Source organism: Ralstonia pickettii (assembly GCF_030582395.1).
In the GTDB taxonomy this organism is placed as follows: domain Bacteria; phylum Pseudomonadota; class Gammaproteobacteria; order Burkholderiales; family Burkholderiaceae; genus Ralstonia; species Ralstonia pickettii_D.
The window spans coordinates 57,672-115,342 of sequence record NZ_CP104382.1 but is presented as its reverse complement, the minus strand read 5'-3'; the positions used below and the strand labels follow the sequence as shown (position 1 = coordinate 115,342).

Below are 57,671 nucleotides of genomic sequence, written 5' to 3'. Positions count from 1 at the left end.
TTGCGCTGAGCCCCAACAAATTCGATGATTCCGGCAAAAAAGAAGCCGCCCAACGGCGGCGAAAGAGACACACGGTAAGCACACCTGCAGGGCGAGCAGGCGCGCAAAGACGAATATCAGGCGAAGGCGAAGGGCGTCACGGCCATTTCGGCCTGGGCCAGCGGCAGGCGCACGGTGCAGACGGTGGCGTCGCCAGGCACGTTTGCCACGCGAAAACCCGCATCGCGCGCGAGGCTGATCATGCGGCGGTTGATGGAGAGCACCTCGCCGAAAATTTCCCGCGCGCCGGACACCCGTGCCGCACGCACCAGCGTGGCAAACAGGCGCCGCCCGACGCCCTTGCCCTGCCACGCGTCGGCCACCAGGATGGCAAACTCGGCCACACCGTCTTCCACGACGAAGCGGCCGTCGGCGATCAGGTCTTCACCGGTGCCGTCGGGGCGCGCAACGCTCACGACTAGCGCCATGTGGTTCACATAGTCGATTTGCGTGTAGGCGGCGAGCATCTCGTCGGTCAGGCGGCCCCCGCCCACCAGGAAGCGCGCATAGCGCGACTCGGACGACAGCCCCTCGACCAGGGCGGCCTCAAGCGGGGCGTCTTGCGGCAGAATCGGGCGCACGGTGGCGATGGAGCCGTCGTGCATGGTCCAGCGGTCGATCCATTCGGCGGGGTAACGGTGGATGGTGTAAAGCATGGGGATCTCCTCACGCGATGGATCGTTGTGATTAGCCGTCAGGACGGGATCACCTCCTGACTTTCTAATTTGAAGCTAGATTAGCAGAAACCCTGACTTTTGCAAGTAAAGTCAGAATTGACTATGCTTTTGCCATGAGAATCCCGGAACCCTTCCCCGTCCCAGCGGCGTCCGAAGTCGTGACATCGATGGAGGAGCCGTGCTCGATTGCGGCCGCCGTGTCGATCGTCGGCGAGAAATGGACGCTGCTCGTGCTGCGCGAGGCGTTTTCGGGGGTGACGCGGTTTGATGAGTTTTTGCGCCGCACGGGGTGCTCGTCGGCGATCCTGTCGTCGCGGCTCAAAGCGCTGGTGACGTACGGCATCCTGCGCCGTGTGCCGTATCAGGAGCCGGGCGACCGCGTGCGCGACGCCTATCGGCTGACACGGGCGGGCGTCGACCTCCTGCCCGCGATCGTCGCGCTCATGCAATGGGGCGACCGTTACCTCACGCCCGACGGCGAAGGCCCCATGTTGTTGCGTGACCGTGAAAGCGGCACGCCGATCCACGTCGCGCTGGTCAATGCGCTCGGCGAGCCGGTTGCGCCCAAGAACTCGATACGCGAGCGCAATCCGCGTTATGGCCAGGGGCAAAAGCCGGCCGCCGCGGCCGCGGATACCCCCCGGACAACAGGTAACACACAACTTTACAGGCCCCGCAAAACCCCCTATCGTCGCGGATGAATGGGCAAACGGCCGCGTTCGACCCGGCTTTCCGACGCATCCGCGCCTGTGCGCCATCACCTGATGGCCGCCCCTCCTGACTTCGTCTTCGACCTCGCTGCTCACGCCCGGAACCACGACCGCCATGCCCGATGCCGTGGTACCGCTCTACCACCAGATCTACGTCGTTCTGCGCCAACAGATTCTCGAGGGCCGGTTCAGTGACGGCCCGATGCCGGGCGAGATCGAGCTGGCCCGCCAGTTCGGGGCATCGCGCGTCACGATGCGCCGCGTCTTCGACTACCTCGTCAAGGAAGGTCTGGTGCGCCGCCATCGCGGCATGGGCACGTTTGTCGTCAAGCCCGATGATCCGGTGACGATGGGCGGCGGCGCCCAGACGCTGCTGCAGAACATCATCGACGTGGGCGAGCGCACCTCCGCCGTCGTCGTCGAATTCGAAGACGTGCTGGCCCCGCCCGACGAGGCCAAATGCCTGGAAGTCGCACCCGGCACGCCGATCAAGAAACTCGTGCGAGTTCGCCACCTGGAAGACACGCCCATGGCGCTGATCACCACGTGGCTGCCGCTGGACGTGACGAGCAAGCTCACGCTCGACCGCCTGGCGAACCAGTCGCTGCTGCGGCTGATCGAGGGCTCGGGCGTGCGGATCGATCGTGCATCGCAGGTGGTTTCTGCACGATTGGCCGATGTGGCGACGGCGCAGTATCTGGATGTGTCGGTGGGGGCGCCGCTGCTGTCCGTCCAACGCATCGTGCGCGAGATGAGCGGGCGGCCCGTGCAGCTGCTGCAGGGCCTCTACCGGCCCGACCGCTACGAATACCGCATGGAGCTGTCGCGCGTGGGCGAAGACCGCGCCCGCCTGTGGATCGACAACGCCGGGCACCACCCACAGGGCGGTCACAGCGAGGACGTGGAAGAGGCGCCAACGCCGGCCGCATCCCCGACCACTCAGCGCGCCTGACACCACCCTCAGCAAGGTTATTGGCCCTCGGCAAGGCGGAAGGAAAGTTGTTAGCATCGCCGCTTCGCTGCGATGCAGCAATCTCCTTCATGAGGTTCCATGTCGACCTCGCCTGCGTCCTCAACGCCCGCCACAACCGTGACTGCACCTGACACCAAAGGGCTGATCCGCCTGCTGACCGCCGGGGCAGGCATCAGCGTGGCATGCATCTATCTGAACCACCCGCTCCTGGGCTTGATCGGCCGCGACCTCGCCATCGCGCCGCACGCGTTGGGCGTGCTGCCGACGCTCACGGCGGCGGGCTATGCCAGCGGCATCTTTTTCTTCGGCCCACTGGGCGACCGCTACGATCGCCGCATCGTCATCCTCTGGAAGGCGGTACTGCTCACGTTGGCACTCATCGCCAGCTGCCTCGCACCCAACCTGCCGCTGCTGGCGGCAGCCGGCTTTGTGGTGGGGCTCTCCGCCACCATCGCGCAGGATTTCGTGCCCAGCGCCGCCGCCATCAGCACCGACCACAACCGCAATCGCAACATCGGCACGGTGATGACGGGGCTGTTGATCGGCATCGTCAGCTCGCGCGTGTTCAGCGGCATCGTGGCGGACCACTTTGGCTGGCGGGCAGCCTTCGGTGTATCCGCAGCGGCGATTGTCGGGCTGGCGATTGCCGTGCGCGCCGCGCACTTTGGTGTGGCACCGCCCCCCGCCACCATGAGGCAGCCGTACCTTGTGCTGCTGCGCTCGCTCGGCACACTGTTCGCGCAGCACCCGCGGCTGAGGGCGTCCGCCATCACGCAGGCGTTCATCGGTATTGCGTTCTCGGGTTTCTGGTCGACCGTGGCATTGCACCTGACGAGTTCGCTCGGGCTGTCGACGAGTCAAGCAGGTTTGCTTGGGCTGGCCGGCGCAGCAGGCGCACTCGGTGCGAGCCTTGCCGGGCGATTGTCGGGCCGCGTTGCGCCGGGCCATATCGCAGCAGGCGGCGCATTGCTCATGGCGGTGACGTTTGCCGCCATGGCGCTGTTCCCGCAATCGCTCATCGCCATCGTGATCGGCACGTTGGTCTTCGATGTGGGCGTGCAGGCAGCGCTGGTGTCGCACCAGACGATCATTTATGCATTGGCACCCGAAGCGCGCAGCCGCATCAACGCGGTGTTCATGACGACGCTGTTCATCGGCATGTCGTTGGGCGCCTATGGCGCGAGCCTGGCGTGGAACAGCGGGCGCTGGACGGGGCTGATGGCGTTCTGCACGGCGGCGGCGCTGGTGGCACTCGGGTTGCGCGTGATGTTCAACGCGCGGCAAGGGGCGCGGTAACAAATCTGCTCGGCATTGCGGCTGTGACCATTTGTGAACTATAGTTTACAGGTCGAAGTGCGGTCCTTAGCATCTCCGCATGCTGACGATCCGCACTACCAACGCTTTCGACACCTGGTTTTCGAAGCTGCGTGACAAGACTGCGCAGCGCCGTATCCAGGTACGCATCGACCGCTTACAGCTCGGTCATCCGGGTGATGTGAAGCCTGTCCGAGCAGGTGTCAGTGAGCTACGCATCAATCACGGCCCCGGCTACCGGGTGTATTTCGCCCAGCGTGGCGCAGTGCTGATCATCCTGTTATGTGGCGGTGACAAGTCGACACAGGAAGCCGACATCCGACGCGCGATTGAGTTGTCGCGCCATCTCGACGTGGAGTGACCATGCCTACCGACAAACCCGTCAAAACTCGCCCGTGGGACTCCGCTGAGCATCTCAAGACCGAAGCCGACATGGCCGCATATCTGGACGCGTGCCTGGAGGAAGCGGCCGACGACCCCGCATTCATCACGCATGCGTTGGGCGTAGTAGCCAGAGCGCGCGGCATGACGCAACTCGCCCGTGACACCGGCATGACGCGCGAAGGGCTGTACAAGGCCTTGTCTGAAGAAGGCAACCCGAGCTTTGCCACCGTGCTCAAAGTCATGCGGGCGTTGGGTATCCGCTTGCATGCGGTCGCGGTGTAAAAGGCTGGGGGCGTACGCGTTTCTGCGTAACCTCCACACGCCTGCCGCACACCTGACGCAACACACCATCTCACCCATCGGGGCAACTCCGGGGCGCGGCGCCATACGACATGTCGCTACAATTCTGAGGGTCAGCTTAGGCTGCCCACAGAACAACCACACCGAGACGCCCTCATGGATAGCACTGCCACCCCGCATGCGGTTGACCCGCACGACACACGTCGCCGAATCTTTGCCATCGTCGGCGCGTCGTCAGGCAACCTCGTCGAATGGTTCGACTTTTACGTCTACGCGTTCAGCTCGCTGTACTTTGCACCGGCCTTCTTCCCGAGCGGTGACCGCACGACGCAACTGCTGAACACAGCAGGCGTGTTTGCGGCGGGCTTCCTGATGCGGCCCATCGGCGGCTGGCTGTTCGGCCGCATTGCCGACAGGCATGGCCGGCGCACAGCGATGATGATCTCGGTGCTGATGATGTGCGGCGGCTCGCTGCTGATTGCGGTGTTGCCAACGTACGCGCAGATCGGTGCGCTGGCGCCATTCCTGCTGCTGGTGGCGCGGCTGTTCCAGGGGCTGTCGGTTGGCGGCGAATACGGCACCAGCGCGACCTACATGAGCGAAGTGGCGCTGCAGGGCCGGCGCGGCTTCTTTGCCTCGTTCCAGTATGTGACGCTGATCGGCGGCCAGTTGTGCGCAGTGCTCGTGCTGGTGATCCTGCAGCAACTGCTGACGACCGCAGAGCTGAAAGCCTGGGGCTGGCGCATTCCGTTTGTGGTGGGCGCACTCACCGCGCTGATCGCCTTGTACCTGCGTAAGTCATTGCACGAAACGCAGACCACCTCGGCACGCAAGGCTGAGCACGCAGGCACGATCCGCGGCGCGTGGCAGCACAAGGGGGCGTTTTTGCGCGTGCTCGGCTTTACCGCCGGCGGCTCCCTGATCTTTTACACGTTCACGACGTACATGCAGAAGTACCTCGTCAACACGGCGCACATGGACACCAAAACCGCCTCCAACGTGATGACGGGCGCGCTGTTTGTCTACATGGTGCTGCAGCCCGCGTTCGGTGCGCTGTCCGACCGGATCGGCCGCCGCAATTCGATGCTGCTGTTCGGCGCCCTCTCCGTGCTGGGCACCGTGCCGCTCATGAAGGCGCTGGCCACCGTTTCGACGCCGCTCGCCGCCTTCGGCCTCATCACGCTGGCGCTGGCCATCGTCAGTTTCTATACGTCGATCAGCGGCCTGATCAAGGCCGAGATGTTCCCGCCGGAAGTGCGCGCAATGGGCGTGGGCCTCTCGTACGCGATTGCGAATGCGGTGTTCGGCGGCTCGGCGGAATACGTGGCGCTGTGGTTCAAGCAGGCCGGCAGTGAATCGACGTTCTATTGGTACGTGACAGCGCTGTGCGCGGTGTCCTTCATCGTGACGTACTTCATGCCCGACCCGAGCAAGGAAGGGTATCTGCGCCACGAGCCGTAATCGCGGCCGGGCGTTTCAACCACAAGCCCATACCGCGACCACCGATGTCTCAAGCGGCGGTCGCGGTCGAGCTTCCTGCATCAGCTTCCGGCTATCACAACGCGCCGAACGCGGCAGCCACCAGGCGACGCTGCTCCGCCTGATGCGCGCGCACCGACGCATGCGCGCCCGACGGAGTCGCGCTGCGGAACACACCGGCCAGTCGGCTCCCCTCCGGAACACAGGCCTCCAGCGCGTCGCGCACGAAGCGCCATGCACCCTGGTTGGCATCCTCCTCCTGCGCCCAAACGATTTCCTTCAGGTTCGGGAATACCGCCAACGCAGCGGCGAGCGCCTCCTGCGGAAATGGGTAAAGCTGCTCAACGCGGACGAGTGCCACATCCGCGCGAGCCTCATGCTGGCGCTGTGCATGCAGTTCGTAGAAAAACTTGCCGCTGCACAGCACCACCCGCGTAACGGTTCCAGGGTCGACCACCGAGGCATCCGCCAGCACCGGCATGAAGTGCCCGTCGGTCAAGTCCTGCACGCGCGAATGCGAACGCGGGTTGCCATGAAGCTGCGTCTTCGGGGACATGACGATCAGCGGCTTGGGCGTTGCCAGCGCGGCTTGCTCGCGCAGCAGGTGGAACCATTGGCCCGACGTCGACGGCATGACCACGCGCATGTTGTCATCCGCGCAAAGCTGCAGAAAACGCCCCAGGAAGCCGTTGGAATGCTCTGGCCCGACACCTTCGTGGCCGTGCGGCAGCAGCATCGCCAGTGCAGACTGGCAACCCCACTTGTATTCCCCCGAAGCGATGTACTGGTCAATGAAGACCTGCGCGCCGTTGACGAAGTCGCCGAACTGCGCCTCCCACAAGGTCAGCCGCGTTCGGGTCTGCACGCTGTAGCCGTATTCGAAGCCCAGCGCCGCTTCTTCCGACAACGGCGAGTTCACGATGTCGAACGTGCCCTGGCACGGCGCCACGTGCTGCAGCGGAACGTACCGGCGGCCCTCGTCGGAGAGCGTTGCCTGTGAATGCCACACCGCGTGCCGATGCATGAACGTGCCACGCCCGACATCCATGCCTGACAAGCGGATGCTGCGCCCCTCTTCCAATAACGTGGCATGGGCCAGGTTTTCCGCCAGACACCAGTCGACCGTATGCGCGTCGCTCGATACCGTAGCGCGCCAGCGCTCGCACAGTCCGCGCACAACGTCGTGCAGGAGCGCCTCGTCGGGCGGTGTGGTCAGCGTCTGCGTCAATGCCTGCACGCGCTGCAATGACGCCGGCTGAAGCTGGTGACGCACAGCGCCGGGCGGCAGCGAATCATCGGCCACACGTGGCCCAGCGTCGGGGTCTGTCAGCAAGTCACCCACGGCAGCTTCACGCAGATCGGCCAGGCGCGCCGGTTCCTCGCTGGCACCGTGATACAGCTCCGTGACGGTCGGGTGCGCGGCAATGGCGGCGTGCAGCGCGGGCTGCGTCACGGCGGGCGTGTCGTGCTCAGAATGCCCGAGGCGGCGATAGCCGATCAGATCGATGACGATATCGGCGCCATGCTCCATGCGGTACGCAATGGCAATCCGTGCGGCACGCACGACGGCTTCGGGGTCGTCGGCGTTGACGTGCAGCACCGGCGCATCAACCATGCGCGTCACGTCGGTGCAGTAGTCGTGCGCACGCACGTCCATCAGGTTGGGTGTTGTAAAGCCGATCTGGTTATTGACGATCACGTGCACGACGCCGCCTGCCGTGTAGCCGCTGCGGCGGGTCAGGTTCAGGGTCTCCATGACGACGCCTTGCCCCGCGAACGCCGCATCGCCGTGCACCATCACCAGCAGGCACGGTGTGCCCGGGTGCTCGTCCACATGCGCGCGGGCCATGCCGCACACCACGGGGTACACGCTTTGCAGATGCGATGGGTTGGGCGCGAGCACCAGCGTCACCTCGTCGTCGCCCACCAACCGATGCGCACGGCCACCGAGGTGATACGGCAGGTCTCGCTGGGTGAACGCAATGTCCGAATCCGGATCGAGCCGATCGAGCATGCCACGCGCATCAACACCCATCACGTTGACGAGCGTGTTCAAGCGCCCGCGATGCGGCATGCCGAGAAACACCTGCCGCACGCCGTGGCCGGCACCTTCTTCAACCAGCGTATCGAGCAGCGGCACCAGGCTCTCGCAGCCCTCCAGCGAGAACCGCTTGGCATGTTCGAACGTGCTGCCAACAAGACGCTCCCACATCTCCGCTGCCACCAGCCGCCGCAGCAGCCGGCGCTTTTGGTCAGGCGCGAGCGGCGGTGCCAGCAGTTCTGCCTCCATGCGCGCGTAGAGCCATGCGCGGCGTTGCCGCTTGCGCACGCTGCTGCAATCGAGGCCGATGGCGCCGCAGTAGACGCGCTTGAGCTGCCATTCGAGCTCCTGCATCGTCGTGGCGGTGGGCAGAACCGCGCTTGCGGGATCGCGCTTCTGCGCCGGGTCGAGGCCGTGAAACCGCAGGCGAAGCTCCGGCACGTCGGGCAGGGGCACACGTGCGAGCGGGTCCAGCCGCGCGCGACGGTGCCCGTGTTCGCGATAGGCGTCGATAAACTGGGTGACAGGGGTGGGCGGGGGCGCCGTGGCGGCGCCGCCCGCCGCGCTGGACGGGTCAAACGCTGCGGCCGAACCCGGGTCGGCCATTTGAGGAGCGTGCGAAGACATGGTTGTTCAGGAGATAAGAGACACCGTGGGTGGGTCCCGCCATCGGCACTCCGGCGTACCCGCGCGCGCAGTCCTCCAACCAGCACAGCGGTTGCGCAGCAGACACCTGTTCGGCAAATGGCGGGACCGTTCGAAACGCCAAAGCAAAGCGCTACGTCGATTCCTTCTGTAACGAGCCGCCTGACGACGACCCGTGCCTCCTCCGTTGGACTGCTGACTGCAACATCACTGCAACAACAACCGTGAATTACGAAAGTGGTTAAGCGCGCGCCCAGCCAGACCGCGCCAGGGTGGCCGTCTCGCTCTGCGCGCCGTGCCCTGGGCTCCGCGCGTCGCCATGCAACTTGAACGCGCTCACCATGTCGGCCAGTTGATCCGCCTGTTCCTGCAGCGCCTGTGCCGAGGTCGCGCTTTCCTCGACCAGCGAGGCGTTTTCCTGCGTGACCTTGTCCATCTGCGTGATGGCCTCGTTGATCTGCTCGATGCCTTCGCTCTGCTCGCGGCTCGACGCGCTGATCTCGGCAACGATGTTCGTCACGTTCTGGATACCGGCCACCACGTCGCGGATGATCTGGCCGGCCTCTTCCACCTTCGCGGTGCCGGTGCCGACGTGGTTGACCGAATCTTCGATCAGCCCCTTGATCTCCTTGGCCGCTGCGGCACTGCGCTGCGCGAGGTTGCGCACCTCGCCCGCCACCACGGCAAAGCCGCGGCCCTGCTCGCCCGCGCGCGCGGCTTCCACGGCGGCGTTCAGTGCCAGGATGTTGGTCTGGAACGCGATGCTGTCGATCACGCCGATGATGTCGACGATCTTGCGCGACGACGCATTGATGGTGCTCATGGTTTCGATCGCCTCGCCCACGGCATCGCCGCCCTTGGCCGCCACCAGCGATGCGTTGGATGCCAAACGGCTGGCTTCCTGCGCGTTGTCGGCGTTCTGCTTGACGGTGGACGTGAGCTGCTCCATGGCCGCCGCCGTTTCTTCCAGCGAGCTGGCTTGCTGCTCGGTCCGGCTGGACAGATCGATGTTGCCGCTCGCCACCTCGCGCGATGCACGCGTGATGGTGTCCGTTCCGCCGCGCACACGGCCGACGATGCCATGCAGGTTCTCGGTCATGTGCTTGAGCGCGGCCAGCAGGCGGCCGATCTCGTCTTGTGCGCCAACTTCAAGACGGTGCGTCAGGTCCCCTTGCGCCACGGCTTCGGCCAGATGCACGGCACGGTTGATCGGGCCGGTGATCGTGCGGGTGATGAAGCCGCCCGTGGCAATGGCGAGCAACGTCGCCAACACGGCAAGCACGATCATCTGGATCTTCGCGTTGGCGCCTTGCGCGGCAGCTTCGCCGACATCGTGCTCCATCTCGCTGGCCTGGTGATCCACCATCTTGTCGACCAGCACGTAGTACTGGTCCTGCAGGCGGCTCATGTCGCCCTGGTACAGAACCCGCGCGTCTTCGGGCTTGTTGGCATCAATCAGCTCAAAGAACTTGCGCACGCCGGCACCGTAAGCGGAGCGCGCGTCGAACTGTTCCTTGAAGAGCGCCTTGCTCGCATCGGTCGTCAGCATCTTCTCCAGCCGGCCATACGCCTGTCCGTTGGCCTGGCGGATGGCCGCGTAGTCGCTCATGTACTTCGCTTTCTGGTCGGCCGACGTGGCCAGGAGCAGGTTGCTGAGGATGCCGTTGGCCTTGTATCCGTTGTTCTTGATCTGGTTGCTCAGCGCGATCAGCGAATAGCGCTCGCTGACGATCCGGCTCATCTTCGTGTTGTTGTCGTCCAGCCGTTGGATGCCGACAGCGGCGGTCCCGATCAGCAGCGCCACCACAAGCGCGAACGCTGCCCCAAGGCGCACCCCGATCTTCATATCCGAGATTCTCATTTGCTTCATTCCTGTTTCAGCGGCGTCAGAGAGAGACGTCATGCCCTGATCAACAGCATCGCCGTACCTATCTGGCGATGCATTCAGGTGCATGCGTTGAAGCAGGAGCATCTTGAAGCCATGTGCGGCTGTCGGTGACCGATCTTCAAAGCCGTCGCGCTGCAAGACTGCCCAGGCTGCTTTGAACGGAAATGACGGCAGGGCACAAAGAATCTTGAATGCGATGCTGGGGCAGCCGGGCTGCTTCAAACCTGTGCACCGGGCAGCAGGCGTAAGTGGGGATTGCGAACTGCGTGACGCCAGCATTGGCTTGGCGGCACATTCGAGCCAAACGAGGCGAATGTACACGCACCAAATCTGCGCTTTCATGACCCTTGGCGGCGCGAAAACTGCTGATATGAAATTATTTTAATTCTCGTATGCGAGTTGTTCCGCCAACCCACAGAGGGCCAACCCGGGTAAGCCGGCTTTGCCTTGGAAATTTTGCTTCGTCTCAGTTCGGCCTAAGTCAGCCTGCGTAGCGTGTCCAGTGCGCACATCCCGCGCATGCCAGGAGAAGCATCATGTACCGCTACACCAAGCTTTCCCTCCTCGCCATTGCCGTTGCGATGACGGGCGCAGCCGCCTACGCCGCCAAAGACCATATTCGAAACGACGCCCTCGCCATCACGCAAGCAAAGATCCCGCTGACTCAAGCTGTCGCGGCTGCAGAGCAGCATGCCAACGGCAAGGCATCCCGCGCCGAGTACGAGCAGTCGAAGCAGGGCTGGGTTTACGACGTCGAAGTCGTGAGCGGAGCCAAAGTCTTTGACGTTCGGATCGATGCCGACAAGGGCACCGTCGTGTCCGCAGTGGAGGACAAGGCCGATCACGAAGGCGATCACGACAAGCAAGATTGATCGCGTATGGCACACCCGGGTCTATGTCGAGGCTAAGTCCGCTGAACCATACTGCCCCCACGTTCCCACTCCCGCGAGGACACATCATGAATCGGTGGCAGGTAAGTGAAGCATGGAACAAGGTGCCCGAGATTGCCCTGTCCTTTTGGATCGTCAAGATCATGTCCACGACCGTGGGCGAGACGGGAGCCGATTTCCTGGCCGTGAATGCCGGGTGGGGCCAAGCCGCAACGCAAGCCGTGATGGCCGCATTGTTGGCGGCTGCCTTGTTTGCGCAGCTGCGGTCCCGTCGCTATATCCCCTCGATCTACTGGCTCACGGTCGTCCTTGTCAGCGTGGTCGGTACGCAGATCACTGACCTGTTGACTGATGGGTTGGGGGTCAGCCTGTACATCAGCACCGCTGCGTTTGCACTGCTGCTCGCGGCGGTCTTCTTTGTCTGGTATCGCTTGGAGCGAACGCTTTCGATCCAATCGATCGACACGCGACGTCGGGAGCTGTTCTATTGGGCCGCCATCCTCTGTACGTTTGCGCTGGGGACCGCAGCGGGCGATCTGGCGACGGAAGCGCTCGGCCTTGGCTTCACGTGGGGGGCCGTGGTGTTCGGCGCGTTGCTCGGCCTCACATACGCCGCCTGGCGTTTCGGTGGCAACGCCGTGCTCACGTTCTGGATCGCATACATCCTCACCAGACCCTTCGGTGCAGCACTTGGCGACTTGCTCACACAAGCGAAAACCTACGGCGGTCTCGGCATGGGGGCTATGTGGACGAGCGCCCTGTTCCTGACGGTGATTGTCTTACTGGTGGCAGGTGAACAGTTCGGCATGGGAAAAAGCCGAGCTGTACAGGCCACCGAATAACACTTCGCTCTACTGGAGAACCCATGTTCCATCAAACCACGCTCATTCGGGCGATCGCCACCGTCTCGACCCTCTTGTCTCTCGGCATTGCCGCCGGTTGCTCGAAACAGGAGACACACGCCGCAAGCGGGACAGTGCCGGGCACATCGGCCCAAACCGCATCAGCACCCCAATCCAAGACCGTGTCGAAGCTGGGTGATCTATCCGCGTTTCGCGGTATCGCGACGGACGTTGCCAACCTCGTGGACAAGGGTGATCTGGCGGCTGCAAAAACGCGCATCAAAGATCTGGAGGTCTCTTGGGACGCGGCGGAAGCCGGACTGAAGCCACGAGCGGCCGATGATTGGCACGTACTGGATAAGGCCATTGACCGTGCCCTGGCCGCCTTGCGCGCCGATACACCCAAGCAGCCCGACTGCAAGGCAGCGTTAACTGATTTGCTGAAAACCTTCGACACGCTGCAAGGTCGGACTTGATTTGCGAGGACGCATGATGAAGACATCAACAGAGCACGCTCTGGCCAAGGTGCCAGAAGTCACATTGGCCTTCTGGCTACTCAAGATTGCGGCAACCACACTGGGCGAGACCGGCGGCGATGCCGTATCGATGTCGATGAACCTCGGCTATCTGGTGGGTACCGGCATCTTTGCCGCCATTTTCCTGGTGTCGGTAGCGGCACAAATACGCGCCAAGGGCTTTCATCCGCTTCTCTACTGGACCACCATCATCGCCACGACCACGGTGGGCACGACGCTGGCAGACTTCGCGGATCGCTCTCTGGGTATCGGATATGCAGGCGGCTCCACCTTGCTGCTGGTACTGCTGCTCGGCTCTCTTTTCGCTTGGTACCGCACGTTGGGGTCGGTGTCGGTGAGCACCGTCCACTCGCCCAAGGCTGAAGCGTTCTATTGGGTCACGATCATGTTTTCGCAGACCTTGGGCACGGCCCTGGGCGATTGGACTGCCGATACGGCCGGCTTGGGCTATACGGGGGCGGCCGTGGTCTTCGGGGCGCTGCTTGCACTCATCGTTGCCGCCTACTACTGGACCCACGTCTCGCGCACACTGCTGTTCTGGGCCGCGTTCATCCTGACACGCCCCTTGGGCGCCGTGGTTGGCGACTTTCTCGACAAACCCCACAGCGCGGGTGGGCTCGCTTTGAGCCGCTACTCCGCGTCGGCTGCACTGCTCGCCTTCATCTTGACCGGCATGCTGGTCTTCAGGCAACGCGCAGCTCGGGTTGCACATTGAGCAGGGCGAACTGCTTGACGGTACATGCGGGGGGGATGCCATCCAAGGCGCGTTGCAGGATGCCGCCATGCAGGCGGTCGAGTCACGCATGCCTGATCCGGGCCGCCGGCCGTTCGCTAAACGCTCGGCGCTATGACGCCGTCCTATTGACTTGGAACTGCGCCGCAAAGATCGGGGGGAGGTCGGGGGACATACTGAAGCGACTCCGGCCCAAGGACAACTTTCCGGCAAAGTTAGTTCAGCTCGCCATACCCGCGCATGCGCGCCTCGCGTGCCATCACGGCGATGGGCCGGTAGTGCGCCAATGTGGTCGGCACGATGTCTTCCAGGCGGAGTCTGGAGCGCAGGCCGGCGTCATCGTGCAAGGCTTGGCGCATCGCGTTCCTCACACGCTGCACCAGCGCCTCGTCCGCGCGCCGTGAGGCGATGAACGGCAGGCCGGCCACATGCCGCGTCGAGCCAATCTGCCGTAGCCCCGCAACCAGGTCTGGCCTGTGCTCTGCGGCAAAGGCCAGCGTCACGCAGTCGATGGCGGCAACGTCGGCCTCGTCGTCGGCAACCGCCGCCAGCGACCTCAGGTGCGAGCCCGTGTGCACGACCGCCCCGAAGAACCGCGCGCCGCGCACCAGCGGCGCAACGGCGTGGCGCAGTGCGTTCATGCCGCTGTGCGAGTCGGGGCTGTTGCAGGCGACGCGCGCGCCCCGGCATGCAGCCAGGCTGGCGGGGCCATCTTTGGCGCGGACCACGATGGCGCTGCTATAGGCCTCCTGCTGGCATCCGGGCACCACAAAGCGAGGGGTGCCGATCAGCTGTACCCGCGATGCCAATCCGCGAATCAACGGGTAGCCGCAGGTCTGCGACAGCAACACGTCGTCGCGCCGTTAGAAGGCGTGCAGCGCGTCGGGGCTCTCGCCCGGGTCCACGGGGTCCAGCATCACGGGCGACGTGCCACGGCCGAGCGCCTGTGCTGTCCGCTCAATGAGCGTGGCCCAGTCGTCCCGCAATGACGCAGAGACGTTGTACATCGGGAGGGCTGCCACCCAGCGCTCATGCTTCGCCATATTCGCGATATTCCCCATAGGAACGCGGCGCATACACGTGCCGATCGGAAGGACCATGGAACAGCGGATGCGCTACCGGCGCCGCCACGCGCAGCGCGTAGCGGATCAGCCATTCCCGATAACCTCGCACATGGAAGCCGCCGTTGCGCACGAGGTAGTCGTCGGCGCGGCGGCGGTAGACCCATGCCAATGCAAACCACGGTACGGAAGGCAGGTCGTGGTGCACCAGATGGTAGTTGTTGTTGAGAAACAGCAACCGCCACATCAAGCCGGCGTCGTTGATCACGCTTCGGGTGGCGTGGGAATCCGCCGGGCGATGCTCCTGGAAAGAGCGGATCGCCGCCAGTGACAGCGCCGGATACGCCACGCCCAGCAGCATGAGCCACGCGGGCAGGCCACAGGCTGTCTGCAGCCACACGAGCAGCACCGCGACTGCAAGCAGGTGGGCCGCCCACATTGGCACGTCGCGCCAGTCGCCCGAGCGCAGCTTTGCGCAAGCATCCCCTGCAATGGTGAGAATCGAGAACGCGGGTTGCAGCAACATCCGCCCGGCCAGCGTATTGCGCACGGCATACAGCTTGCGCATCGCCGGACTGGCCGCATGCCAATCGACGGCGTAGAGGAAGTAGCTCTCCGGATCGGTGTCGGGGTGCGTGAGTTCAGCCTCGTGGTGCTGCAGATGCAGGCGCCGGTACAGGCCATATGGCAGCCAGATGCCAAGGGGCGCCGCGCCGATCAACGCATTGAGCCACGGCAGGCGCGTCGGGTGGCCATGCAGCAGCTCGTGCTGCAACGACAGGTACCACGTGGTGCAGAGCGACAGCAGCACGCACGCCAGCGGCACACCGAGTTGACGCACATGCGTGGCAACGCCAAACCAGGTTGCATAGACCGTGGCGATCAGCAGCCACGTCGGCAGCTCCGTACGCCACAGCCAATGACGGGCGGCCTGCGCCAGTTCCGTGCGCTGTCGGTCGTCAAGATAAATGGCCATGCGTGCATGCTTGCGTGGTGGAACGAAAGCACAGCATACGGGCCGACCCCGCACGACCGGAACGAAGGATTGCCGATAACGATATGTGGCAGCAATCGCCAGCGCACATGACGTTTTAACGGCAGACAAAAAAGGCTGTACCAAAATCGTCGATAAAGCGTTGATTTGATTGAGCCGCTCCCACCTTGGCGGAAAGGAAAGTCTGTACCAAGGAGACTCGTCGACGGACAAACAAGAGACACAAATTCCGGCCAACCGCATGGCGCCTCGTTGGCCGGACTATTCAACGCAAATGCCACTATGGAATGGAAACCCCCATGCGCTGGAAGTTGCGCGCAGACCCATTGACTTGTCACGTGTGACAAGGTGAAGCCTTTCTCAGTGATGCATGCGCACTATCGCTCACTCGCGGAAGCGGCTGGACTTACGCGGCCCAGTCGCTTCATACCGGGGCTAAACGGCTCGGCGCCAACATTTCAGCGACCATCGCCCCGAGCCTCTATATAGGCCCAGGGGTTCGGCGCCTTGCCTGACGCAGGGTCTTGGTTGCGGCCGGCGGGCATTACGGCGGGTGTCAGCGTGGCCGTGCCGACAGGTAAGACGTCGAACAACTTGAGCTATGACCCGACGACGCGGCAGTTCAACACTGTAAGGACGGCCAATGTCACCACGGTGCACTGGAGATTCGCGCTGGAGTACAGCACGCTGTATTTGACGGATCGATTTGCGTCAGGCGTGCTCCCCAAGGAGGATCCCCTCCGCCAATGGATTCCCTTGATTGAGTTCGCGTTCGACTCACCACGGGGGCAACGCACGCGCGGCACCGTCAACCCAGGGATCCCCTATGTCAGCGATACGTGGCAGGTCGCCGCGGAACCGGGCCTTCCTACAACCCACGGTTCGACGCGAGGTGTCGGCGCAAATATTCAGGTGTTGTTCTTCCTGGATGATTTCCTGCCGTCACTATTCGGCAAGCCGATCCTGGCGCATTAGCGAATTGTCTTGATGCACATGCGAGCCCTGGCATTGCAGTTGTGCCAACCAATGCAACAGCGAATGCGAACGCCTCTCATGCGGATTCTTTTCTGCGGCTCCCGGTTATTTCCCACACGGCCCGCTCTCCCCCTATGATCGCGGACAAATTCAGGCGCTCGCCCTCAAGGTGATCTGTCCTCGTCCATCAGACAAACAAGACCATGCAACAGCCAACCGAGATTGATCTCGACAGCGAAACGCCCGCCATGAAGCGCGCGGCGAAACGCAGCACGCTCGTCAGCGTGGGTGTCAATTTGGCCCTAACGGCTGCGCAGCTGGTTGCCGGCGTTCTTGCCCATTCACAAGCGTTGATCGCCGACGCGATCCACTCGCTTTCCGACCTGGTTTCGGATTTCGTCGTTCTCTTTGCTGGACACCATAGCCAGAAGGAACCGGATGCGGAACATCACTATGGTCACCTTCGATTCGAGACAGCAGCATCCCTGGTATTGGGCTTGCTGCTACTCACCGTAGGCGTCGGAATGCTCTGGGGTGCGGTGACCAAGCTGGAGCATCCGGAGTCGATCTCACATGTGAAATTGGTCGGCTTGTGGGTCGCACTGGGCGCACTGGTGAGCAAAGAACTGTTGTTCCGGTGCATGCTGGCCGTTGCGGAGCGCGTACGCTCCAGCATGCTGATAGCGAACGCATGGCACGCCCGCTCCGACGCAGCCTCCTCATTGGTGGTTGCACTCGGCATCGTCGGCAATTTGCTTGGATTCCACCTGCTCGATCCAGTGGCCGCATTCGTTGTCGGGTTAATGGTGGCGAGAATGGGCTGGCAGTTTGGCTCGAATGCCCTGTACGACCTCATGGACAGAGCCGTCGATCAAGAGACAGCCAGCGAAATTCGGGAAGTGATACTCGGCACGCCAGGCGTGCTTGGCGTTCATGACGTGCGGACACGCAAAATGGGCGACATGATCCTGGTTGACGCGCACTTGGAGATCGAAAGCACCGCAACCGTGAAGGTCGGTCACGACATCGCGCTCGAAGCGAGGCGACGCGTTATGCAAAGACGTGATGTTCTCAATGTCATGACCCACGTCGATCCCGTAAACGGGCTCCCAGCCGGTACAAGCTAGCCTTTGAGTCGCGGTAAGAACACGTTGAATGTTGAGCCTTTGCCTTCTTCGCTGGTCACGGTGATCGTCCCTCGGTGCAATTCCACGACCAGCTTCACCAAATAAAGCCCGACACCTGCCCCGACCGTCCCCGCAACGTTGCCACCACGCACATAGCGCTCGAACAAACGCTCGATATCGCGCTCGGGTATGCCCAGGCCCAGGTCTTCCACAGTTACCGACACACCGTCGGCATCGCTGCGCATACGCACGCTGACCGGTGCGCCTGGCGGCGAGTATTTAACGGCGTTGCCGACAAGATTGCTGAAGGCCTGGAACAGAAGCCGGGCATCGCCGAAGAATGTGTTCGGCTCATCAGTCTCTACGCACAGCTCGATCCGTGCGCTCGGCGTGCCTTCCAAGTGCATTTCGCAAACCTCGGTCAGAAGCGCTGCAAGCGGGAAATCGGTGCGCCGCATCGCTGCGGGCGTCGTGGAATCCAGCCACTGCGAAGAGTCGAGCAGGTGATCCATCAGGTGCGTCATGCGCTGCACGGCAGCCCGGATTTTCTCGCAGCGCTCTTCCAGCACCTCAGGCGGCAACGCGTCACGCATGCGGATCAGGCGCTGAGCCTGGCCGTCAATCACGCCCAGCGGCGTGCGGAATTCATGCGATGCCATTGAGACGAAATTGCGTTGCAACTCGGCCATGCGGCGCTCTTTGTCGAGCGTCTCCTGCAATACGGCGGCTTGGGCGATCAATGCATCCTTGCTGCGACCCAATTCGATTGTGTTTTCGCGAAAACGCGCCACGGCTTGCGCGATGTCACCAATCTCGTCGTGGCGGTCCACGCCTGGGATGTCGATCTGGGTATCGTTGTTGGCAACGCGGTGCATGCGATCCACCAGCGCGGCAATCGGGCGCGACACGGCGTAGACAAGATAAATCACGGCCAACACGACCAGACACGCCGCCACAACGATCGCCCCAACTATGAGTTGCCGCGCATTGTGATAGGCCTGCGCCTCTCGCTCGGTTTCTGCCGTTGCGCCAGCGACACTGCGTTCGGTCATCACACCCAACGTGTCATTCGCCAAATCGAATGCGTGTTTGGAATCCGTGTGATAGAGCCGCGTAGCACCCGCTACGTCGCCTGCCTTGGCAGAAATCATCAGCCGTCGCGCCAGCTCGCGATACGTGTTCCATTGGGTGACAAACTGGCTGTAAAGCTCGCGCTCGGGGCTGTCGTGCTCGATCTTGTCGTAGCGGGCCTGGGACGTGGCAATCGCTTTGTCGAGCATGGCGACCTGTTCGTCTGCGGCTCGCAGATCGGCACGTGATGAGGCGATCAGAAAATCGCCTTCGGCCGCGCGATAATCCGAGATGTAGTTATTGAGGTCGCCCAGAATCCGGCTGTTTTGAAGCCAGCGCCCGCTGATCTGTGCAGATACGCTGTGGAAACTGGCCAATTGGTCGATACTGAAAGCGCCGACGCCGACCACCAGCAGCAAAAAGATCACGAACACCAGCGTCAACCGGACGCGGATGGGACGCAGAATCGAAGGAGATTCGATTCCAAAGCGCCGCCCGTCTGGCGCGGCTGGGGCCCTGTTTGGCGATTGCATAGGTAATGTCCTGCGCAGTTTCCCTGACAACGTCGTGAGCGGAGCATCAGTCACCATACCACCAGGCGGAATCCCCATGAAGCCAGCCAGCCCGAAGATCCTCTGCATTGAAGACGACGTTGAAACCGGCGAGCTGATCACCGAAGAACTGGCCGAACACGGTTACACCGTGATCACGGCGCATGATGGTGAGTCCGGGCTGGCGATGATCCTGCGCGAAGCCCCGGACCTGGTGCTGTGCGACGTAGGCATGCCGGGCATGACCGGATTCGAGTTGCTGGAGCAGTTGCGCACGCTCGCACCACGTTATGCCGAAATTCCGTTCGTCTTTTTGACGGCGATGGCCCAACGCGACTCCGAACTCCGTGGGCGTCGCCTGGGTGCCGATGACTATGTGACAAAACCAGTCGACTTCGAAATCCTGATTAGCATTGTGCAAACCCGGCTCGCCAAGCGACCTCGAGCACATGCGGCGCATGCGCCTGTGCAGCTGAGCGAGCGCGAGGCCGAAGTGCTGGCGTGGTCTGCGCGTGGCAAGACGTCGGGTGAGATCGCCACGATTCTTGGGCTATCCAAGCGCACGATTGATTTCCATATGGACAATGCGCGCGAAAAGCTGGGGGTCGCCACCCGCATTGAAGCCGTGGTCAGGGCTTCCAGCGCGGGGATCATCAAACCGTAGGGGCCGCCGCGCGGAGCGGCGGCCATCGCTCAAACCGGTGCTTCCTCAAGGGGCGGGCCGTCAGTGGGTGGCTCCTTGCCGAGGAAGACCATCCGCAGGGCCGGCACGATCACCAGCAGCATCAACGGGCCCACCAGCATGCCGCCTACCACCACGGTGGCCAGAGGCCGCTGCACCTGGCTGCCGATGCCAGTGGAAATAGCGGCTGGGAACAAACCGATACACGCCGACAGCGCGGTCATCAGCATCGGCCGCATGCGCTGTTGCGCCGCATGGAACATCGCTTCAGTTGGCTGGAGGCCGCGCTCCCGGCGCAAGTCGTTGTAGTAGGTGATCATCAGAATGCCGTCCATCACGGACACCCCAAACAACGAGACAAAGCCGATTGCCGCCGAGACGCTGAAGTCCAACCCCGTCAGGAACAGGGCCGCGACCCCACCGGTAATCGCAAACGGAATACCGGCCAGCGCCATCAGGCTATCGCGCAGCGAATTGAACAACCCATAGAGCAGCACCAGAATCAACAGAATGCTGATCGGCACCATGACCGCGAGCCGCTGTTTGGCCTGCTCCAGTTCTTCAAATTCACCTGCCCACTCAATGCGATAGCCCTGTGGCAGCTTAACGTGCTCGGCGATGCGTTGCTGCGCTTCTTCCACCGTGCCGCCCAGGTCGCGCCCACGCACACTGAACTTGACCGGTATATAGCGGGCGTTCTTCTCGTGATAGATGTACGACGCCCCCGTATCCAGCGTGATGTCGGCCAGCGCCGAGAGCGGAATGTAGGCGTTGCCGCCGTTCGCGTTCGAGTAGGCGACGCGGATGTTGCGCACCGCATCGATCGTGGCGCGGTACTCCGGGGCCAGCCGCACCGTCAGTGCGAACTGCCGATCGCCTTCCAGGATGGTGGTGGCCTGGGAACCCGACAGCGCCGCTTGGACCACGGTGTTCACATCCCCCGTGTTCAGTCCATAGCGCGCGGCCGCCTCACGGTTGATGCGCACGTTCAGGTTCGGTTGACCCAGCACACGGAAGATGCCCAGGTCGGTGATGCCTTTGACGCGGCTCATCTCGCTTTGCACCTGATCGGCCAGCCGCTCCAGCACCTGCAGGTCCGGGCCGATGATCTTGACCGAATTCGCCCCCTTCACGCCAGACAATCCCTCTTCCACGTTGTCCTGGATGTACTGCGAGAAATTCAGGCCGACCCCGGTGAACTCACTGGTGAACTCTTTCTGGATCTGCGCGATCAGCTTCTCCTTGGTCATCCCCGCCGACCATTGGTCGAAAGGTTTAAGCGGCACGAAGAACTCGGCGTTGTAGAAGCCCGCGGCATCACTACCGTCGTCGGGGCGACCATGGGCCGACACCACCGTGCGCACCTCGGGGTGTTTGAGGAGGATTTGACGCATGCGCGAGACCGGTACCACGCCCGATTCCAGCGATGCCGTTTGCGGCATCGTGAGCCGAATCCAAAGGTTGCCTTCTTCAAGCGCGGGCAGGAACTCCGTGCCCAGCAGCGGCATGAGCGCCGCGGTTGCCGCCAGCACGACCGCACCGATCGTCACGGCAATGCGCCGGTTGGATAGGGACCACTTCAGCGCAGGCTGGTAGAGCCTGTGCAGTGCGCGCACGAGCCAGGTTTCCTTCTCTTCAATCTTCTTGGGAAGCAGATACGAGCACAACGCCGGCGTGACCGTGAAGGTGGCGATCAGTGCGCCTGCCAACGCGTAGCCATAGGTGCGCGCCATCGGGCCGAAGATCTGGCCCTCCACCCCCTGCATGGTGAACAGCGGAACGAACGCCGCGACAGTGATCAAGGCGGAGAAGAACACAGCGCGATCCACCTGCAGTGCGCTTACGAAAATCATGCGCAAGCGCTCCGGCACACGTAAGCCGAGCACCTTCGCGTCACGACTCATCAGCAGGCGCGTCTGCTCCGCCGCCGGCATCTGGAAGTTGCGGAAGATGTTTTCGACCAGGATGACCGATGAGTCCACGATGATCCCAAAGTCCACCGCCCCCACTGAGAGCAGGTTCGCGGATTCGCCGGTCAACAAGAGGATCAGGATGCTGAAGAACAGCGCAAACGGAATGTTGGCGCTGACAATGATGGCGCTGCGCAAATCACCCAGGAAGATCCACTGGATGAAGAACACCAGCAGGCAGCCAAACAGCAGCGCATGCATGACCGTGTGCGTGGTGACGGAGACGAGCTCCGAGCGGTCGTAGTAACGCTCGACCTTCACGCCTGCCGGCAGCGTGCCATCGGTGTTGATCTTGTCCAGCTCTGCCTTGACGCGCGCCACCACGTCGTTGGTCTGCATGGTGCGGTTCATCACCACGATGGCGGTGACGACGTCGCTTTCATTGTCACGGCCGGCAATGCCTAGACGGGGCGCGAAACCGATCTTCGTCTTCGCCACATCCTTGACCTGTACGGGCACTCCATTGGTCTGCGTAAGAACGATCTTGTCGATGTCCTTCACGTCTTGGATCAGACCCACGCCGCGGATGTTGACCGACTGCTGCCCAAAGTTGATCGTGCGCCCGCCGACGTTGATGTTGGCATTGCCGAGCGCTGTCATCATCTGTGGCAGGGTGACGCCATAGGCTTCCAGCTTCTTAGGGTCGACTTCGACGTCGTACTCCTTGGTCGTGCCTCCCCAGCTGACGACCTGGGCCACGCCCGGTACCGTCTTCAGGCGGCGCTGCAACACCCAATCCTGCAAGGTGCGCAGGTTGGTCAGCCCAAAGTGGGGCGGCCCCTTCAACTGATAGCGCACCACTTCCCCGACCAGACTCGACGCCTGAATCTGCGCCTGCACGTTGTTGGGCAGGCTGACGTTCTGCTGGAGGGCAAGTGCCGCCTGCGTGTAAGCAAAGTAGTAGTCGATCCCGTATTTGAAGGTCACGCGCACGAACGACAGACCGTAGAACGACGTGGAGCGGATGTTCTCTACGCCGGGCGTTGCCGCCAGGCCGATCTCCATCGGCACGGTGTAGTACCGCTCCATTTCCTCGGCCGACAGGCCGGGCGTTTGTGCCGTGATTTCGAGAATGACGGGTGCGGGGTTGGGGTACGCCTCGATATTGAGCTTGGAATACGCAAACAGCCCTGCCCCTACGAACGCCAGCAGGAACAACAGGATCAGTGGCCGTCGCAGCAGCGACAGCTTGAGAATCGCTTTGAGCACGGTGAAATCCCCTCAGTCGGCGCCGTTGAAATTGCCGGCAGCCGCCGTGCTCAGGTACAGCGCGCCTTCGTTTGCGGCCAGCTCGCCTGCATTCAGGCCTTCGAGCACCTGCACAAAGCCATCCTGTTCCAGGCCGAGCTTGATCACGCGCCGCGCAAAGCGCTTGCGGTCGGTCGTGACCCACGCGGTCATGGTGCCGTCGCCTTCACGCACCACGCCGTCCATCGCCAACGCTGGTGATTGGATGGGCGCGCCGGTGGTGATGTCGAATGACGTGAACATGCCGGGGCGCAGTTCGTGCTTCGGATCGTCGATTTCCGAACGCACCAGGATGCGGTGCGTGTTGGCGTCGACCGACGCGCCCACAGTGGTGATCTTGCCGTTGAAGACCCGGCCCGGAAATGCCATGACGTGAATCTTGACCGGCTGGCCAACGTGCAGCAGCGGCGCGTCGGCTTCCGGCACGAATGCCTGCATCCACATGGTGGACACGTCAGCCACCGTGAATGGCGCCGTGCCGTTGCCCGGCTGCAAGAGCAAGCCCGGCTGTGCGCTGCGCGCAGTCACCTGGCCCGAGATCGGGCTCACCACCGTCAGCAGCGAATCGGTCTTGCGCGTCTGCACGATCTGGTCCATCTGTGCGGGCGTCTTGCCGAACACGGTCAGGGCTTCACGCGCAGCTTTGTAGGCGGCCTCCGCAGCCTGTTGGTCGGAGATAGCCTGGTCCAGGTCCTTCTGCGCCAGGCCCTGGATCTCATACAACTGGCGCGCACGGGCGAGTGCATCGGTCGTCAGCTTGCGCGTACCGGCAGTGGAAATCAGAGTGGATTCCGCTTGCACCAGGTCGGGGCTGTCGATATCGAACAGCGGCTTGCCCTTGGCCACCGTATCGCCCACCTTGGCGTAGGTATTACGAATTTTGCCCTGGTACGACGTGAACACCTGTACGGCACGGTCCTGGTTGAAATCGATGTTGCCGACGGCTTCACGGCGGTTGGCAAAGTCGTGCAGTTCAACCGGCGCGACCTTGATGTACTGGAGCTGACTCTGGCTCAACGTGACGGCTTGGCCATCGCGCGACGGGGTGGCCGGCAGAGCCAGGGGCGCCACCCCATATGACGATGGTGACGACGGAGCGGGCGAGGCTTCGGACCGTTTCTGGCCTCCCAAGCCCCACATCAGGCAGCCAACGACCAGCGCGGCAACAGCGCCACCGATGGCGGCAGATTTGTAATCGACCTGCACGGCAATACCCCAGACGATAGAAATTGGCCCGCATGATGCGGGCCACCTGCAGATCGGTCTACTGTGATGAATCACAGTTCGCAACAATTCGCCGCTCCCCTAGAATCGCCGCCATTCGTCCAGACTGGGTGCCTGCATGCCCTCCAAAACTGCCTTTGGCGCGTCACCTTCTACCTCTGCCTCGCTGCGCCTGACCGCACTGGCGGTTGCCTGCCTGCTGGTCACCGCCTGCGCGGTCGGGCCCGATTTCAAGGTGCCGGACGCGCCCAAGGTGTCCGGCTATACGCCGCAGCCGTTGCCGGAGCAGACGTCTTCTGCCGCCACGCAGGGGGGTGAAGCCCAGCGCTTTGTCTCGGGCATGAAAGTGTCCGACCAGTGGTGGAAGACGTTTCAGTCGGACAAACTGAACAAGACCATTGAAAATGCCTTCGCCGCCAGCCCAACGTTGAGTGCAGCGCAAGCGGCGCTGCGCATAGCGCAACAGCAGACGAGTGCGCAGCAGGGCGCGTTCTTCCCGTTGGTGCAGGGCGCGTACCAAGGTGCCCGCAAGCGCGATGCGGTCGGCACGATCGCCCCCTCGCTCACCTCGAATGCTGAGATTTATAGCCTGCACACGGCGCAGGTCACGGTCAGCTACGCACCTGACGTGTTCGGCTTGAACCGGCGTCAGGTTGAGTCGCTCAAGGCCGCAGAGGATGCGCAATACTTCCAGTTGGAGGCCGCCTATCTAACGCTGGCCACCAACATCGTGGCGGCAGCGGTGCAAGAGGCATCGCTGCGGGCGCAGATCGATGCGCAAAAGCGCATCGTGGCCATCAACACACAATTGGTCGGCAACCTGCGCAAGCAGTTCACGCTGGGTGCCGTCACCGGCCTCGATGTGGCCGCCGCACAATCAGCGCTGGCGCAGGCCGAGCAGGCGCTGCCGAACTTGCAAAAGCAACTGGCCGTGCAGCGCGACTTGCTGGCCGCGCTGGCCGGCAAGCTGCCGGGCGACGGCATCGCGGACACTTTCACATTTGCAGATTTCACGCTGCCGCAAGCGTTGCCCTTGTCGCTACCGTCTGATCTGGTGCGGCAGCGCCCCGATGTTCGCGCTGCGGAAGAACAACTGCACGCCGCCACTGCGCAGGTAGGCGTGGCCATTGCGAACATGCTGCCCCAGCTCACCCTGTCTGCAACCCGGGGCGGAACAGCCTCTCAATTCAGCCAAATGTTCCAGCAGGGCAATGTGTTCTGGAGCCTGGTTGGCGGCGTCGCGCAGACCTTCTTCGACGGTGGCACGCTGCTGGCCAAGAAACGCGCCGCCGATGCGGGCGTCGACCAGGCCGAGGCCCAGTATCGTGGCACGGTCATCTCCGCCTTCCAGAACGTCGCCGATACCCTCCATGCGCTGGATGCTGATGCCGACGTGCTCAAGGCCGCGCTAAAGGCCGAGCAGGCCGCCCGCACCACGCTGGACATCACTGACAAGCAGCGCGCCATCGGTCAGGTCAACATCCTCGCCGTGCTAAGCGCCGAACAGGCCTACCAGACGGCCCTGCAAGCCACGATAGCGGCACGCGCCAACCGATTTTCCGATACTGCCGCGCTATTTCAGGCGCTCGGGGGCGGGTGGTGGAACCGGCCCCACGCTGATATCGCACAGGGCGGAAGTCAATGAGGCGCGAGGCTTCGCGCGCAGGGCTAGTGCCCCGAACTAACGGTCAACTCTGTGGAATTTCGCAAATGTGCGCCTTCAACGAGTCAATGCAACTTATTGATGCCAACGTTCCGATGGCGTATCGACGTTTAGAGTCTTGCGCGGACGCTAATTGAGTCGTCTGACACCAGCATTGAGCTCAGCCTGCGCGTCAGGCCCTTCTTGAAAATGTGAGCAGTCCCTAGCGGGTGTGCGCAGCGGTAGTTGTCTTGCAACTGGCCTGCCTTGCCGCCAGGTCCGCTTCGGTGAATAGCCCTTGCGAGACCAGCGTTGCGTGTTCGCTGCCCGACAGCATCGCGCACGTGGCCACCGTTGCCAGCAGCATCTGGGTTTTGGGCTGCGCCGGCGTTTTCATCAGTCCGAAGTTGGACTCGGCAGCGTTTTTGCCGGGTTCGTCATACAACTCGTAGAACTCGGCGCCCTCGATATTGGCCTCGTTCTGGCTCAGCAGATAGGCGATGTGCGCCTTCAGACCGAACAGGGCCTTCGCGTCGTCATACGGTTGACCCCGCAGCGGGGCGTAGATTTCAGCGGCGTTCAACTCGTTGATGATGACGGGCTTACCGATCTTTTTCATCTCGGCAAAGACGTCGATCGTTCCCCCTGGAACACTGACCCGGTAGGGGCTGGTGCCGCCACCGTAGTAATAGTGGTACGCCAGTTTGTCGACCCGCGCGCCTTGCGCTTCCAGGAACGGAATCAGGCCGAAGTCTGCGTAGACCGTGTCGACCACTGTGCGTAGCGGCCTGCCGGTGCGGGTGCCAACATCATGCACGGCGCGCGACATGCCGCGCAGCACCGTTGCCCATTGATGCGCGAGCGACGTGGCGTAATCGCTGACGGTGGCGCCCGTCCCGCTCTTGAAGCCCTGTCGCAAGCTCAACTCGTTCTGCAGTTCCCAGTCGCGGATGTCGGCGGCGAACCGAAGGACGATCGGCGCAACGCGATCGTAGCCCTGCGCTTCGAGCCCGGCGTCTGAGTCGGGATACCGGCCGTTGTCGGTCGCATCGCCCCAAGTGAAGGGCACGTACAGGATCGGGTGCAGCGTGATGTGGTGCGCATGGGACAGCGGCACCAGCGCCTGCAGCAATTGCGTGGCGGCCGAGCCATCCCCCGTGAGCGGCACGTCGAAACGATAGCTCTTCAAGCCGCGCTGCTCCAGCGTAGCGAACTGTGTGGCGTAGTCGCTCCAGAGTGCCTGGGTCGGGCCTGGATGCCCACAGACGCCCCAGGTGAAGGTCTGGGCGGCCGCAGCGCTCGTCAGCCACGTTGCGGCCAGGACAAGAAGGACAGTACGGATGCGCCGAGTTTTCATGGTGGGGGCGGACAAGTGAACGGTGGTTGTTCTTGGGCCTCGGTGTTGCCACCGCAATGGTATCCGTATGGCGGAGGGGCATGCCTGCCAGGATACGACTCATGCCGTTCCTCGAACCTTTTTCAGAGATTCGTTTTCGTGCGGGCAACTCGTCGATCTGACTGAGCCCGAAGCGGTAGCCTGCACAGTGACGTCATGGGTTGGCTCGCGGCCAAGATCGACCTCTTCGATGCAGTTCGGATACCCCCGATGCCGGTCACGCCGTGCCCCTGCCACGAGCAGCCTCATTGAACGCATAGGGCGACGCAAATTGAAGAGATGTAAATCCGCGGCAAGGGAACGTGTATGCGGAGCGAATACAGTGGGCGTTGCGGAGCTCCTTAGGCCATTTTTTCTTGTGGCGCGTAGATGCCAACTCTAGACTCCGGCTAACTGGCCCGGCCAAGTGGCCGTTGATTCGCCTGAACGGCAGAGGCCGGATTCGGTCACCGTCCTCTGCCTGGTGAAACAGGGGTGTCGGGATTGGTTGAGCGGACTGGCGTCAACAGTCTCCAAACCCCCGCGGTTGGTACAGACATTTTTGTACAGGTACGGACGCTTTTGTGTCCCGTCAGTTCGCGGATCGCCCTAATCCGGCACCACTGCCGTCACCTCAATTTCCACCTTGGCCCGGTCCTCCACGAGGGCTGCCACCTCCACTGCCGTCATGGCAATGCTGAAGCTGCCGATCAGCTCGCGGAACGCCTTGCCGATCTCAGGGTAGGCCGCCACGTAAGCCTTCTTGTCGGTCACGTACCACGTCATGCGCACGATGTGCTCGGGCTTGGCGTCGCCGGCGGCCAACACGTCGACGATGTTCTGCAGCGCCTGCCGGACCTGACCGGCCAGGTCATCCGTATGGAACACGCCCTGCGCATCCCAGCCGATCATGCCGGCCACGAACACCATGCGCCCACGCGCGGATACACCGTTGGCATAGCCCTTGGGGCGCGGCCAGTTAGGCGGGAGGAGTACTTCCATGATGCGATTCCTTCTACTTTTATCGGGACTGTTGAACGCTCGCCTCGATCGCCTGCCGCACATCGGGCGGCATCGGCATCGCGCGATGCGTATTGAGATCGGTAAATACCAGCACCTGCTGGGAGCGCACGCGCTGTTGGTCGCCGGCCCAGCAATCCAGGTCCAAGGTGAGCGACGCATTGCCGAGCCGCTCCAGCTTCAGCTTGAACTGCACGTCGTCGCCCATGCGGCTGATGGCGCTGAACTCGCAATGCAGCTTGACGATGGGCAGGCCGATGCGGCGCGGGCCCAGCATCTGCGCATACGAAACACCCAGGCCGTCGGTAAACCAGTCTTCGACCAGGCCATTGAACAGCACAAGGTATTGCGGAAAGTAGACGATGCCGGCCGGGTCGCAGTGTGCAAAGCGGATGCGCGCGGCGCGCTCGAAGTGGTAGCCGCTCATGATTTCTCGTGCTCACGCAGGCGATAGCGCAGCAGCTTGCCGACTTCACTGCGCGGCAGGCTCGCGCGAAATTCAATGGCGCGCGGATACTTGTACGGGGCCACGGTCTGCTTCACGAAATCCTGCAGCGTCTTGACCATCTCCGGGCCGGCGGTGTGGCCTGGATGCAATACAACGAACGCCTTGACGATCTGCCCGCGCTCTTCATCGGGCTCGCCAATCACGCCACACTCGGCCACGGCCGGATGCTGCATCAACGCGTCTTCCACCTCGGGCGCGGCGATGTTGTAGCCGGACGAGATGATCATGTCATCGGTGCGCGAGTGGTAGTGGAAGTAGCCTTCTTCATCCATCACGTAGGCGTCGCCCGTGAGGTTCCAGCCGTTGCGCACATACGCGCGCTGGCGGTCGTCGGCCAGGTATCGGCAGCCGGTCGGACCTTGCACAGCCAGGCGGCCCACCGTGCCCGGCGGCACGGGGTTGCCGGCGTCGTCCACAACCTGTGCGACATATCCGGGGACGGCCTTGCCGGTGGCGCCAGGGCGCACGTCGGCATCGGCGGCCGAGATGAAGATATGCAGCATCTCGGTCGCGCCAATGCCGTCGATCAACTCGATGCCGGTAGCGTTCTTCCACAGCGTGCGGGTGGCCACCGGCAGCGCTTCCCCCGCCGAGACGCAACGGCGTAGCGGGGTGGCACGCAACTCGTCTCCGCGCGCTGCGATGTTGCGGTACGTGGTGGGCGCGGTGAACAGCACCGTCGCGCCAAACGTGCGGATGCCATCGACCAGATCGTTGGGCGATGCCTTCTCCAGCAGCACCGTCGATGCACCCACGCTCATCGGAAACAGCAGCAGGCCGCCAAGCCCGAACGTAAACGCCATCGGCGGGCTGCCGATGAAGATGTCGTCCGCGCGCGGCTTGAGCACATGCGGCGGCCAACACGCGCAAATGGCGAGGATGTCGCGATGAAAATGCATCGTCGCTTTCGGCACGCCTGTCGTGCCCGACGTAAAGGCAAGCAGGCACGTGTCATCCGCTGCCGTATCGACGTTGGTGAAGGTGGCCGGCTGGCGTGCCATGGCGGCCTCCAGCCCTTCCGGCGTGTCATCGTGAAAACACAGCATCTGCACCGGCTTGGCCGCTTGCGCCACGGCATCGCGCAACGCGTCGACGAGCCGCGCATCGCACAGCGCGAAACCGATCTCGCCCTTGCCCAGGATCTGACCCAGCTCTTTGGCGCGCAGCAGCGGCATGGTCGTCACCGCAATCGCGCCCACCTTCATCACCGCAAACCAGCAGGCGGCGAGCATCGGGCTGTTGGGCGAGCGCAGCAGCACGCGGTTGCCCGGCACCACGCCCATCTCGTTGACCAGCACATTGGCGATGCGGTTGGCGTGCTCCTGGAGATCGGCGTATGTCCAGCGGATGCCGGGCGCTTGGATGCAGAGGCGGCCGCCCTCGCCTGCTTCAACGCGGCGGTCGAGCAATTCGGTCGCGCAGTTCAGCTGCGGCGGAAACTGCAGCGCCGGCAGGTCGAAGCGATACACCGGTTGCAGCTCCGCCGGGGGCAGCCGGTCGCGGGCGAAGGTGTCGATATGGGCGCTGGGCATGGCGAGCTCTCCGTCTCTGGGCTGGGCAATGTCAGAGTCAGTGCGCTGACGGCGTGGCCGCGCGCAGCAGTTCGCGCGCGATGATGAGTTGCTGCACTTCCGTCGCGCCTTCATAGATCCGAAGCGAGCGGATCTCGCGGTACAGGCGCTCCACCGGCTGCTCGCTCACCACGCCCAGGCCGCCCCACATCTGCACGGCGGCGTCAATCACCTGCTGCGCGTTTTCGGTGGCGGTCAACTTGGCCATGGCAGCCTCGCGCGTCACGTTGCGGCCCTGGTCGCGCTGCCACGCGGCGCGGTACGTCAGCAGCGCCGCGCTGTCGATGGCGGTGGCCATTTGCGCGAGCTTGGCCTGCGTGAGCTGGAAATCGGCAAGTACGCCGCTGAACATCTTGCGGGTGGTGGCGCGCGCCAGCGCTTCGTCCAGCGCGCGGCGCGCAAAACCCAGCGCGGCTGCCGCCACCGACGTGCGGAACACATCCAGCGTGCGCATCGCCACTTTGAAACCCTCGCCTGCCGCGCCCACGCGCTGGCTGGCCGGGATGCGGCAGTTGGTAAAGCGCAGGCGCGCCAGCGGGTGCGGCGCAATCACGTTGATGCGCTCTGCTATCTCAAAGCCCGGCGTACCGGCCTCGACAATGAACGCGCTGATGCCGCGCGAGCCCGGCGCCTCGCCGGTGCGGGCAAACACGACGTAGAAGTCGGCGATGCCGCCGTTGGAAATCCATGTCTTCTCGCCGTCGAGCACGTAATCCGTGCCGTCTTCACGCGCGGCGCAGGCCATGGCGGCCACATCGGAGCCGGCCTCCGGTTCGGACAGGGCAAATGCAGCGATGGCCTCGCCGCGCGCGACCTTCGTCAGATAGCGTTCGCGCTGCTCGGGCGTGCCGTGCAACGAGATGGCGCCCGAGCCCAGCCCCTGCATCGCAAAAGCAAAGTCGGCCAGGCCGGAATGGCGTGCCAGCGTCTCGCGGATCAGGCAGATGGCGCGCGTGTCGATGGTCTCGGCCGCGCCGCCTTGCGCGGTGCCGCCCACCGCGTGACGCAGCCAGCCGGCTTGCCCGAGCGACTTGACCAGCGCGCGGCATTCGGCATCCACATCGGGGCCGTGGTCGTGGGCGATGTGCTTCGTGGCCCAGGCATCGAGTTCGGTTTCGAGCTGGCGGTGCTTGTCGTCAAAGAACGGCCACTGCAAATAGTCTTTGTCGCTCATCTCAGTTGCCCTCGAATACCGGTTTTTGCTTGGCGACGAACGCGTGATAGGCCCGAGAAAAATCTTCGGTCAGCATGCAGATGGCCTGCGCCTGCGCCTCAGCCTCAATGGCCTGCTCGATCGTCATCGTCCATTCCTGGTGCAGCATCGTCTTGGTGATGCCGTTGGCGAATGTCGGGCCGGCGGCCAGGTCGGCGGCCAGGGCATGCGCTTGGCTCAGCACCTCGCCCGGTTCGCACAGGCGGTTGAAAAAGCCCCAGCGCTCGCCCTCTTCACCGCTCATCGAGCGGCCGGTGTAGAGCAACTCGCTCGCGCGGCCCTGGCCGATGATGCGCGGCAGGATCGCGCAGGCGCCCATGTCGCAGCCGGCCAGGCCGACGCGGTTGAAAAGGAACGCCGTTTTGCTGCGCGCCGTGCCCAGGCGCAGGTCGGAAGACATCGCCAGGATGGCGCCCGCGCCCGCGCACACGCCGTCAACTGCAGCGACGATCGGCTGCGGGCACGCGCGCATCGTTTTCACCAGCTCGCCCGTCATGCGCGTGAACATCAACAGCTCGGGCGCCTTCAGTTGCACCAGCGGGCCGATGATCTCGTGCACATCACCGCCGGAGCAGAAGTTGTCGCCCGCGCCGGCCAGCACGATGGCCTTGACGTCATCCGCCCACTTGAGCTGATGGAACAGGTCGCGCAGCTCGGCATACGAATCGAACGTGAGCGGGTTCTTGCGCTCCGGCCGGTTGAGCGTGATGGTGGCAACACCGCCTTCCACGCTCCACAGGAAATGCTTGGCTTGATAACCCGCCAGCGGGCGGCGGTTGCCGGCCAGCAGGGCCGGGTCCACAGGGTGATTCGGGTCGGTCATGATTGGGTCGGGTTCGTTAGGGTTGATCTTCGCGGGCGTCCAGCTCTTGCTCACGCTGCGCGAGGTGGACGCGCAGGTGGCCGAGCTGCGCATACAGCGCGTCTTTGTTGGCGACGCCAAGGCCGTCGAACATCTCGATCAGCCAGCGCTCGTGCTCGGCGGCCATCTCGGCAAAGTGGCGGCGGCCGGTGTCCGTCAGCAGCACGCGAAAGGACCGGCGATCATCCGGATCCGCCTCGCGTCTGACAAGCCCTTCCTTCTCCAACTGGTCAGTCAGGCCGGTGACGCTGCCGCCTGTCACCATCAGGTAGCGCGACAGCACGTTCATGCGCAGCCCATCCGGATGCCGGTCGAGTTGCGCGAGATAGTCGAAGCGCGGCAGCGTGGTGTTGAAGCGCGTGCGCAGGCGCTGGCGGATCTGCTGTTCGATCTGCGTGCTGCAGGCCAGCAGGCGCAGCCAGATCTTGACGTCCATGTGGTCGTCCACATGCGCGCGCGCTTCCAGCCCGATATGTTCGTCGCCCAGCGCCTGCACGACGGCGTGATGGCCGGAGGCCCGCGTGGCGAGTGCGGTTTTGCGCCGGGTGCGTTCGGTGCTCACATCACCTCCCCGCCGGATACCGAGATGGCCTGACCGGTGATCGACGACGCGCCATCGGAGCACAGCCACACCACGGCGTTCGCCACTTCATCGGGCGTGATGAGCCGGCCTTGCGGGTTGCCCTTCACCAACTCGGCCCGCGCTTCTTCTGCGCTGCGCCCGGTGCGGGCAACGATGCGGTCGATGCTCTCGCGCACGATGTCCGTTTCCGTGTAGCCCGGGCACACCGCGTTGACGGTGACGCCGCGCGCGGCCAGTTCAAGCGCCAGCGAGCGCGTGAGCCCGATCACCCCATGCTTGGCCGCCACATACGCCGACACATACGCATAGCCGCGCTGCCCCGCCGTGCTGGCAATGTTGACGATGCGACCGCGGCCCGACGCCTGGACATCGGCCAACGCCGCCTGCGTGCACAGGAACGTGCCCGTCAGGTTGACGGCCAGCATGCGCTGCCATTGATCGAGCGTGGTCTTGGCAAACGGCGCACTCTCGGCCTGGCCCGCGTTGTTGACGAGGATGGAGATAGGGCCGAGCCCCGCGCGTGCGGATTCGAACGCCGCTGCCACACTCGCCTCGTCGGTCACGTCACACGTTACGACCTGCGCGCGGGCGCTGTCGGGCAACGTCTTGGCAGTGGCTCGCAGCACGTTGGCGTTGCGGCCCATCAGCGTGAGCGTGGCGCCATGCGCTGCGAGATGCGCGGCAATCGCGGCACCAATCCCACGCCCTGCACCGGTAACAACGGCGTGGTGCCCGCTGAGCATTGCAGGTGTCGCCATCTCAAACCCCCTGCATGCGGTTGGCCTGCTCCAGCGGCGACAACCCCGCCGCCTGCGCCGCCATCGCGCGCTCGCGCTCCAGGTTGCGCTCCAGTTGCAGCTTGCCCGCGCGGTATTGCTTGGGCCACGGCATGTCGAGATAACCGATGCGGGCGGCTTCGTTCAGCGTCCAGGCCGGATTGGCCAAGTGCGGGCGGGCCACGGCGCACAGGTCAGCACGGCCGGCGGCAATGATGCTGTTGACGTGGTCGGCCTCTGAGATGGCGCCCACAGCGATGGTGGCGATGCCCGCCTCGTTGCGCACGCGATCGGCAAACGGCGTCTGGAACATGCGGCCGTACACGGGCTGCTCCTTCTTGCTGACCTGGCCCGACGAGCAATCGATCATGTCCGCGCCTGCGGCCTTGAAGACGCGCGCGATTTCCACCGCATCGTCCGGCGTGATACCACCCTCCACCCAGTCGTGCGCGGAAATGCGCACCGACATCGGCTTGTTGCTCGGCCACACCTCACGCACCGCGAGGAAGACTTCGAGCGGAAAACGCAGCCGGTTTTCCAGCGAGCCGCCGTATTCGTCATTGCGCTGGTTCGTCAGCGGCGAGATGAACGACGACAGCAGATAGCCGTGCGCGCAGTGCAGTTCCAGCCAGTCGAAGCCGGCTTCCGCCGCGAGCCGCGCCGAATGGACGAAGTCGTCACGCACGCGGTCCATGTCGTCGCGCGTCATGGCGTGCGACCACTGGCTCACGCCATCCAGATACTGCTGGGGCGATGCGGAAATCAGCGGCCAGTTCTGCCCGCCTTCCAGTGGCAGATCAATGCCCTCCCACGCCACGCGCGTCGAGCCCTTGGCGCCGGCATGGCCGAGCTGGATGCCCAGCTTCGCATCGCTGTTGGCGTGCACGAACTGCACGATGCGCGCCCAGCCGTCGCGCTGATCGGTGTTCCACAAACCCGGGCAGCCCGGGGTGATGCGCGCATCGGGCGACACACAGGTCATCTCGGCAATCACCAGGCCGGCACCGCCCATGGCGCGCGCGCCCAGGTGCACAAGGTGGTAATCCGCCGGCTGGCCGTCTTCGCACGAGTACTGCGCCATCGGCGACACCACCACGCGGTTCTTGAGCGTGACGCCGCGCACCGTGAACGGCGTGAACATCGGCGGCACGGGGCCGTGCTGCGGGCCGCGCTGGGCGCCGGCCTGCTCGGCAATCCAGTCTTCAAACTGTTCGAGATAGCGCTTGTCGCGCTGGCGCAGGTTTTCGTGGCTGATGCGCTGGCTGCGCGTGAGCAGCGAATACGCAAACTGCTCGGTCGGCAGGTTGGCGTAACGAGCGACGTTTTCAAACCACTCCGTCGAATTGCGCGCCGCGTTCTGGATGCGCAGCACTTCCACGCTGCGCACGGCTTCATAGTGTTCGAGTGCTGCGCGCAAATCGCCGGGGTGCTGGCCGATGCTGCGTGCCAGTTCAATCGAATCTTCCAGCGCCAGCTTGGTGCCGGAGCCGATCGAGAAGTGCGCCGTGTGCGCGGCGTCGCCCATGAGCACCACCGGCGTGCCGTGCGTGTTGGTATGCACCCAATGCCGGCAGACCACGCGCGGAAACCGAATCCACTGCGCAGAGCCCCGCAGGTGCGTGGCATTGGAAATCAGCTTGTTGCCGTCGAGGTACTTGGCGAAGAGGCGCTCGCAATAGGCGATAGCGTCTTCCTTCTCCATGGTCTCCAGCCCGGCGGCGCGCCACACCTCTTCGGGCGCCTCGACAATGAAGGTGGAGGTTTCGTCATCAAAGCGGTACGCATGCGCCTGGAACCAGCCGTGCTCGGTCTCTTCAAACGCAAACGTGAACGCCTCGAACAGCTTGTGCGTGCCGAGCCAGACAAAGCGGCAGCGGCGCGTGTCGATATCCGGTTGATACGTGGCGGCGTACTTGGTGCGGATGCGGCTGTTCAAGCCGTCGCTGGCGATGATGAGGTCGGCATCGGCGTAGGCCCCGTCGTTTTCCAAATCCTGATCCTGCACGTCGGTTTCAAAGACGAGCTTGACGCCTTCTTCCTCACAGCGCGCCTGCAGGATGTTCAGCAGGCGCTTGCGCCCGATGCCGCAGAAGCCGTGGCCGCCCGAGCGCACGACCTGCCCTCGGATGTGGACTTCAATGTCGTCCCAGTGGTTGAAGGCGTCGAGGATCTGCGCGGCGCTCTTGGCGTCGGCGCGCTGCAGGTTGCCCAACGTCTGGTCGGAGAACACCACGCCCCAGCCGAACGTGTCATACGGGCGGTTGCGCTCGACCACGGTGATGTCGTGCGACGGGTCCTGCAGCTTCATCAGCAGGGCAAAGTACAGGCCGGCCGGCCCACCACCAATACAGACAATCTTCATGACAACGGCTCCGCGTTTGATGCGGTATTACCTTAGTCATGAATAGTTTAGTTGTAAAGTAATTTGCTCGGCCGGCGCCCCGGGGTTTACACCGAACCGGGCGGCGCCAGGCTCACACCCGCATGTGAGTCCCCACTCAGCCCAGGCGCTGCCGGAAGAACGCCAGGATCTCGTCGCGGGCCCCCAACGTCAGCTCGCCAGTCGCGTCGATCAGGTGGGCGGTCACCACGCTGTGCGGACAAGGCACGTGCTCGGCAAAGAACGATGGCGGATTCGGGTGCGCGGCGCTGTCGGGAAGCACACGCGGCACAAAGCGAGGGCCCAGCGCCTGGGCATACGCGGCAAAGCGCTCGGCGCGACAGAAGCGGTCGCCCTCAAACCGATAGGCCAGCACGGTCAGGTCTTCCTGCTCCAGCCGCTGGCGCACGGCGGCCGCTTCCTCCGGCGCAATCTCGATCCCGCCGGGCGCGTTCAGCGGTAAAGACGGCTGACACAGCACTGGCGCCAGCATGGCCGGCTCCAGCATCATCGTCAGCGCGAAATTGCCGGTGAAACACATGCCGATGGCACCCACCCCGGGGCCACCGCACTCCGCATGGGCCAGCCGCGCCAAGCTGCGCAGCCACTGCGTGACCGGGCTCGACTGGTTGGCCGCAAAGGCACGGAACTCCGCACTCACGCACGCATGGCGGAACACCTCCGCGCCGGCATCCGCCTCGGGCAACGCGCCGTCGCGCCCGAACAGCGACGGCATGTAGACCGTCAGCCCCGCATCGCGCACCCAGCGTGCGAACCGCGCCACGTGCGGGCTGATGCCCGGCATCTCGGCCATGACAATCACGCCCGGGCCCGCGCCGGCCACGTACACGGTTTTGGTAATGCCATCCAGCGTGATCTCGCGGCGCGTGAAGTCTTCCAGGCGGTCGTCCTGCTGCGTGTGCTCGCTTGTCATGCGGGGGCTCCCTATCTGGTGTGGCTCAGGCGACGAGATGCTGAAGATGCGCATAACCAGCCGCCCTGGCGAAATCGGGCAGCGTCCACAGCGCCCCGTTCACACCCCAGGTGCCGTCGGCCACGTCATGCAGCATCACGGAGGTCACCACGCGCCGCGCATCGGCCGCTGGAAGCGCCTGCGCAAACGCTTCGTGCACCTGCTGAACGAAGCGTGCACGCGCATCGGCATCCAGCACACCGGCCGGCACGTGGGCGATGGCCATGCACGGCACCACCTGCGTTGTCACGTCCGCCCCGCCGCACCACCAGGAGGCGGCCGGCACGTCTTCCACCGTCACCCAGGTGGTCGCGCGCCGGCGCGGATCATCGGGAATCTGCTCGGCTTGCGCAGCCGCTTCTGTGATGCGGCGTGCGAGCGTGGCGCGTGCGTCGCCGTCAAAGGTGTTGGCAGGAATCTTGACGAGGATGTTCGGCATGTAGGCACTCGGGAGGGTGGTTGACATGCCTGCATTGAACCCGCGCTGCCGCTAGACTGGCAGTGTCGATTTCGACATCTTTCGGGCAACTTTGGTCATGACGGATTTCACCATCCTCGTACTCTCCGGCGCGTACGCCACCAGCGTGGCGGCAACACTCGACATCCTGCAGGCCGCGTCGACACTCGCCCCGCGTGTGAAGGCCCCGCGTCCAACCTGGCGCGTCCTGTCAGCCGACGCGCCCAGCGTGCAGCTCAGCAACGGCATGCAGGTCAAGACTGCCGCCCTGCCAAAGCGGCCGCGCCCCGATGGCAGCACGTGGATCGTGCCGGGCGTAGGTCTCGATCATGCGGGCGTGATCGCCACGCGCCTGGCGCAGGACGATGCGCAGCGAGCAACGCGCGCCCTGGCCGCGCAGGCCGCAGCGGGCGGTCAGGTGGCCGCATCGTGCTCGGCGGTGTTTCTGCTGCAAGCGGCGGGGTTGCTGCCGGGGCGCTGCGTCACCACGTCATGGTGGCTGGCCCCGACGCTGCAGCAGTGGGAACCCGCATGCACGGTCGACGCAGACCGCATGGTGTGCGCCGACGGCCCGATCGCCACCGCCGGTGCCGCCTTTGCGCAGACCGACCTGATGCTGCACCTGCTGCGCACGCGCTTTGGCGTGGCGCTGGCCGATACCGTGGGGCGTGTGCTGCTCATCGATGGCCGTCACGCGCAGGCGCCGTTCGTGGTGCCCGCCATGCTCGCCAACGGCAACGCGCTGATTGCCCAGCTGGTGGCACGCATTGAGGCCGCCCTGCCCAACCCGCCGAGCGTGCAGGCCCTGGCTGACGCGCTGGCCATGTCGCAACGCACGCTGTCGCGGCACGTGCGGGAAGCCACCGGCAGAAGCACCCTGGCCCTGGTGCAGAGCGTGCGCCTGAACCGCGCCCGCATGCTGATCGAATCGAGCCGCATGACCATCGACCGCGTAGCCGAAGCCGTAGGCTACGAAGACGCCACCGCGCTGCGGCGCCTGATGCGCAAGGTATCGGGCACCAACCCGAGCCAATACCGGCCGGCCGTCTAGGGACCGGGGTCCAGGGTTACAGGCCGTTACACAAGAAGCTGCAGCACTTTAATTTTCGTTTAAGACTTGACGCCTAACTTGGTCACGTCGGACCCACCCAGACAGGAACCCACACCATGTCACCGCAAGAACAGCAAGCGCTAGAGAACTTCCTGGGCCAACTGACGCAAGCCCGCGTCGGGGCCAAGGACCCGCAGGCCGAAGCCCGCATCCTCGACGCCGTGGCGCGCCAGCCGGACGCTGCCTATCTGCTCGTGCAGCGCGCCATGCTGCTCGACCAGGCGTTGGCATCGGCGCAGGCCCAGATCGCCACGCTGCAGAACCAGTTGCAGGCGGCGCAGGCCGGCCGCAGTACGTCGTTCATGGACTCGGCCAACAACTGGGGCAGCCACGCCGGCAGCCCGGCGCCCGCACCCGCATACGCCCCGCAGCAGGCCGCCCCCGCGCAGATGCCGCAGCAGGCCCAACAGGCCCAACCGGCCCCGGCGCAACCGGCGCGCTCGGGTTTCTTCAGCGGCGGCCTGGGCAGCACGCTGGGCAGCGTCGCGACCACGGCAGCTGGCGTGGCCGGTGGCGCGCTGCTGTTCCAGGGCATCGAGAACATGTTCCATCACAACAGCAGCGGTGGCGGTTTCTTCGGCCAGCAGCCGGTGATGGGCGGCACCACGGAAACCGTTATCAACAACTACTACGACAGCGACAGCAACGGCAACAGCGGCACGACCAACACGGCGTCGCGCGACGACAGCCTTGGGCTGATCGACGACAGCGACCTCGGCGGTAGTGACTATTCGGATGACGATTCGATGTTCAGCTAGTCGCGTGACGCCCGCCGCGCAGACTCCCGTCCATGGGCGCGCGGCGGAGCGATTTCTTGGATCGGAGTAGGGCATTTCCGGTTCGGAATGCCCATCCGTCGCTACTGCTGGCTATAGCCGCGCCGCTCGATGGCGGCGAGCACATCCCACGCTTGCGGATCGACGTCGCGGCCCCCTAGCGACATCGACACGTACACATCGATCGCATCGACAAAGCCCTTCACAAATGCAGGCGGAAAGCTGTAAGCCGAGAAGTGCTGAAGCTGCTCACGCAGCATGCCGGGCCGGCATTGACCATGGGAACGCATCGCGGTGCGCGTGCGTTTGAGGTAGGCCTGCCCGGCGAGCGCGCCGTTCAGGTAAATGCGGTTCTTGGTAAGCGCGCCTGCGGCCGATGACGTGACCTCGGCGCGAGGGGCGGAAGGCGGTGGAGAGGGGTATGAAGCGATTGGCATGGAGCCTCCTTGGGTAGTTGGAGACCCGCCGCTCATTTCCACGTGAGGGTGGCGGGCCCGACAGCGGAGGTGGAAAACTGACACCCAAGGAAGCCAGCCAGCCCGTAGGCTGCTCCGCCCGGCCCGCCATAAAACAGGCGTGCGTGAGCGTCTCGGACAACATGCTGTCCGCCTTGGGTCAATGTCGGGTTTCCACGCCCGGCTGCCGTTGGTGCGGCAGCGGGAGGATTATAGCGATGGGGCCGGCGGCGCAGGTCTGAATTGCCGGGCGTCACTTCAAATGCTCCACGCCCCACTCCCAGACACCCAAGCTCGACCCTCAGACATTCAAGCGCCAACCCCGAAGCCCCACGCTCGACCCTCCAACACTCGATCCCGACCCTCTGAGCGTCGAGCATCACGGTCAGACACTCGCACGCCACAGTCTGAGCCTCGCACTCGACTCTTCGAGCTTCAAATTTCGACCTCGGCAAGCCGCGTTCCAGCCTCGAACAGTCGATCGCCACGGTCGGAGGCTCGTGCTCGACGGTTTGACCCTGACGCACGGCTCTCGGAGGTCGAAAATTTCGAGCCAAAACAGCGGCGTTCCACAGTTCGAGGGGCGTGCGCGAACCTCGCACGGCAGAACACGAGTCCTTGAGGCCCGAACGCGGCGCTACAGCCTCCACCCTCGGCTATGTGCTGGTGGTCACCCGCTCCCGCACCATCATCGATTGCAGAGCGTGCTGCAGCTGATCGAGCGTGTAAGGCTTGCGAAGCGCCGTCCACCTGAACGCAAAGCTATCGTGGTTGGGAATGGGATTGCCGGAGGCGAAGACGACCCGCAATTCCGGATGCAGCGCAAACGCATGCTGCGCGAGTTCAATGCCCGACATGTCCGGCATGATCACGTCCGTAAATAGAACGTCGAACGCTTCTGCCCGCAGGGCTTCGAGCGCCTGCGCACCGCTGGCGGCCTGCTGGGGCGTGATCCCGATGAGCATCAACAGCTCGCACACCGCGCCGCGCAATGACGCGTCGTCTTCGACCACGAGGATACGCAGGCGCGCCGGCTCCCACACTGCGCCCGTGTCGAGATCGGGAGGCGTGTCGCCTTCCTCCGATCCGGTCGATTGCACCGCGTCGCTTCCGAGCACCTGGCGAATCTTGAATGCCAGTTGCTGCCGGCTGTAGGGCTTGCTCAGCAATTCGACGCCCGGATCGAGCCGCCCGCCATGCACGATGGCGTTCTGCGTGTAGCCGGAGGTGTAGAGCACCTTCAGCGCGGGCAGTGTCTGAACCGCCCTGCGGACCATCTCCGTACTGCGTAGCGCACCGGGCATGACCACGTCCGTGAAGAGCAGATCGATATGCACGCCGCTCTCGACCACAGCCAGCGCCTGCTCTGCATTGTTGGCCTTGAGCACGGCATAACCGAGGCCGCTCAGCAGATCGACCACGGTCTCGCGGACCTTTGCGTCGTCTTCTACGACGAGGATCGTCTCGTTGCCGTGCTTGAGCCCGCTGGTTTTGGCGCGTGCGGGCTCGACCGCCGTGCCGGTGGATCGGGGCAGATAAACGCGCACCGTCGTGCCCTCGCCAACCTCGCTGTAGAGGCGGATATGGCCGCCGCTCTGTTTGACGAAGCCGTAGGCCATGCTGAGCCCGAGGCCCGTGCCCTCGCCTTCGCGCTTGGTGCTGAAGAAGGGGTCGAAGGCGCGCTCCATCACTTCGGGGCTCATGCCGGTGCCGGTGTCCGTCACGGCCAGCATGACGTACTGCCCCGCCGGCACATCGGGCAGCGCTATGACATAGTCGTCGTCGAGCGTGGCGTTGGAAAGTTCGAGCGTCAGCTTGCCGCCGTCGGGCATCGCATCGCGCGCGTTGATCGCCAGGTTCAGGATGACGTTCTCGAACTGATGCGGATCGACTGCGGTATTCCACAGTCCGCCCGCCACCACGGATTCGATCTCGATCGCCTCGCCCAGCGCACGCCGCAGCAGATCGTCCATGGCCCGCAGTTGCCGCGCGGGGTTGATCACGACAGGTGCAAGGGGCTGCTGGCGTCCGAAGGCGAGCAACTGGGCGGCAAGCTTGGCACCCCGGTCGACGGCGTCGATGGCGTTGCCCAGCCGCTCGGCGCTCCAGGCGTCCCGCCCATGGCGGCTTTCGAGCAGTTCGAGGTTGCCGCGCAGCACCTGCAGCACGTTGTTGAAATCGTGCGCAACGCCGCCCGTGAGCTTGCCCAGGGCCTCCATCTTCTGGGCCTGGAATAGCGCTCTTTGCGTTTGCTCCAGTTGCTCGCTGGCGCGCCGTCGTTCCGTGATGTCTCGCGTGACCTTTGCGAAGCCGACCAGTTCGCCCTCTTCGTAGATGGCATCGATGATGACGTGCGCGAAGAAGCGGCTGCCGTCGCTGCGCACACGCCAGCCTTCGGCCTCAAAGCGCCCGACGCGCCGCGCAGTTTCCAGGCCGCGGAACGGCACGCCGGCCGCCACATCCTCGGGCGTATAGAAACGCGAAAAATGCGAACCGATGATCTCGTTTTCGGCATAGCCCTTGATGCGCCGCGCGCCGGCATTCCAGCTCGTGATGTGCCCGTCGGTCGACAGCATGAAGATGGCGTAGTCGGTCACCCCCTGCACGAGCAGGCGGAAGCTGCGCTCGCTTTTAAGCACGGCGTCGTGAGCGGCCTTCTTGTCGCTCATATCGCTGATCACGGTGCCGAAGCCGATCAACCCGTTGTTGCTGTCGCGCAGCGCCGTCATGGCGACGTTCGCCCAGAAGGGCGTGCCGTCCTTGCGGATGCGCCATCCTTCCTCGACGTGCCGCCCCGTTTCGGCGGCCGCATGCAACGCGGCCTCGGGCGCACCCGAGGCTCGGCTCTCCGGCGGATACAAAAGTGCGAGTGGCTGACCAATAATCTCGTCGGGCCGATAGCCCTGCATCCGTTCGCCGCCAGGGTTCCACGTGGCGACAACGCCGGGGCGCGTGAGAGCGAAGACGGAGAAATCCGCGGTGGAGTCGGCCCACAAACGCAGCCACGCAAAGCCGGACTCAGAAGACAAGGGATCGTGATTCATTGGATTGGCAGATCAACAAGCGCCACTGCAGGTGTATCGGGAGCGCATCGCAATTAGTGGACCGCGCCCACATCTTTACCGAAACCGGCACGACGTGCGACTGAAACGCCACTTCGCCGCCGCGATTGGGGTGGAAAGAGGAACGCAGTTTGCATAACTTGGAGCGAAAACCGCAGCATCGACCGTTCCCGCTGAAATGGACATCGGGATGACTGCGGCGCGGCGCACGAGGGGGCTTCCAGACCATGGCTTTCGCCACCATCAAGGAAACCCATGAACCTTTCCGACTTCATCGAGGCCAACCTGGCGGGCCTGATCGACGACTGGACGGACTACGCGCGCAAGATCAACGGCGACCGCCCACGTCTGTCTGAACAACAGCTGCGCAACTCGGCGCGCGACCTTCTTCTGCGGATTGCTGCCGATATGCGCGAGGGACAGACCTCAGCGCAGCAGCACGCCAAATCGTGGGGCAACCGTGCGCCCTCGGAATCGGGCTTCAATGAAGCCGCCCACGAGCACGCCGACGACCGCCTCTCACACGGCTTCGACATCAACGATCTGGTGGCGGAATACCGCGCATTGCGCGCCAGCGTGCTGCGCCGATGGCAGCAGGACCCGCAGTCGCACGCCCTGGCGCTGCAAGAGATGATCCGGTTCAACGAGGCCATCGACCAGATGCTTGCAGAGTCGGTGCGCCAGCATGCCCAGCAAACCGAGCGCCTGCGCGACCTGTTTGCCGGCGTGCTGGCCCATGATCTGCGTTCGCCGCTCGGCGCGATCCTGGCGTCTGCAGAAACGCTGCTGCACGACGATGGCTTGTCTTCGCGCAGCGTGCGGGCCGTCGCATTCATTCAGCGCGGTGCGATGCGCGTGCAACAGATGATCGACGACCTGCTCGTCTTTACACGCACCCGCCTGGGCGATTTCCTGCCTACGAGTTTCACCAGCCAGGACATGGGGCGGCTGTGCAACGACGCCATCGACGAAGTGTGTGCGTCGTACCCTGACGCGCAGATCGACCTGCGGCTCGCAGGCGAACTCCGTGGCACCTGGGACGGCAGCAGGCTCGGCCAACTCCTGGTCAATCTGTTGGCCAACGCGGTGCGCTACGGGACCGGCAGGGTCGCCATCGAAGCCGCCGGGCGCGACGGGCACATGACGATCGCCGTTTCGAACGAGGGCAACCCCATCCCGCCTTCTGCTTTTCCAACGCTGTTCGATCCGCTCACCCGCGCGAAGCGCCCCGACCAGAGCGGCAGTGCTGCGGGCATCGGGCTCGGCCTGTATATCTGCCGCTGCATTGTTCAGGCGCATCGCGGGACGATCGATGTGCAATCGTCGGAACACGGTACGACGTTCACTGTTCGAATTCCTCTCTTGGTGACGGCTTGACCGTGGCCGATCGCCTAGCGTGAAAAAAAGCCGGCACCCTGGGGTACCGGCCCTTTTCGCTTCGTTTCTTGCTTTTTGCGAATCGCAGCGCCGATCAGCCCGCCTGACGCAGCGCAGCGGCCTGCTCGCCGCGCTTGCCCATCAGCAGCTGAACCACCACCGCCACGATGATGTTGAAGGCCAGTGCGGTCAGGCCCGTGTAGATGGTGTACTTGTCGCCGCCGATCACGAAGGTGTGCACGGGCTTGATGCCGTCGGAGAAGGCCAGCCAGCTGCCCGCAATCATGCCCGCCGCCCAGCCGGCCAGCAGCGCCGGTGCGCGGAAGCGGTTCGAGATGTTGAACAGCCCGAACACCACCGACGGGAAGGTCTGCACGATCCACACGCCGCCCAGCAGTTGCAGGTCCAGCGCGAACTTGGTCGGCAGGAACAGGATGAACACCAGCGCGCCGGCCTTGACGATCAGCGAGATCACCTTGGCAACCTTTTCCTCACCGGCGTGCGAGAGGTCCGGCGCCACGTAGGGCTTCCAGAAGTTGCGGGTGAACAGGTTCGCTGCGCCAATCGACATGACGGCCGCCGGCACCAGCGCACCAATGGCGATGGCCGAGAACGCAAAGCCCGTGAACCAGCTCGGGAACAGCGCGTTGAACAGCGCGGGCACCACGTCGTTGTTGTTGGTGACCTTGATGCCTGCGGCGTAGGCCATGAAGCCCAGCAGCGCGATCAGGCCCAGCAGCACGGTGTAGGCCGGCAGGAAGACGGCGTTCTTGCGGATGGTGTCTGCACTGCGCGCGGCAAAGATGCCCGTGAGCGTATGCGGATACATGAACGCCGCCAGTGCGGAGCCTATCGCCAGCGTGGCGAACGGCAGGAACTGCGCAGGCTTGAGCGTCAGGCCCGTGGCGCCGCCCTTGATGGCAAACGCGTCATGCGCATTGGCGAACACCGCACCGTAGCCGCCCAGCTTGGCTGGCACCAGCACCACCGCCACCAGCACCACGATGTAGATCATGATGTCTTTGACGAAGGCGATGAGCGCAGGCGCCCGTAGGCCAGCGGAATACGTGTACAGCGCCAGGATGATGAAGGCGGCCGCCAGCGGCAGTTCGCCCGTCAAACCCAGGGCCTTGATCACGACTTCCATGCCGATGAGCTGCAGTGCGATGTAGGGCATCGTCGCCACCACGCCCGTGAGCGCCACCGCAAACTCCAGCGAGCGCGAGCCGTAACGGCCGTACACGGCGTCGGCCGCCGTGACGTGGCCGTTGGCATGTGCCACCTTCCACAACTTCGGCATGATCAGGAAGACGATCGGGTACACCAGGATCGTGTACGGCAGCGCGAAGAAGCCATACGCGCCCACGGCATACACGAGTGCCGGCACAGCGATCACGGTGTAGGCGGTATAGAAATCGCCGCCCACCAGGAACCACGTGATCCAGGTGCCGAAGTTGCGGCCGCCTAGGCCCCACTCTTCAATGTGGGCGCCCTTGTCGGAGTTGCCGCGCTGCCAGCGCGAGGCGATGAAGCCCAGCACCGTCACCAGCGCAAAGAAGAAGATGAAGACGCTGAGCGCAGTCCAGTTGATTTGGCCGTCCATCATTCTTCTCCTTTGCTCTGACCGTTCTTGAAGACGATCCAGATCAGCAGCGAGGTGATCGGCACCCACAGGAACTGGTACCAGTAGAAGAACGGAAAGCCGAAGAGCGCCGGCGTTTCCTGGTTGTAGAACGGCACCCACAGCAGGCCGATGAAAGGCAGTGCGAGCAAGAACTTCATGGGTTGTCTCCTAGTTCGGGGACTTCGGATGTTGTTTTGAACAGGTGAGGTGCCACGCCCGATGCGCGACCAGACGGAGGTCTGACGGATTGCTTTCCGCCTTTGTTGTTATCCGGCGCACTGTGATCGCGCGCGTTCTGAAGGACCATCCGCACCTGTACGCAGCAGCCACACGTAGTACTACGTAGTAAGCGTAGACTTTTCGCATGAAATAACCAATCGCTAAGGTGGGCGCGGGTTTCCTAGGGTTTTCACGAATTCCTGTCACGACAGACACCCGCCGATTGCATGCGCCAAACGCGCAAGCGGCCACGGTGCCGCATGGCACCAAGCACAACGGGGAGCCGCAGTGGCTCCCCGTTGTGCTTGGTGTGGCGCAGCATAGGCCCTGAAGTGCGCAGGGTTTCTGCGCGTGCAGCGTCGCTGTGGGGTCACCGACTGCGGCGCATGCCCACGGGCCGTGCCATGTAGTACGCGATCCCGGCGCATCCGATTGCCCCTACTCGTGCAGGGATGTGCGTGCTGACGGGCGCGTGGCAACCCACCTACACGCCGGATCGGCAATTAAAAGAATGCATTGCCGAGATCATCCGGATTCATTTAAAACAACGCTGATCTTTCTTGTTGGCTTTCAACTCAATTTTTTATCTGCCAAGCCTTTGACATTGTGATTACTTCTTCAAGGGGAAATCGTTTGCCACCCGGCCGCAAATGGCGCAGCCATGAGGAAAAACCCGCACACGCCTCAAATTCAAGCACCCGTTTCTTTAGAGCAAACATTCAAAACCGCGCGTTGTTTTGAGTTTGTTTTCAATCTGACAAAAGAAATACTTGTAAGGTGGCTCTGTCGTACGAATTTTCATCCCACTTAGCCCGGCAATCCCCTCGCCGGGTATTTTTTTGGCTGTGCATCGGGTGGCCTCGCCTGCGGTCATGCATCGAAAAAAATCGGGGACATTGGAAAAGGCCCAGTGCCATTACTGGGGATCAGCACCATGCCGCCACGCCACGACGGCGCATGCGAGCTGCACCACGCCACCGCACAGCATGGCCATGCGCAACCCCGATGCACCGCTGCCGCAAACGGCATACACCGACCCTAAAATCGCCACGCCCATCGTCGCCCCGGTCATGCGCGCCACGTTGACGAGGGCCGATGCCGTGCCGGAGCGCTCCGGCCCGACGGCGCCCACCGCAGCGCCCATCAGCGGGCCGGTGGCGAAGCCCATGCCGAGCCCTGTGAGTGCCAGCCCGACGGCTGCCGGTATCACGGATGCCGCACCGGCAAAGGCGCCCAACGTAAGCAGCCCCAGCGCGATGATGCCCACCCCACCTGCGGTCGCCAGCCGAGCGCCATGGCGGCGCGCTACCGTGCCCGACAAGGGCGACACCGCCACGAAGACCAGTGCCATCGGCATCAGCGCAATCCCTGCGCCAATGACGTTGAAACGCCCGGAGCTCTGCCACATGAGCGGCAGCAGGAAGAGCGCGCCGTACATACCGAACGTCATGCCGGCGGTGGCGACGATGGCGCCGCGAAACTCGCGCACGCAAAAGTGATCCAGTGGCACCAGCGCCTCACCGCCATGGCGCGCTTCTACGCGGATGAACCACGCCAGCGCAATGAGCGCCACGGCCAGCAAGGTTGCCGCCACGACGGGCGCCTGATGCGCTTCGATGGCTGCAAAGGCCAGACCCCCGAGTGTGATGGCGCCCAACACCTGGGCCAGCCCATCAAAACGCCGATGCGCGGCGTCGGACGATTCCGGCACGACGCGCACGGCCAACGCCATGATGACCACGCTCACCGGCACCACCACCCAGAACACGGCGCGCCAGCCGAAGTGGGTGACCAGCACGCCGCCGGCCGTCGGACCGATCGCCATAGCCAGGCCGTTGCACGCCGCCCAGACACCCAGCGCGTGCGCGCGCTCGCACGGGTCGCGCCACACCACCCTCAGGATCGCCAGGGACGCCGGCAGCATCAACGACGCCCCCACACCCGCCATGGCACGCGCGCCGATCAGCCACCCGATCGACGGCGCCAGTGCGCACAGCGCGGATGCCACCGAGAACACCGCTGCACCCGACACAAACGCCCGCCGCCGGCCGTATAGGTCAGCCAGCAGGCCGCCGCTGAGCAGCAGCGCGGCATAGGCCAGGTTGTAGGCGTCGATCACCCACTGCAGCGGGCCGACCGCCGCGTGGAAGAACTGGCCAATCGGGCGCACCGCCAGGTTGACGACCGCGGTGTCGATCTGCGCGACCAGCACGGCCATTGACAAGACGCACAGCACCAGGCGCTTATGCGTCGCGGTGTGGGCATGCGCTGGTCGCATCGTGATTCCATCCATCTCGGGGCCTTTAGCTGTTGGCTTTAGCAAGCGATGGCCCCAGCGTAGTGCCGGCACCCTGGGCAACGCTTCGATGCGTGTCGAAGCATCGTGGCGCGCGGCTCCCTAGAATGGCCACATGACAAGGAGTCCGACATGTCGCATCCAAACAGCTTTTCCGGCACGGCCTTCCTGATTGCCGACCCCGCACGGGCCGCCATGCTGACGGCGTTGCTTGATGGGCGGGCGCTGCCTGCGGGCGAGCTGGCGCATGCTGGGGGCGTCACCGCGCAGACGGCCAGCACGCACCTGGCCAAGTTGCTAGACGGTGGCTTGGTGGTGGTGGAAACCGAGGGGCGGCACAAGTACTTCCGGCTGGCCGGCGCCCATGTGGCGCAAGCGCTGGAGCACCTGGCCGCCATCACGCCCGCCGCAGCCGTGCGGCGCGCCACGCCCAGCCCAAAGGCGCGGGAGCTTGGCTTCTGCCGCTGCTGCTATGACCACCTTGCGGGGCAGGTGGGCGTCGCCGTCACGCAGGCGCTGCAGTCACGCGGCTACCTGCTGCCCATGCCCGACAAGCAGTACGAGATCACGCCTGCCGGCGTCATCTGGTTTGACGATGTGGGGCTCGACGTGCGCGCCATTCGCCCCACGCGGCGCGGGCTGGCGCGGCAATGCCTGGACTGGACCGAGCGCATGCATCACCTCGCAGGGCCGCTCGGGGTGCAGTTCCTGCGTCGCCTGTGCGATGTGGGATGGATGCTGCGCGCACGCGATTCACGCGCGGTGCTGGTCACGCCCAAGGGCTGGCAGGAGTTGCATCAGCGCCTGGGCGTGGATGAGGCAACGGTGCGCAGCGAGGCCGAACACCGTCATGCCTAGGGCCGTCGCTCATTGCCCGGCAAAGGCAAGCACTTCGGGCAGGCGCGCAAGCAGCGCATCGCGCGAGCGGATGCCGCCCGAGGTCGGCTCAACCTTGTCGTCCTGGATCAGGTTGGCAAACACGTACGTCTTGTCGCCCTTCCTGGCCCAGCCGACAAACCACCCGTAAGCGTGCGCCTGGTCCCACGTGCCATCGGGCGAGGTATTGCCCGGCGCAGGGCCGGCGGTGCCCGTCTTGCCCTGCACTGACCAGCCGCCCGGCACCTGCCAGGTCTGCACGGTACGGTCCACCATCTCGTAGGTCCGCGCCGACACCGGCAACTGCCGGTTGACGATCCTGCGCATGAAGCCGACTTGCTCCTCCGGCGAGATCTTCAGCGACGAGGTGATCCACGAGCGGTCCATGCCGTTGTTCTTGCCCGGATCGCCGCTCACATCCATGTTGCCGTAGCCGAGCTTGCGCACGTAGGCCTGGAACGCTTGCGCGCCCATTGCATGCGTAATGCGCTGCGAATACCAGACCACCGAATACTTGAGCCACAGCGCCGGGTCGACGGGCTGGCGCCAGGCTTCGCCGCCCCAGTCGGGATCGCCGCGCCTGAAGTACTCGACCGGGGTGTGCTCGTCTTTCAGGAAGCCGTGGTCAAAGCCCATGACGGCCAGCGCCAGCTTGAAGGTGGAAGCGGGGGTCACGCGCTCGTCGCACCTGCCTTCTTGCAAGACGGCCTTGCCCGTGGCGGCATCGGCCACGATCGTGCAGATCGGGTGCTCGGCGTGGGCAAAGGTTGCAAGCGCGGCGAGCAGGGCGCCGATGGCGGCGTGGCGGCGTTTCATCATCGATCAACCTCATGTTGGGGGTATGCAGAGAACTGCGCCGCAGCGTAGCAGCGAGGTCGCCGTCCTGCAGACCGCCACACGCGTAACGGCTGTAACGCGGGCGCAACTGCCAATCAGAAAAGAGGGGCTTGCAAATTTTTCGGCGGTCGGTAAAATGCGCCGCTCACCTAGCCCAGGTGGCGGAATTGGTAGACGCACTAGTTTCAGGTACTAGCGGGTAACTCCGTGGAGGTTCGAGTCCTCTCCTGGGCACCAGACACAGTCCCAAGCAGTTCAGGGGCGACAAAAAACCCGCGTGGCGATGAGCCTCGCGGGTTTTTTGTTGTGCGGACGGATTCAGCGTGACGCAGCGGTTGCGCCCCGCGCCAGCGAATCGCCAGCAAAGCCACGGCAACGCTCCCGCCAATGTATCGACAGATTTGCGCGATCAGCCCCCGCTCCGATTCAGCAGCGCCGCTCAGAACGCCGCCACCGACAGCGCGACAACCCCCTGCCAGCGACGATTGCGTGGGGTGTCGTGACCAACCGCCGAATACCTCAAGCCTTCCTGGCCGTGCCAACCTGACGCCGTAATGGGCGCTGCTTGCGTTATTGACACACGGTGCGGACGGGTCACCAGCCGTGGAACCGCGCCCACGTCTGCACCACACCCCGCGACGACACCGCCAGATACTCCGGAAACTGCGCCCCCGTGGCGCACGCATGGTTCGGCAGCACACGCAGCTTCGTGCCGACAGGAAAGCGTGCCACAAGGTCTTCACGCGCCGAGCCATCGCTGGCCGCCAGAATGCCGTGCTCCTGGTTCGCGCCGATCAGCGTGAGCCCTTCGAGCGGCGTACCGTCGAGCGTGCACGGCTGCCCGTAGCCAAAGTCATGCGACTGCTTGGCGGTGCCGCGGTCTCGGCTCATCGCCATCCATCCCGCATCGACGATCACCCAGCCTTTGTCGGGCTGATGACCGATCACGGTGGTCAGCACGCTCAGTGCAATCTCGTCCATCGCACACACGCCCACGTTGTGCATGACCAGATCGAAGAACACATAGACGCCGGCGCGCACCTCCGTCACGCCTTCGAGGTGTTCGGTGGCCAACGCCGTTGGGGTGGAACCCACGCTTACCGCTGCGCAGGGCACCCCGGCTTCGCGCAAGCGCTGCGCCGCGCGCAGGCAACCGGCGCGCTCCTGCTCGGCCAATGCGGCCAGCGCGGCGCGGTCGTTCAGATCGTAGCTGGAGCCGGCGTGCGTCATCACGCCGCCCACGTCGATGCCGCCGTTTTTCAGGATGCGGCCGACTTCCAGGAGCGCGTCCTGCTCGGGCGTGATGCCGGAGCGGTGCCCATCGGTGTCGACTTCGATCCACACTTCACAGCGCTCGCCGTGTGCGCGGGCGTAGTCGACGACCGCATGCGCGGCCTCGGCGTTGTCGACCACGAGTTTGAGATCGCAGCCACGCTTGCGCAGCGCCATCGCACGCGGCAGCTTGGTGGCGACAATGCCCACGGCGTACAGGATGTCCTTGATACCGGCGGCAAAGAAGGCCTCGGCCTCCTTCAACGTCGATACGGTGATGCCCTGCGCGCCGGCCGCCACCTGTGCGCGTACGACGTCGAGGCACTTGGTGGTCTTCACATGCGGGCGGAATTTCACGCCCAGCGCGTTCATGCGGTGCTGCATGCGGGCGATGTTGTGCTGCATGCGCGGCAGGTCGATCAACGCTGCGGGCGTGTCGATGGTGTCAATCACGTGTGTGTCGGTGGTCATGGTTGCATCCTCATGCTGCAAAACGGCGGGCCCAAGGCAGCAGATCGTCCAGCGTGGGCGAGGTGATTTCCGGCAACTGGGCGCCCTCCACCGGCGTCAGGCCGATCCGGTTGTGCCAATACGTGCGCAGGCCGACGGCCGCCGTGCCGAACATGTCGTAGCTGGAGCCCGCCACAAATGCCGCGTCGGCCGCCTCCACGCCAAGCTGCTCGAGGGCCATGCGATACGGCTTCGGGTCGGGCTTGTACACGCCGGCCTGCTCGGCCGTGATGACGACATCCCACGTGATCGGCAACAGCGCGGCGGCTTGCCGGCCCAGCCGTTCCGAACAGTTGGTGACCACGGCCAGCTTGCAGTGCGGCTGGAGCTGGGCCAGCGCCTGCGCAGCGCCACTCCACGGTGCGAGCTGCAACCAGTTCGCTTCGAGCGCTTCGGGCGCGGAAGCCGGCAAGCCGACGTTCTGCGCGGCCTGCCGCACCATCGCTTCATAAGGAACGTACGTGCCACAGCCGTACGTGAGCCGCAGATACTCGGCGCGCCAAGTGCGGCCTGCCTGTTCGGAGCCGGCAGCGCGGTTCCAGAGCGACCACGAATCGAGCAACGCGGTCAGCAGATCGAACAGGATGGCCTTGGGATAGCCGGTGTCGGGAGACACGGTGGAGGCGGTGGAAACGTTCACGCTGGTCACCTGCAAATCGGTAGGGATCGATGCAGCCGATTGTAGGTACCCCGCACCGGCTTTCGGTGAAGCTGGCTTGAATCAAAGATTCAGTAGTGCTACATCAAGCACGCCACGGTGGCTGCGGCTTGAAACGGCCTTGCAGCGCCTGCATGAAGTGACGCCTGCGTTGCGGCAACCCCGCGCGGTTGTGCGTGAGGGCGATCACGTTGGCGTCCGGCGCCTTCCAGCCGGGCAGCAATCGCAGGAGGCGGCCTGCGCGCAGGTCGTCGGCGACATCCCATTCCGAGCGCAGGATCACGCCGCGCCCCTCGCACGCCCACTGGCGGATGACATCGCCGTCGTTGCAGATGAGCGGCCTGGGCACGCGCACGCTGCGGCTCGTTCGGCCCTTGCTGAAGTGCCAGAGCGACACGTCCTCCTTGTTCTCGCGCAGAACGATGCAAGGCAGCGCGGCAAGGTCATCGGGCGTTTCCGGCAAACCGAAGCGCTTCACGAACGCAGGCGACGCGCAGACAAAGCGCGCATTCGGCGCAATCGCATGGCCGACCAGGTTCGATACCTGCAATGCGCCGATATGCACCACCACATCAAAGCGGTCCGCCGCCTCGACAAGCGGCGCATCGGACAGCGCCAGTTCGATGTCGACATCAGGATGCTGCTGCTGAAAATCCGCAATGACGGGCGCCACGTAGCGCCGCCCAAACCCCAGCGGCGCATTCACCTTGAGCGTGCCGACCAGGCCGCCACGGCGCGTGTGCAAATCCTCCGCCAGTGCATCGAGCTGGCGGATCAGCTCTGCCCCGCGCTCGCACAGCAGCGCGCCCTCTTGCGTAAAGCGCAGGCTGCGCGCCGTGCGGTCGACCAGCCGTGTGCCCAGCTTCTTCTCCAACTGCTGCAGGCGCTGCGACACGGCCGACGGCGTCAAGTCCAACGCGCGCGCCGTCGCCACCAGGCTGCCGTTGTGCTGGATGGCGAGCAGGAAGCGCAGGTCGGCGGAGTCCGTCATGGGTTACTTGCCGGCAAAGCGGTCCGTTGCGGCCAGCAACTGATCGAGGATGCCCGGCTCGGACCACGCATGACCGGCACCTTCGATCAGGTGGAAGTCCGAATCCGGCCACGCCTGATGCAACGCATATGCATAGCGCGCGGGGCATGGCATGTCGTAGCGGCCATGCACAATCACGCCCGGAATGCCTGCCAGCCTGTGCGCCTCGCGCAGTAGCTGGCCCTCTTCCAGCCAGCACTGATGCGTGAAGTAGTGGTTCTCCAGCCGCGCAAAGGCCAGGGCGAAATGGTCGTCGGCGTGCTTCGCGCTGTTGGCGGGGTCGGGCAGCAGCGTGATGGTCTCGCCTTCCCACACGCTCCACGCGCGGGCAGCTTCGATCTGCTTGGCGGTGTCGTTGCCGGTCAGCACTTTGCGATAGGCCGCAATCATGTCGCCGCGCTCGGCCTCCGGAATCGGTGCCTGAAAGCGTGCCCATTTCTCGGGGAACATCTCGGACACGCCGTACTGGTAATACCAGCGCAGCTCGGCTTGCGTGACGGTGTAGATACCACGCAGCACCAGTTCGCTCACATGCTGCGGATACTTCTGCGCGTAAGCGAGCGCCAACGTCGAGCCCCACGAGCCGCCGAAGACAAGCCAACGGTCCGCACCGGCGATGGCGCGCAGTCGTTCGATATCGGCCACAAGGTGCCACGTCGTGTTGGCCTCCAGGCCCGCGTGCGGCGTTGACCGCCCGCAGCCGCGCTGGTCGAACAGCATCACGTCGTAGCGTGCCGGTTCGAACACGCGGCGGTGGTCTGCCGAAACACCACCGCCCGGCCCACCGTGCAGGAACACCGCCGGCTTGGCGCCGGGCGTGCCGACGCGCTCGTAGTAGACCGTGTGGCCATCGCCCACGTCCAGCATGCCGGTTTCATACGGTTCGATGGGCGGATACAGCGTGCGCAGTGCAGACATGGTCGGTCCTGTCGAAAGGTTGCCGTGGGAATGGGCTGATTCTACAGAGCGGTTGTCGCTAGCAAGGAGGCGTGACGAACACGCTCGCGCCGGTATGGCGGTGCCAGCGGGAGGCACGTTTGCTCGCGCCACCAGCAACCCTGCACGATCGGCTGAGTGACGAACCTGCCACCCCCATGTGGTGACGAGGCGACACTGCCCACTGTGATTTGCTGCGCCGCAATATTCGGGCTAGCATTCGGGTATTCCCTACTAGGGTTATCCCTAAATCAGTCCGCAGAAGGAATCGCCATGAACACCGTCGCTCTCAAAGCCGCCCGCACTTCGCGCCTCGCCCGTTTCTGGCAAATCGTGCGCCGTGAAGCCAGCCGCGCCGTTGCGCTGCACGTGGAAAGCTGCGGCATGATGGCTGAGCTATATCGCCGTTCGGGCCGCTAAGCTGAACCTTCCCGGTGTGGCGCTGCCGGCTCAGATCAGGTCTCGCTCCACTGCCGCATCAGGTTGTGATACACCCCGATCAGGGTGCGACGCGCGGTGGCATCGGCGTCGGTCTGGTTGAGCGTCTGGATGGCGTTGTCCAGGTCGAACAGCATGGCGCGCTGCGCGTCATCGCGAATCAGGCTCTGGATCCAGAAGAAGCTCGCCACGCGCACCCCGCGCGTGATGGGCGTCACCTGATGCAGGCTCGTTGCCGGATAGATGACCAGGTCACCGGCATTGAGCTTGACGCTGTGCATGCCATAGGTGTCTTCAATCTGCAGTTCGCCGCCATCGTAGCTGGCGGGGTCTGACAGAAACAGCGTGGCCGAGATATCGGTACGCAGCTTTGTGCCGTTGTGCGGGTGGATGCGCACGCTGCCGTCGACATGCGCGCCGAAGGTCATGCCTTCGCCGTAGCGGTTGAACATCGGCGGGTACACCACGTTCGGCAACGCCGCGCTGATGAAGCGCGGGTGCCGCTCCAGCACGCTCAGGATGAGCTGCTGGCACTGCAGGGCCACTTCTGCGCCCTCATCGATCTGCTGGTTGACCTTGACCGGCGCCCCCGAATAGCCGGCCGACACACGGCCATCCACCCAGGCATCGCCCGCGTTGTCGAGCAGATCGCGCAGCGCAGCCACCTGCGCGGCGTTGAAGACGTTCGGTATGCAGACAAGCATGGCGCTCGAAGAAAACGGGGATGCTGGCCGAGGGCCCATCCCCCAGCCATTACATCCGATACACCACCGACAGCATCGCCGCACGGCCGGTGCCCGGCACGGCGCGGCCGCCATCGGACGGAATCAGCGCATCGTAATACGTCTTGTTGAACACGTTGAACAGGTTCAGACGCACGTCGTATTTCGGCTGGTGGTAAGCCAGCATCGCATCCCAGCGCACGAAGCCGCCCACCTGCACCGTGTCGGTGTTGTTGGCGTAGCGCTGCGACATGTAGAACGCGCCTGCGCCCACTTCCCAGTTCGGCAGGAAGGCGTAGCTCGTCCACACCGTCGCGGCGTGCTTGGGCGTGTTGGCCGGCGTCATGCCCTGCGTGCCCGCGGCGATGCCGTTGACGATCTGCGCATCCAGGTACGTATAGCCCGCGAAGATCTGCAGCTTGTCGGTTACGTGGCCAGTCGCACCCAGGCGCGCACCGCGCACGCGGATCTTGCCTGCCGACGTGTACGTCGTGCTGTCGATCTGCGTGCGGGCATTGTCCTTGGTGATCTGGAACAGCGCCGAGTTGACCGACAGGTCGCCGTTGAGCAGATCCCACTTGCCCCCGGCCTCGTACGACTTGTTCTTCTCCGGGTCCAACCCCTGCTGGCCCGTGGTGCCCACGAGTTGTTCCAATGACGGGTTGAACGACGTGCCGTACGACACGTAGTACGACTGCCAGTCCGTCGGCTGCCAGATGCCGCCCAGGCGCGTGCTGACAAAGTTCACGGTCTGCTGGGCGTACGGCAGCGCGGTGATCTTGGCCGACGCAGGCGTGTTCGCCGAGTTCAGCGAATTCGAAATGCTCGCCACGTAGCGGTCATAGCGCAGGCCGGCGACCGCCTTCCATTGCTTGGTGAATTCGATCGAATCGTTGAAGTACGCCGCCACCGTGTTGGCCGAGCCGCCCTGCAGGTTGCCCAGGCTCGACGGTGTGCTGGCCGGCGATGTGGTGTAGCTCGGGCTGACCAGCGGCTCGCACGACACAAAGCCGCTCGTCATGCTCGACTGCGCCAGCGGCGTGCCGTTGCACGAACCGTTGCGATAGTAATTCTGGTTGTCGTAGCCGTCGTGGCCGAACTCGGTGCCGGCCAGCAGCGTGTGCTTGACCGAACCCGTATCGAATTTAGCGGTCAGCTCGGTCTGGTTGAACAGCGAATAGTCGCGGATGCGGCGGTCATGGCTTTGCAAACGCACCGACAGCGCGGAGAGCGGCAGATTGCTGTTGGTCAGCGCCGTGAACACGCCCGACGAATTGACCGTACCGACGGAGTTGGGCGCTGTCTCCCGCGCGTCCGTCTCGACGTAATTGAACTGCGTCTTATTGCGCAGTCGCAGGTTGGGCGAGAACTTGTGATCGACAGTGGCCGAGAACGACGCCACGTCCTGCGTGGTGCGGTCATCGGTGTAGCCGTAGTACGTCTTTGGGCTGACGTTGACCGGGTGGCCGTTGAGGTTCGGCAGGCCGTAATCGGGCATGTCGCGGTTGTGCTGCAGCAGCGCGGACAGTGTCACCTCGGTCGGCGTGCCGATGCCGAAGCGCCACGACGGCGCGATGCCGAAATCCTGCGCGGTCATCTCGTCGCGTGTGCTCGACTTGCCGTTCTGCGCCATCGCGGCGATGCGGAATGCAGAAGTGCCAGACGTGGGGGTGTTGACGTCGGCGGTCGCCCGCACGAGACCGTTGGTGGTGACCGAACCGGTGATTTCCGTGGCGGCCTTCAGATTCGGCTTTTTCG

General features: G+C 64.1%; 49 protein-coding genes, 1 tRNA gene and 1 pseudogene (1 of these 51 only partly in view). 20 read left to right on the top strand and 31 right to left on the bottom strand.

Going from position 1 to position 57,671, the window contains the following annotated elements; genetic code table 11:
* Positions 1–116 precede the first annotated feature (116 nt).
* A complete protein-coding gene (locus N5B55_RS17305; RefSeq protein WP_304540623.1) occupies positions 117–695 on the bottom strand; it encodes a GNAT family N-acetyltransferase in 579 nt (192 codons plus the stop codon).
* 134 nt (positions 696–829) lie between these two features.
* Here N5B55_RS17305 and N5B55_RS17300 point away from each other — a divergent pair, with 134 nt between their 5' ends.
* The 6 genes from N5B55_RS17300 (at position 830) to N5B55_RS17275 (ending at position 5,858) form a co-directional block, all read left to right on the top strand.
* Positions 830–1,417, top strand: a complete 588-nt coding sequence (locus tag N5B55_RS17300) for a winged helix-turn-helix transcriptional regulator (protein WP_304540621.1) — start codon at positions 830–832, stop codon at positions 1,415–1,417.
* 124 nt (positions 1,418–1,541) lie between these two features.
* Positions 1,542–2,378, top strand: coding sequence for a GntR family transcriptional regulator (locus N5B55_RS17295; protein WP_065859500.1), 837 nt, complete (start codon positions 1,542–1,544; stop codon positions 2,376–2,378).
* A 99-nt stretch (positions 2,379–2,477) separates the two neighbouring features.
* Positions 2,478–3,695 (top strand): MFS transporter, encoded by a 1,218-nt coding sequence (locus N5B55_RS17290; RefSeq protein ID WP_304540616.1) that lies wholly within the window; start codon positions 2,478–2,480, stop codon positions 3,693–3,695.
* A 79-nt stretch (positions 3,696–3,774) separates the two neighbouring features.
* A complete protein-coding gene (locus tag N5B55_RS17285) occupies positions 3,775–4,074 on the top strand; it encodes a type II toxin-antitoxin system RelE/ParE family toxin (protein ID WP_027679555.1) in 300 nt (99 codons plus the stop codon).
* Between the two features lie 2 nt (positions 4,075–4,076).
* Positions 4,077–4,379, top strand: a complete 303-nt coding sequence (locus tag N5B55_RS17280; RefSeq protein WP_037026632.1) for an addiction module antidote protein — start codon at positions 4,077–4,079, stop codon at positions 4,377–4,379.
* A gap of 174 nt (positions 4,380–4,553) precedes the next feature.
* Positions 4,554–5,858, top strand: a complete 1,305-nt coding sequence (locus N5B55_RS17275) for an MFS family transporter (protein WP_065859494.1) — start codon at positions 4,554–4,556, stop codon at positions 5,856–5,858.
* A 94-nt stretch (positions 5,859–5,952) separates the two neighbouring features.
* Here the strand turns inward: N5B55_RS17275 and N5B55_RS17270 are convergent, their stop codons facing one another.
* Positions 5,953–8,544: a 2-oxoglutarate dehydrogenase E1 component gene (locus N5B55_RS17270; protein WP_304540608.1), complete on the bottom strand. Its 2,592-nt coding sequence runs from the start codon at positions 8,542–8,544 to the stop codon at positions 5,953–5,955.
* A gap of 259 nt (positions 8,545–8,803) precedes the next feature.
* Positions 8,804–10,423, bottom strand: a complete 1,620-nt coding sequence (locus N5B55_RS17265; protein WP_304540606.1) for a methyl-accepting chemotaxis protein — start codon at positions 10,421–10,423, stop codon at positions 8,804–8,806.
* 563 nt (positions 10,424–10,986) lie between these two features.
* On the opposite strand from N5B55_RS17265, the gene N5B55_RS17260 reads away from it, so the two are divergent.
* The 4 genes from N5B55_RS17260 to N5B55_RS17245 all read left to right on the top strand — a co-directional run bounded on the left by N5B55_RS17260 (position 10,987) and on the right by N5B55_RS17245 (position 13,433).
* On the top strand, positions 10,987–11,322 hold the full coding sequence (locus N5B55_RS17260; RefSeq protein WP_304540604.1) for a PepSY domain-containing protein: 336 nt from the start codon (positions 10,987–10,989) through the stop codon (positions 11,320–11,322).
* Between the two features lie 86 nt (positions 11,323–11,408).
* The gene (locus N5B55_RS17255; protein WP_304540602.1) at positions 11,409–12,182 is read left to right on the top strand and encodes a COG4705 family protein; all 774 of its coding nucleotides are present in this window, start codon (positions 11,409–11,411) and stop codon (positions 12,180–12,182) included.
* Between the two features lie 23 nt (positions 12,183–12,205).
* The gene (locus N5B55_RS17250; protein ID WP_154205499.1) at positions 12,206–12,658 is read left to right on the top strand and encodes a hypothetical protein; all 453 of its coding nucleotides are present in this window, start codon (positions 12,206–12,208) and stop codon (positions 12,656–12,658) included.
* A 16-nt stretch (positions 12,659–12,674) separates the two neighbouring features.
* Positions 12,675–13,433 (top strand): COG4705 family protein, encoded by a 759-nt coding sequence (locus N5B55_RS17245; protein ID WP_065859595.1) that lies wholly within the window; start codon positions 12,675–12,677, stop codon positions 13,431–13,433.
* Positions 13,434–13,666: 233 nt separating this feature from the next.
* On the opposite strand, the pseudogene N5B55_RS17240 reads toward N5B55_RS17245, so the two are convergent.
* Both N5B55_RS17240 and N5B55_RS17230 read right to left on the bottom strand, forming a co-directional pair.
* Positions 13,667–14,512 (bottom strand): annotated as a pseudogene (locus tag N5B55_RS17240) (phosphate/phosphite/phosphonate ABC transporter substrate-binding protein).
* On the bottom strand, positions 14,481–15,488 hold the full coding sequence (locus N5B55_RS17230) for a fatty acid desaturase (protein ID WP_304540592.1): 1,008 nt from the start codon (positions 15,486–15,488) through the stop codon (positions 14,481–14,483). Before N5B55_RS17230 ends, N5B55_RS17240 begins: the two are co-directional and overlap by 32 nt.
* Positions 15,489–16,067: 579 nt before the next feature.
* On the opposite strand from N5B55_RS17230, the gene N5B55_RS17225 reads away from it, so the two are divergent.
* Positions 16,068–16,481, top strand: coding sequence for a hypothetical protein (locus tag N5B55_RS17225; RefSeq protein ID WP_304540590.1), 414 nt, complete (start codon positions 16,068–16,070; stop codon positions 16,479–16,481).
* 203 nt (positions 16,482–16,684) lie between these two features.
* Positions 16,685–17,608: a cation diffusion facilitator family transporter gene (locus tag N5B55_RS17220; protein ID WP_304540588.1), complete on the top strand. Its 924-nt coding sequence runs from the start codon at positions 16,685–16,687 to the stop codon at positions 17,606–17,608.
* On the opposite strand, the gene N5B55_RS17215 is transcribed toward N5B55_RS17220, so the two are convergent.
* Positions 17,605–19,212 (bottom strand): sensor histidine kinase, encoded by a 1,608-nt coding sequence (locus tag N5B55_RS17215; protein ID WP_304541843.1) that lies wholly within the window; start codon positions 19,210–19,212, stop codon positions 17,605–17,607. The two genes, N5B55_RS17220 and N5B55_RS17215, sit on opposite strands and share 4 nt — an antisense overlap.
* Before the next feature lie 76 nt (positions 19,213–19,288).
* Between N5B55_RS17215 and N5B55_RS17210 the strand changes: the two genes are divergently transcribed.
* Positions 19,289–19,894 carry a response regulator transcription factor gene (locus tag N5B55_RS17210; RefSeq protein WP_304540586.1) on the top strand — a complete coding sequence of 202 codons (606 nt, stop codon included), beginning with the start codon at positions 19,289–19,291 and terminating at the stop codon, positions 19,892–19,894.
* Positions 19,895–19,923: 29 nt separating this feature from the next.
* On the opposite strand, the gene N5B55_RS17205 is transcribed toward N5B55_RS17210, so the two are convergent.
* Positions 19,924–23,091, bottom strand: coding sequence for an efflux RND transporter permease subunit (locus tag N5B55_RS17205; protein ID WP_304540584.1), 3,168 nt, complete (start codon positions 23,089–23,091; stop codon positions 19,924–19,926).
* Positions 23,092–23,103: 12 nt separating this feature from the next.
* The gene (locus tag N5B55_RS17200; protein ID WP_304540582.1) at positions 23,104–24,336 is read right to left on the bottom strand and encodes an efflux RND transporter periplasmic adaptor subunit; all 1,233 of its coding nucleotides are present in this window, start codon (positions 24,334–24,336) and stop codon (positions 23,104–23,106) included.
* A 136-nt stretch (positions 24,337–24,472) separates the two neighbouring features.
* On the opposite strand from N5B55_RS17200, the gene N5B55_RS17195 reads away from it, so the two are divergent.
* The gene (locus N5B55_RS17195) at positions 24,473–25,999 is read left to right on the top strand and encodes an efflux transporter outer membrane subunit (protein ID WP_154205490.1); all 1,527 of its coding nucleotides are present in this window, start codon (positions 24,473–24,475) and stop codon (positions 25,997–25,999) included.
* 220 nt (positions 26,000–26,219) lie between these two features.
* Here N5B55_RS17195 and N5B55_RS17190 read toward each other — a convergent pair whose 3' ends face one another.
* From N5B55_RS17190 to N5B55_RS17140, 11 genes are all read right to left on the bottom strand, one after another.
* On the bottom strand, positions 26,220–27,353 hold the full coding sequence (locus tag N5B55_RS17190) for a hypothetical protein (RefSeq protein ID WP_304540577.1): 1,134 nt from the start codon (positions 27,351–27,353) through the stop codon (positions 26,220–26,222).
* A gap of 627 nt (positions 27,354–27,980) precedes the next feature.
* Positions 27,981–28,373: a RidA family protein gene (locus N5B55_RS17185; protein WP_065859453.1), complete on the bottom strand. Its 393-nt coding sequence runs from the start codon at positions 28,371–28,373 to the stop codon at positions 27,981–27,983.
* A gap of 19 nt (positions 28,374–28,392) precedes the next feature.
* Positions 28,393–28,818: an acyl-CoA thioesterase gene (locus tag N5B55_RS17180; protein WP_065859451.1), complete on the bottom strand. Its 426-nt coding sequence runs from the start codon at positions 28,816–28,818 to the stop codon at positions 28,393–28,395.
* The gene (locus tag N5B55_RS17175) at positions 28,815–30,431 is read right to left on the bottom strand and encodes an AMP-binding protein (protein ID WP_304540574.1); all 1,617 of its coding nucleotides are present in this window, start codon (positions 30,429–30,431) and stop codon (positions 28,815–28,817) included. Before N5B55_RS17175 ends, N5B55_RS17180 begins: the two co-directional genes overlap by 4 nt.
* A 37-nt stretch (positions 30,432–30,468) precedes the next feature.
* On the bottom strand, positions 30,469–31,644 hold the full coding sequence (locus tag N5B55_RS17170) for an acyl-CoA dehydrogenase family protein (RefSeq protein ID WP_065859447.1): 1,176 nt from the start codon (positions 31,642–31,644) through the stop codon (positions 30,469–30,471).
* Position 31,645: 1 nt separating this feature from the next.
* A complete protein-coding gene (locus N5B55_RS17165; protein ID WP_304540572.1) occupies positions 31,646–32,506 on the bottom strand; it encodes an enoyl-CoA hydratase family protein in 861 nt (286 codons plus the stop codon).
* 16 nt (positions 32,507–32,522) lie between these two features.
* Positions 32,523–33,107 carry a MarR family winged helix-turn-helix transcriptional regulator gene (locus N5B55_RS17160; protein ID WP_304540570.1) on the bottom strand — a complete coding sequence of 195 codons (585 nt, stop codon included), beginning with the start codon at positions 33,105–33,107 and terminating at the stop codon, positions 32,523–32,525.
* Positions 33,104–33,886 (bottom strand): SDR family NAD(P)-dependent oxidoreductase, encoded by a 783-nt coding sequence (locus N5B55_RS17155; protein WP_304540568.1) that lies wholly within the window; start codon positions 33,884–33,886, stop codon positions 33,104–33,106. Before N5B55_RS17155 ends, N5B55_RS17160 begins: the two co-directional genes overlap by 4 nt.
* A gap of 1 nt (position 33,887) precedes the next feature.
* A complete protein-coding gene (locus N5B55_RS17150; RefSeq protein WP_304540565.1) occupies positions 33,888–36,266 on the bottom strand; it encodes a bifunctional salicylyl-CoA 5-hydroxylase/oxidoreductase in 2,379 nt (792 codons plus the stop codon).
* A 136-nt stretch (positions 36,267–36,402) separates the two neighbouring features.
* Positions 36,403–37,218, bottom strand: a complete 816-nt coding sequence (locus N5B55_RS17145; RefSeq protein WP_304540564.1) for a dienelactone hydrolase family protein — start codon at positions 37,216–37,218, stop codon at positions 36,403–36,405.
* A 25-nt stretch (positions 37,219–37,243) separates the two neighbouring features.
* A complete protein-coding gene (locus tag N5B55_RS17140; protein WP_304540562.1) occupies positions 37,244–37,723 on the bottom strand; it encodes a tautomerase family protein in 480 nt (159 codons plus the stop codon).
* 70 nt (positions 37,724–37,793) lie between these two features.
* On the opposite strand from N5B55_RS17140, the gene N5B55_RS17135 reads away from it, so the two are divergent.
* Complete coding sequence (locus tag N5B55_RS17135) at positions 37,794–38,765, top strand: GlxA family transcriptional regulator (RefSeq protein WP_304540560.1); 972 nt, start codon at positions 37,794–37,796, stop codon at positions 38,763–38,765.
* A 116-nt stretch (positions 38,766–38,881) separates the two neighbouring features.
* Complete coding sequence (locus N5B55_RS17130; RefSeq protein ID WP_304540558.1) at positions 38,882–39,583, top strand: DUF2076 domain-containing protein; 702 nt, start codon at positions 38,882–38,884, stop codon at positions 39,581–39,583.
* Between the two features lie 101 nt (positions 39,584–39,684).
* Here N5B55_RS17130 and N5B55_RS17125 read toward each other — a convergent pair whose 3' ends face one another.
* Both N5B55_RS17125 and N5B55_RS17120 read right to left on the bottom strand, forming a co-directional pair.
* Positions 39,685–40,038 (bottom strand): hypothetical protein, encoded by a 354-nt coding sequence (locus tag N5B55_RS17125; RefSeq protein ID WP_304540556.1) that lies wholly within the window; start codon positions 40,036–40,038, stop codon positions 39,685–39,687.
* A 674-nt stretch (positions 40,039–40,712) separates the two neighbouring features.
* A complete protein-coding gene (locus N5B55_RS17120) occupies positions 40,713–43,100 on the bottom strand; it encodes a hybrid sensor histidine kinase/response regulator (RefSeq protein WP_304540554.1) in 2,388 nt (795 codons plus the stop codon).
* A gap of 273 nt (positions 43,101–43,373) precedes the next feature.
* On the opposite strand from N5B55_RS17120, the gene N5B55_RS17115 reads away from it, so the two are divergent.
* Positions 43,374–44,495 (top strand): sensor histidine kinase, encoded by a 1,122-nt coding sequence (locus N5B55_RS17115; RefSeq protein WP_304540552.1) that lies wholly within the window; start codon positions 43,374–43,376, stop codon positions 44,493–44,495.
* Positions 44,496–44,589: 94 nt separating this feature from the next.
* Here N5B55_RS17115 and mctP read toward each other — a convergent pair whose 3' ends face one another.
* From mctP to N5B55_RS17100, 3 genes are all read right to left on the bottom strand, one after another.
* A complete protein-coding gene (gene mctP, locus N5B55_RS17110) occupies positions 44,590–46,098 on the bottom strand; it encodes a monocarboxylate uptake permease MctP (RefSeq protein ID WP_065859424.1) in 1,509 nt (502 codons plus the stop codon).
* Complete coding sequence (locus N5B55_RS17105; RefSeq protein WP_004632354.1) at positions 46,098–46,277, bottom strand: DUF3311 domain-containing protein; 180 nt, start codon at positions 46,275–46,277, stop codon at positions 46,098–46,100. The genes mctP and N5B55_RS17105 overlap by 1 nt, the downstream gene beginning before the upstream one ends.
* A gap of 977 nt (positions 46,278–47,254) precedes the next feature.
* Entirely contained in the window at positions 47,255–48,631 is a 1,377-nt protein-coding gene (locus N5B55_RS17100) for an MFS transporter (RefSeq protein ID WP_369812446.1), read from the bottom strand.
* A gap of 135 nt (positions 48,632–48,766) precedes the next feature.
* Between N5B55_RS17100 and N5B55_RS17095 the strand changes: the two genes are divergently transcribed.
* Complete coding sequence (locus tag N5B55_RS17095) at positions 48,767–49,492, top strand: ArsR/SmtB family transcription factor (protein ID WP_154205475.1); 726 nt, start codon at positions 48,767–48,769, stop codon at positions 49,490–49,492.
* A 9-nt stretch (positions 49,493–49,501) separates the two neighbouring features.
* On the opposite strand, the gene blaOXA is transcribed toward N5B55_RS17095, so the two are convergent.
* Positions 49,502–50,329, bottom strand: coding sequence for an OXA-22 family class D beta-lactamase (gene blaOXA / locus N5B55_RS17090; RefSeq protein WP_304540545.1), 828 nt, complete (start codon positions 50,327–50,329; stop codon positions 49,502–49,504).
* A gap of 170 nt (positions 50,330–50,499) precedes the next feature.
* Between blaOXA and N5B55_RS17085 the strand changes: the two genes are divergently transcribed.
* A tRNA-Leu gene (locus N5B55_RS17085) sits at positions 50,500–50,584 on the top strand.
* A 357-nt stretch (positions 50,585–50,941) separates the two neighbouring features.
* On the opposite strand, the gene N5B55_RS17080 is transcribed toward N5B55_RS17085, so the two are convergent.
* From N5B55_RS17080 to pip, 4 genes are all read right to left on the bottom strand, one after another.
* Complete coding sequence (locus tag N5B55_RS17080) at positions 50,942–52,090, bottom strand: DSD1 family PLP-dependent enzyme (RefSeq protein ID WP_304540543.1); 1,149 nt, start codon at positions 52,088–52,090, stop codon at positions 50,942–50,944.
* Between the two features lie 10 nt (positions 52,091–52,100).
* Positions 52,101–52,769: an HAD-IA family hydrolase gene (locus N5B55_RS17075; RefSeq protein WP_304540541.1), complete on the bottom strand. Its 669-nt coding sequence runs from the start codon at positions 52,767–52,769 to the stop codon at positions 52,101–52,103.
* A gap of 103 nt (positions 52,770–52,872) precedes the next feature.
* Positions 52,873–53,778 (bottom strand): LysR family transcriptional regulator, encoded by a 906-nt coding sequence (locus N5B55_RS17070; RefSeq protein WP_304540539.1) that lies wholly within the window; start codon positions 53,776–53,778, stop codon positions 52,873–52,875.
* Positions 53,779–53,781: 3 nt separating this feature from the next.
* Positions 53,782–54,735, bottom strand: a complete 954-nt coding sequence (pip, locus tag N5B55_RS17065; RefSeq protein WP_304540537.1) for a prolyl aminopeptidase — start codon at positions 54,733–54,735, stop codon at positions 53,782–53,784.
* A gap of 291 nt (positions 54,736–55,026) precedes the next feature.
* On the opposite strand from pip, the gene N5B55_RS17060 reads away from it, so the two are divergent.
* Complete coding sequence (locus tag N5B55_RS17060; protein ID WP_173004129.1) at positions 55,027–55,173, top strand: hypothetical protein; 147 nt, start codon at positions 55,027–55,029, stop codon at positions 55,171–55,173.
* 35 nt (positions 55,174–55,208) lie between these two features.
* Here N5B55_RS17060 and N5B55_RS17055 read toward each other — a convergent pair whose 3' ends face one another.
* Positions 55,209–55,895, bottom strand: coding sequence for a Fe2+-dependent dioxygenase (locus N5B55_RS17055; protein ID WP_027679602.1), 687 nt, complete (start codon positions 55,893–55,895; stop codon positions 55,209–55,211).
* Positions 55,896–55,944: 49 nt separating this feature from the next.
* A protein-coding gene (locus tag N5B55_RS17050) for a TonB-dependent receptor (protein ID WP_304540531.1) crosses the window boundary here: on the bottom strand, positions 55,945–57,671 show its 3' portion. 502 nt of this gene lie beyond the right edge of the window; 1,727 of the gene's 2,229 nt are visible here — the last part of the coding sequence; its start codon lies off the right edge, out of view; its stop codon occupies positions 55,945–55,947.

Coding starts and splice junctions, on each gene's coding strand:
- N5B55_RS17275 (WP_065859494.1), top strand. CDS start 4,554: ATGGATAGCACTGCCACCCCGCATGCGGTTGACCCGCACGACACACGT.
- N5B55_RS17245 (WP_065859595.1), top strand. CDS start 12,675: ATGAAGACATCAACAGAGCACGCTCTGGCCAAGGTGCCAGAAGTCACA.
- N5B55_RS17055 (WP_027679602.1), bottom strand. CDS start 55,895: ATGCTTGTCTGCATACCGAACGTCTTCAACGCCGCGCAGGTGGCTGCG.
- N5B55_RS17145 (WP_304540564.1), bottom strand. CDS start 37,218: ATGACAAGCGAGCACACGCAGCAGGACGACCGCCTGGAAGACTTCACG.
- N5B55_RS17195 (WP_154205490.1), top strand. CDS start 24,473: ATGCCCTCCAAAACTGCCTTTGGCGCGTCACCTTCTACCTCTGCCTCG.
- N5B55_RS17270 (WP_304540608.1), bottom strand. CDS start 8,544: ATGTCTTCGCACGCTCCTCAAATGGCCGACCCGGGTTCGGCCGCAGCG.
- N5B55_RS17190 (WP_304540577.1), bottom strand. CDS start 27,353: ATGAAAACTCGGCGCATCCGTACTGTCCTTCTTGTCCTGGCCGCAACG.
- N5B55_RS17210 (WP_304540586.1), top strand. CDS start 19,289: ATGAAGCCAGCCAGCCCGAAGATCCTCTGCATTGAAGACGACGTTGAA.
- N5B55_RS17170 (WP_065859447.1), bottom strand. CDS start 31,644: ATGAGCGACAAAGACTATTTGCAGTGGCCGTTCTTTGACGACAAGCAC.
- N5B55_RS17215 (WP_304541843.1), bottom strand. CDS start 19,212: ATGCAATCGCCAAACAGGGCCCCAGCCGCGCCAGACGGGCGGCGCTTT.
- N5B55_RS17135 (WP_304540560.1), top strand. CDS start 37,794: ATGACGGATTTCACCATCCTCGTACTCTCCGGCGCGTACGCCACCAGC.
- N5B55_RS17140 (WP_304540562.1), bottom strand. CDS start 37,723: ATGTCAACCACCCTCCCGAGTGCCTACATGCCGAACATCCTCGTCAAG.
- N5B55_RS17265 (WP_304540606.1), bottom strand. CDS start 10,423: ATGAGAATCTCGGATATGAAGATCGGGGTGCGCCTTGGGGCAGCGTTC.
- N5B55_RS17290 (WP_304540616.1), top strand. CDS start 2,478: ATGTCGACCTCGCCTGCGTCCTCAACGCCCGCCACAACCGTGACTGCA.
- N5B55_RS17295 (WP_065859500.1), top strand. CDS start 1,542: ATGCCCGATGCCGTGGTACCGCTCTACCACCAGATCTACGTCGTTCTG.
- mctP (WP_065859424.1), bottom strand. CDS start 46,098: ATGGACGGCCAAATCAACTGGACTGCGCTCAGCGTCTTCATCTTCTTC.
- N5B55_RS17250 (WP_154205499.1), top strand. CDS start 12,206: ATGTTCCATCAAACCACGCTCATTCGGGCGATCGCCACCGTCTCGACC.
- N5B55_RS17120 (WP_304540554.1), bottom strand. CDS start 43,100: ATGAATCACGATCCCTTGTCTTCTGAGTCCGGCTTTGCGTGGCTGCGT.
- blaOXA (WP_304540545.1), bottom strand. CDS start 50,329: ATGATGAAACGCCGCCACGCCGCCATCGGCGCCCTGCTCGCCGCGCTT.
- N5B55_RS17260 (WP_304540604.1), top strand. CDS start 10,987: ATGTACCGCTACACCAAGCTTTCCCTCCTCGCCATTGCCGTTGCGATG.
- N5B55_RS17070 (WP_304540539.1), bottom strand. CDS start 53,778: ATGACGGACTCCGCCGACCTGCGCTTCCTGCTCGCCATCCAGCACAAC.
- N5B55_RS17285 (WP_027679555.1), top strand. CDS start 3,775: ATGCTGACGATCCGCACTACCAACGCTTTCGACACCTGGTTTTCGAAG.
- N5B55_RS17155 (WP_304540568.1), bottom strand. CDS start 33,886: ATGGCGACACCTGCAATGCTCAGCGGGCACCACGCCGTTGTTACCGGT.
- N5B55_RS17100 (WP_369812446.1), bottom strand. CDS start 48,631: ATGGATGGAATCACGATGCGACCAGCGCATGCCCACACCGCGACGCAT.
- N5B55_RS17300 (WP_304540621.1), top strand. CDS start 830: ATGAGAATCCCGGAACCCTTCCCCGTCCCAGCGGCGTCCGAAGTCGTG.
- N5B55_RS17220 (WP_304540588.1), top strand. CDS start 16,685: ATGCAACAGCCAACCGAGATTGATCTCGACAGCGAAACGCCCGCCATG.
- N5B55_RS17255 (WP_304540602.1), top strand. CDS start 11,409: ATGAATCGGTGGCAGGTAAGTGAAGCATGGAACAAGGTGCCCGAGATT.
- N5B55_RS17105 (WP_004632354.1), bottom strand. CDS start 46,277: ATGAAGTTCTTGCTCGCACTGCCTTTCATCGGCCTGCTGTGGGTGCCG.
- N5B55_RS17230 (WP_304540592.1), bottom strand. CDS start 15,488: ATGGCCATTTATCTTGACGACCGACAGCGCACGGAACTGGCGCAGGCC.
- N5B55_RS17150 (WP_304540565.1), bottom strand. CDS start 36,266: ATGAAGATTGTCTGTATTGGTGGTGGGCCGGCCGGCCTGTACTTTGCC.
- N5B55_RS17060 (WP_173004129.1), top strand. CDS start 55,027: ATGAACACCGTCGCTCTCAAAGCCGCCCGCACTTCGCGCCTCGCCCGT.
- N5B55_RS17180 (WP_065859451.1), bottom strand. CDS start 28,818: ATGAGCGGCTACCACTTCGAGCGCGCCGCGCGCATCCGCTTTGCACAC.
- N5B55_RS17130 (WP_304540558.1), top strand. CDS start 38,882: ATGTCACCGCAAGAACAGCAAGCGCTAGAGAACTTCCTGGGCCAACTG.
- N5B55_RS17080 (WP_304540543.1), bottom strand. CDS start 52,090: ATGACCACCGACACACACGTGATTGACACCATCGACACGCCCGCAGCG.
- N5B55_RS17175 (WP_304540574.1), bottom strand. CDS start 30,431: ATGCCCAGCGCCCATATCGACACCTTCGCCCGCGACCGGCTGCCCCCG.
- N5B55_RS17125 (WP_304540556.1), bottom strand. CDS start 40,038: ATGCCAATCGCTTCATACCCCTCTCCACCGCCTTCCGCCCCTCGCGCC.
- N5B55_RS17280 (WP_037026632.1), top strand. CDS start 4,077: ATGCCTACCGACAAACCCGTCAAAACTCGCCCGTGGGACTCCGCTGAG.
- N5B55_RS17185 (WP_065859453.1), bottom strand. CDS start 28,373: ATGGAAGTACTCCTCCCGCCTAACTGGCCGCGCCCCAAGGGCTATGCC.
- N5B55_RS17305 (WP_304540623.1), bottom strand. CDS start 695: ATGCTTTACACCATCCACCGTTACCCCGCCGAATGGATCGACCGCTGG.
- N5B55_RS17115 (WP_304540552.1), top strand. CDS start 43,374: ATGAACCTTTCCGACTTCATCGAGGCCAACCTGGCGGGCCTGATCGAC.
- N5B55_RS17165 (WP_304540572.1), bottom strand. CDS start 32,506: ATGACCGACCCGAATCACCCTGTGGACCCGGCCCTGCTGGCCGGCAAC.
- pip (WP_304540537.1), bottom strand. CDS start 54,735: ATGTCTGCACTGCGCACGCTGTATCCGCCCATCGAACCGTATGAAACC.
- N5B55_RS17095 (WP_154205475.1), top strand. CDS start 48,767: ATGTCGCATCCAAACAGCTTTTCCGGCACGGCCTTCCTGATTGCCGAC.